The sequence below is a fragment of the Dyadobacter sp. SG02 genome (genome assembly GCF_900109045.1).
Lineage (GTDB): Bacteria > Bacteroidota > Bacteroidia > Cytophagales > Spirosomataceae > Dyadobacter.
On record NZ_FNYL01000017.1, the window covers coordinates 1 to 57,019 of the forward strand.

Below are 57,019 nucleotides of genomic sequence, written 5' to 3' on the forward strand. Positions count from 1 at the left end.
AGGCTGCTTCCAGTTTACGGCTTGAATAGATGTTGCTCACATAACCATAAACGAGCACTTTAAGAAGCATCTGCGGGTGATAACTCGAAGACCCGATCGTGTGATAGGCTGAATGAAGCGGCTCTAAACTGATGCTATTGATCACATCGTTGACCACCCGACAAGCATGGTCTTTGGAGATTAACTCATCTAAACTTGGAGGAAGCAGCATTAATTGCTGCTGATTATAAGGCTTGAAGGTAGGTTGTCGTCGGGCCATCTTTCCTGGATTGCTAATACCTAAAGATAATCAATCACAGAAAATCGGCAAAGCCCATATAACAAAAGAAGGTGCCTTTTTGAGACACCCTCATTTTTTTGTTATCTCATAGGTAAATGGATCTCGGTCATCATGCATCGCGCCGAGCCGCCCCCGTTACCTTCAATGACCGAAAGGTCGGTGTGAAGGAGCAGGGCGTAATCGTCGAGCCGGTCTTTCTGCCGGGGCGTCAGCGATTCATAGGCTTGCGTGGACATGACCAGGAACTTGTCGCCTTTTCCGTTTCGTACCATCAGCATATTGCCCGCGAAACGCCGCATTTGTTCTAATGATATTTCAATCACCTCCTTATGCGTTTCTTCGAGCACCGATCGGACCATTAAGCGCTCGTCGGGATCTTTGATGGCTTCCAGGCATACGACGGCGAAAATGTCGCCCACGCACATGAGCACGTTGGTGTGGTAAATGGGTTTGTCGTGCTCGTCGGAAGCGGAGAATGTGATGATTTCATAACCTAATGCGTCCGCGAATGCGTCGAGCACCTCCTTGTGCGTGCGCGGGGACAGGCATGCGTAGGCGATCTTGTAGCGGCGGTCGAAAACCATACTGCCGGTACCTTCGAGGAATTTGCCCTGCGCTTCGAAATGGGTCAGGTCGATCACTTCCTCTACTTTGAAATCGCCGGCCAGCGAGTCGATAATGTCGATACGGCGTTCCAGGCGGCGGTTTTCGGCCATCATCGGGTACAGTACCACTTTCCCGCTCTGGTGAAACGAGATCCAGTTGTTGGAAAAAACGGCGTCGGGGCGTTCTACCTCGTCGGTATCGTCGAAAATATGCAGTTCCAGACCGGCTTTTTGCAGCTGGTCGATCATCAGGTCGAATTCTTCGCGGGCCGTTTCCTGGGCTGTGCCTTTGGTTTGCTGCGCGAAAAACTCCTGCTGAAACTCGTTGCTTCCGGCGGTTTCCTCATTGAAACCGAACCGCACGGGCCTGATCATCATGATCCGGCATGTCGACTGCGGCTGGATTTGAGCGGATGAAGTGATGACGCGCATAGGAGTTTTGGGTAATGATTGGAAATGTATGGTCAGAAGAAAATGTCAGGTATTGCACTCTATGCAATTTACGATTCTGGCGGCTTGATTACAAGACTAAACCCGCAACAAAGGCATGCTCATGCAATGCGAGCCGCCGCGTGCGCGGGAGAGCTCGGCGGAGGGCAATGTGATGAACGTATCGGTTAGGTCTTCGGGCGTTAATTCGTTGTGTTCGAATTTTTCGAGAAGCCTTTTGGCGGTTATTACCTTAAAACCTTCTTTTTTGAATGCTTCGAGCGTCTTGTCGTTCCGGTCGTAGCCGATTACAACGCCGTCGCGCAATGCAAGCAGGTTGCAGGAATCGGTCCATTGTTCGCGCTCGCCGTAGGGAAATTCATTTCCTCCCGAATACACGAAACGCACGCGGCCTGTTACGCCGAGATCGTCGCGGCTGATTTCGGTCAGCAGGTCTTCCAGGTTCTCGATTTCCCGCGGCTGTTGTTCATTGCCTTTCACAAACTGCAAAATCCTGAACTCCTTATTTACATCCACCGGCGCGAAGAAATGCAACACGTCTTTTTTCCTCGACTCGTCACCTACGCGGGCGAGCGAGCTCAGAAGCACCCAGGTATCCTTTTTAACCTGCGTAAAAATCGTGTCGATGTGCATGTAATCCCGTTTTTTAGGGATTTTGATAATGGTAATCTTTTCAACTACATTTTTATCAAACAAAATCTTCATCACCTGCTGCGCGGCATAAATGGAGGTGCGTTCGCTGCAACCGATCAGCAAATGCCCCGGCGCAACCATCATCACATCCCCGCCTTCGAGCGTGCAGCGCTGGTAGTCACTGGCTTTTTCATCGTCGGGCAACAGGAAATGCCGCTCGTTTTCAGGTATTTCGATGATATTTTGTTTTAAATGGGCAAACATCGGATGGTAAAAAAACACGAACTGCGCCAGGATAGATTCCCTCGTTCGCGCCGCTTTGGCAGGCTTATTGAGCAGGATATGATCATTAATGACAATGCCGATGTCGCGAGTAAAAATCAGGTTCGGCAGCGGCGCGAAAAGCATTCTTTTATCCGAACAATATCCTGAAATGAAAATGCGCGCCAGTTCGTGGGCGTCGAAACGGTGTAGCTCTTCCTGGATCTGGTACGAGCAGCGTTCGATACCGCAAATGGCGGCGGTGAGCTTAATGCGCGTACTTTCGTCTTCTAATATGTCTCCTAACAGCCTTTGAATATCCACCACACGATCGGAGGCGAAGTATTTGTCGGTACCAGGAATGAAGAAGGAGCGCGTCGGGTCGTCGTTGATAGCACTCAGCTTGCCTTTGATCTTTTCGGGGTCGAGGAAGTAGAGGAGCAGTTTTACATAGTAATCGTACTCTTTTCTGCGCATGGTATCGAGGTGCACGATGTCCTCGAAAAGCCAGTCTTGCGCCTTGCTGGGTACTACTTTGCCCAGGCCGCGATCGGGGCTGTGGATCAGCAGCCTTTGGAGAGTACCGGTTTCGGAGGATACGCCGACGGGAAACCCGGATGTCGGATCATTAGTCATAAATGAAGTGTTTGGAACGCTGGGGGCACAAAGTAAATGTTTCTTCGGGAATTAAAAACCGGGCTTTCTTCAACCCGTTTATTCTCTGACCGTTTAAGGCATAAATATCTCCGCTGCGGGAACATCCTGCCACTTAAATAGGTTGTACAAAATGAGTGGCCCGCCATTTAAGACATTGACGCTCATTTTCATTTACGGCTAATGCGTATTACTTTTGCGGGAAATTACCACGAACTATCTTTTAAGTATAAATACAGTTATGCTCTCTATTAATGACTTGCGTGCCTCCATTGAAGGTAAGGAAATATTAAAAGGCATCAATCTGGAAGTCAAGCCGGGTGAAGTGCATGCAATTATGGGGCCCAACGGTTCCGGCAAAAGTACTTTGGCTTCGGTATTGGCAGGAAGGGAAGAGTACGAGGTTACTGGCGGAAATGTAGTTTTCGAAGGAAAGGAAATTCTGGAACTGGCTCCCGAAGAAAGAGCTGCGGAAGGTATTTTCCTGGCATTCCAATATCCGGTAGAAATTCCGGGCGTTACGACCATCAACTTCTTGAAAACGGCTGTTAACGAAATCCGTAAATATAAAGGTGAAGCTCCCCTGGATGCCGCACAGTTCCTGAAAATGGTGCGCGAGAAAGCCAAGTTGGTGAGTATGAACGACTCCCTGCTGAAACGTGCATTGAACGAAGGCTTCTCCGGCGGTGAGAAAAAACGTAATGAGATCTTTCAAATGGCGGTACTCGAACCGAAACTGGCAATCCTTGATGAAACGGATTCAGGTTTGGATATCGACGCATTGCGCATTGTAGCCGAGGGTGTTAACTCTTTGCGTTCACCAGAGCGTGCGACCATTGTGGTGACGCACTATCAGCGTCTTCTGGATTACATCGTGCCTGATTACGTACACGTATTGTACAAAGGTCGCATCGTGAAATCCGGACCGAAGGAGCTTGCCCTTGAACTGGAAGAAAAAGGTTACGATTGGATCAAAGCGGAAGTTGAAGCGGTAGGTTAAGTAAAAGACGCATTGTCAACCCGAAACTTAACCCCATACAGCACCATACCCCATTATCGATGAGTACCGAGACCATAGATTTAAAAACCAGACTGATCACTGATTTTCATGCCCGCGAGGCCGTGATGAACGGTGAGGCGTCTTCTGAATTCCACCAGAAAAAGCGCGCAGGGCTGGCTCGTTTTGAGCAATTAGGCTTCCCTACGATCAAGCACGAGGAGTGGAAATATAGCAATGTAAGGGACCTTATCAGTGTTTCTTACGATTTCAACGCGGAAAGCTCCATCGGCCTTGCCGAGCTGGAAGACCTGAAAGTGCCGACCCAGGAGGCTAACATCCTCTATTTTGTAAATGGCCGCTACAATGAGAAACTGTCGACGATCATTTCTCCAACCGGTCAGATCACGATCAGCTCACTGGCTGACGCTTACAAAAACGATCCTGCGAAAGTGGCATCGTATTTCAACGAGCTTACCAAAGACGCCGACGATGCATTTACAGCATTGAACACTGCATTCACACAGGATGGCGTATTTATCCATATTCCTGATAATCAGTCGGTAGAGCACCCGATCATCCTGCGTTTCGTGAGCGATGCGCGTGAGAAGAACGTGGGAAGCCAGCCGCGGAATATCATTTCAGTAGGTAAAAACTCGCATGTGAAACTGGCGGAGGCGTTCCGGACGCTGGGCGACCAGCGCTCGTTTACCAATGCGGTAACCGAGATCCAGGTAGCCGAAGAAGCCAACGTACAATATTATAAAGTACAGAACGAGAGCGAGAATGCATACCACATCGGCACCACGCAGGTGCGCATGCTCGACCGCTCGCATTTCTACGCGGGTACCGTTACGCTGAATGGCAAATTCACGCGCAACAACCTGAATATTGTCCTGGACGGCGAACATTGCGATGCGCATATGTACGGCCTGTACTTTCCGGATGGCTCGCAGCATGTTGATAACCATACCGTTGCCGACCACCAGAAGCCCAATTCGGAAAGTAACGAGCTTTATAAAGGTATTTTAAGGGATAAATCGAAAGGTGTTTTCAATGGAAAGATCTTCGTTCGCCCTGATGCGCAGAAAACCAATGCATTCCAGTCTTGTAAAAACATCGTTCTGTCTCCGGACGCGACGATGAACACCAAGCCGCAGCTGGAAATCTTTGCCGACGATGTAAAGTGTTCACACGGTACGACAACCGGCCAGATCGACGAGGAAGCGTTGTTCTATATGCGCTCGCGTGGAATTTCGCAGCCGGAAGCGATGTCGCTGCTGATGTTCGCATTCTGTGCCGACGTAGTTTCGCAAATCAAGATCGATTCGGTTCGGGAATACCTCGAAAACGTGATCACGCAGAAGCTGGCTTCAAAATAGCTTTGAACGGATTTAATTATCCGAATTAATACATTTCCTGGTACCCAACCGCCATTTTTGGGGTTGGGTATTTTTCTTAAATGACGAATCACAATGAGCCAAAATCTCAATATCGCATCCATCCGCAACGACTTCCCGATTTTGAACGAAGTCGTCAATGGCAAACAACTCGTCTATTTCGATAACGCCGCAACGACTCAAAAGCCGAGGCTGGTACTGGACGCACTGGCGGGTTACTATGAGCATTACAATGCCAATATCCACCGCGGCATTCACCACCTAGCCGAAAAAGCTACTTCCGCATTCGAGCAGTCGCGGAAGCGTTTGCAGGCGTTTTTGAATGCGGCGCATTCTGAGGAAATCATTTTTACTTACGGAACGACGGACGGTATCAACCTGGTAGCGTCTTCGTACGGCAGGAAGTTTTTGAAAGAGGGCGATGAAGTGATTATTTCAACCATGGAGCACCATTCGAACATTGTGCCCTGGCAAATGCTCTGTGAAGAAAAAGGCTGCATTCTGAAAGTGATCCCGATCAACGACGAAGGCGAGTTGCTGATGGACGAATATGAGAAGCTGCTCTCCGAGAAGACCAAATTCGTCTCTGTAGTGCACGTTTCCAATGCTTTGGGTACCATTAACCCGATCAAGGAAATCATCGCCAAAGCCCACGCAGTAGGCGCGAAAGTGCTGATCGATGGCGCCCAGGCCAGTTCACACATTGAAATTGATGTGCAGGACCTGGATTGCGACTTTTATTCGCTTTCACTCCACAAAATATATGGCCCTACCGGCATGGGTATCCTGTACGGAAAAAGGGATTTGCTGAATGCAATGCCTCCTTACCGGGGTGGCGGCGAGATGATCAAAGAGGTTACCTTCGCCAAAACGACCTATAACGAGCTGCCCTACAAGTTCGAAGCGGGTACGCCTAATATTGCAGATGTAGTTGCCGCCAAATTCGCATTGGATTATGTAGATGCATTGGGTAAACCGAATATCGCAGCCTATGAGAACGAGCTGCTGGCTTATGCGACCGAAGCAGTGAAAGAAATTGAAGGATTGCGGATAATCGGTCAGGCGAAAGAGAAAGTGAGCGTATTATCCTTCGTGATCGACGGCATTCACCACCAGGATATCGGCGTTTTGCTCGATCAGCAAGGTATTGCCGTTCGCACGGGCCACCATTGCACGCAGCCTTTGATGAACCGCTTCAACATCACCGGAACCTCACGCGCTTCGTTTGCTGTTTACAACACAACCGAGGAGATCGACAAGCTTGTTCAGGGGCTCCATAAGGTGAAGCGGATGTTGGGATAATTTTTTAAATTACTGGCATTGTTTCATTTTAACTATACACGCATGATGAACAAGACAGTAGAAGAAGCCAAACGGTACGTAAACAATGCAAAGGATCTCTTGCGGGAAAAAGCGGGGAAAGAAAACGGAGTTTATCAGGAAAGAAAGTATGTCAGACTAGCCGGACATTCAGCTTATTTAGGTGTTTTGTTAGCTTTGGATAGACTGTTGGGAGTGAGGAGCGGAAGGCGTAAAAGTGTAGAATGGTATCAGGAGCAGCTCCGTAAGACTGACAGGAAATTACTTGACTCCTTCAATTCGGCATATGATACCTTGCATCTCGCAATGGGTTACGACGGTAACATATCAGCGGGGGTTTCCGCTGACGGAATAACAACGGCTGAAAGTATTATCAACTGGGTTGAGACGCGCACGGCGGAGGCTTGATTTAATGCATTGCTATTCAATGTTTGATACTGAACTTGCAATAACATAATAATTCACGTTTTCAACTATTCACGCATTATGAAAGACAATTTAAAAGAAGCAAGAAGATATCTCAACAATGCCAAAGAAATGTTAAGCCAGAAGGCTAAGAAGGAAGGCAAGTTTTATCAGGATAAGAAATATATCAGGTTGGCCGGACATGCAGCTTATTCAGGTGTTTTGATAGCGTTGGATAATGTTCTGGGAAATAAGGACAGCGGCAGGAAAAGCGTCGATTGGTATAAATCCGAACTAGCTAAACTGGATAAAAAAGCACTGACTGCATTCAATGGTGCTTATGAAACTTTGCACCTGGCCATGAGCTACGACGGAAACATCGTTGCAAATGTTTCAAAATCTGGAATTGAACTGGCTGATTCCATTATCACCTGGGCAGAAACCCGCACGGCGGCAGCTTAAATAGATTATTACAATGACCATAAACGAAACACAGGACGAACTAATTTCGGATTTTGAATTGTTTGATGACTGGGAGAGCAAGTACGAGTTCATCATCGATCTCGGAAAGCAGTTCCCGCCATTGGAAGAACAGTACAAAACCGAGGATAATATTATCAAAGGATGCCAGTCGAGGGTGTGGCTGAATGCTTACATGGATGGCGGGCTTTTGAAATTTGAGGCGGATAGCGATGCGATTATCGTGCGCGGGCTCGTGAGTATGCTGGTGAAGGTACTGTCGGGGCATACACCCGAGGAGATCGCCAAATCCGAAGTGTATTTTATGGAAAAAGTCGGTTTGCACCAGCATTTGGCACAAACCCGTTCCAACGGACTCGCGGCGATGCTGAAACAGATGAAAGCGTATGGCTTTGCATATCAGGCCAAATCAGTGAATGCATAACAATTTATATAGACCTTGCGATGTCAGAGGAAGATTTGAAAGAAGAAGTTATCCGGGCCATTAAAACGGTTTACGACCCCGAAATTCCGGTGGACGTGTATGAGCTTGGATTGATATATGATCTGAAAGTGTTTCCGATCAATAATGTATTCGTGTCGATGACGCTGACGTCGCCTTCGTGCCCTTCGGCGGGAACGCTGCCCGGCGAAGTAGAGCAGAAGATCAGGGAAGTGGAAGGAGTGAACGACGTAAGCGTGGAGCTGACGTTCGATCCGCCGTACTCAACCGAAATGATGTCCGAGGAAGCCAAGCTCGAACTCGGGTTCATGTAAAATAGTAACAACAACTTTTAAACATTAACATATATGTATCCACCACAATTAGTGGCTCCCATGAAGGCCGAACTGACTAACGCCGGTTTTCAGGATCTGACAACCGCTGAGGAAGTCGATAACTTCATGCAAAATACCAAAGGAACTGCTTTGGTAGTGATCAATTCGGTATGTGGCTGTGCGGCGGGTGCTGCACGTCCGGGTGTGCGCGCGGCCCTCGCGGGAAGCGATGTGAAACCCGACCACCTGGCGACGGTGTTTGCAGGAGCTGACCTTGAAGCTACCGCTAAAATGCGTGAGTACACATTGCCTTATCCGCCATCTTCGCCCGCTGTTGCGCTGTTCAAAGACGGTGAGCTGATCCATTTCGTGGAGCGCCACCACATCGAAGGCCGCTCGGCCCAGATGATCGCTGAGCACCTGAAAATGGCTTTCGAAGAATTCTGCACGGAAGAGGCATAATTCGAAACTTGTTTAATGACTTGACGGCTACTTTCGATTACATTTGAAAGTAGCCGTCTGTTTTCAATACCTGCCGACATGAGAGGACATCGTTTCACGAAATACATTCCGCCTGAGCAAGGGCCCAACAGCAAGTTCGACCAGCTTTTTGATATTTTTCAACAGCTGCTCCTTATGACCTCGGGCGACGTTTCCGAGGCCATGTCGTGGCTGAGCCAACTCGACCGCCAGTATAACCTTACCAACGACTCCTACGGTATCGGCGATTTCTTCGATGACCTGAAAAAGAAGGGCTACGTGACCGAGGAAAAGCAGGAGGGCGAAAGCCGGCTCATTATGACGCCGAAAGCTGAGAAAAGCATTCGTAAAAGTGCATTGGATGAGATTTTTGGTAAACTGAAAAGGTCTAAATCCGGCGGTAACCATCACACGCCTCACCTGGGCGCGGGCGACGAGCTCACGAGCGACATCCGCGATTTTCAGTTTGGCGATACGCTCGATCAGATTTCGATGACCGAGTCCATCAAAAATGCACAGGTCAATCACGGGATCGGTGATTTTATGCTGATGGAAAACGACCTGGAAGTGGTGGAGCGCGAGCAGAAAACCACAACTGCCACCGTCGTCATGATCGATATCAGCCATTCGATGATCCTGTATGGCGAAGACCGCATTACACCTGCCAAAAAAGTGGCGCTGGCATTGGCGGAGCTGATCCGGACCAAATATCCCAAAGATTCGCTCGATATCATCGTTTTCGGCAATGACGCCTGGCAAATACAGTTGAAAGACCTGCCTTATCTCGAAGTAGGTCCCTACCACACGAACACCGTGGCCGGTTTGGAGCTCGCAATGGATATTCTGCGCCGCAAAAAGACGCGTAACAAGCAGATTTTCATGATCACAGACGGTAAACCGACGTGTCTCAAAGAAGGTATACGCTACTACAAAAACAGCTTCGGCCTCGATCGGAAGATCATCAACAAAACGCTTACATTAGCCGCGCAATGCCGCCGGCTCGACATTCCGGTAACGACCTTCATGATCGCGACCGATCCATACCTGAAACAATTCGTGCAGAATTTCACTCAGGTCAACAATGGCCGTGCCTATTACAGCAACTTGCAGGGGCTAGGGGGCTTTGTACTCGAAGACTTTCAGCGGAACCGGAGGAAGAACGTCAAGTAAAGTCAGGCGTTGTCAAGTTTGGTCGGGTATTGTCATTTGTAGTCAGGTAGTGTCAGGTGTGGTCATGTATTGTCAAACATTCATTTGAGAAATCCATATTTCTACTGACAATACCCGACCAAACTTGACTACAATGACAATACCTGACCACACCTGACCAAAAACGTTTCACCGTTTCGCACCGACTGAAATCATATTCGCGAACAGGCGGTATGCGCCGGTTACGCCTGCGGGAAGCTCCCGGAAGAACGAGAGGCCGGTGTAAATGTAATGTCCCTTGCCGTATTGCGCATAAAGTGTGCTGCCTTCTCGGGCGGGTTCATCTTTATCGTGGGCAGAAAATAGCGCGGCGTAGTTCTTCTTGTCCCAATCCTGCGCGAAATACAGCCCGCGCTCCTGGATCCAGCCTTCGAAATCCTTTTGCGTGATTTTATTAGGGTAATTCATAATCGGGTTCTCCGGTTGCAGGAACTGCATTTCCGCATCTTCCTCAGTCACACGTTCGCGACCCAGCTCGATATTGAACGGGCCTATTTGCTTCACTTTCTGGCCACCTGGAATGGTATACTGCACCACCATTGTGCCGCCGTTTTTGACATAGTCCATCAGTTTGGCCTGATAATTGTTCAGGTAAGCCTCCGTGTTGTAGGCCCTTACACCCACTACGATCGCGTCGTATACATTCAGGTCTTTCGCGAGTGCCGCCTCGTTGAGCATCGTTACCTGGCAATCCATTTGGCGTAATGCAGTAGGCACATCGTCGCCTGCGCCGGCAATGTAGCCAATGTTTTTGGCGGCCGTTTTTACATCTATTTTAGCCAGTTTCGCAGAAGATTCGGGGAAAAGTGTTTGGCTGGGAATGTGCTGGTAGGCAATTGTTTTTACCGACTTATCATAATTTTTACCATCCACAATCGCCACTGCTTTGATCACAGCTTCCTGATTACCAGTCGGCGGCGTAATCACGAATGAGAAATACTGCTGCTGGTATTTGTTGGTTAAATTGAATTCCGCAGATTCGGGAACGGCTTTCCAACCTGCTGGAACCACTGGCTTCAATGTGCCTTTTACATTGCTGCGCTGCGCCTCCACGATGATATTGACTGTTTTTGCTTCCATCGAAGGAAATATGAAAACAGGTTCGGTAATGGTCGTGGTAACCAACGGCCGAATCTCAAATGGCCGGTAAATTTCGCCTTCCGCCGGGTCAACGGATTTGTAAACCCACGGTCTTTCAAACACAAACTCCTGTCCGCCGATTTCGAACTTGTAGCTGGTTTTCGTTTCCGGCCGGTTTTCGGGATAGCCGATATCCTGCTGGCTATCAATCTGGAAAATGCCGCGCTCGATCGGTTTTTCGAGCCAATAGGGCTGTGTGGTTTTCAGATCGGCAGGTAACAATGCCTTTTTGGGAAATGCATTCATTTCATTGGTACCCAAAGCAAGGTTCAAAACGCTATCCGCCGATTTGCCGGTCCAATGCAGCGAAACGAGTTTCACAGGGTAGTCGGAACGTTTGACAATGCCGATATTAATGCGCGCCTCGTCGCCGGCGACGCCCGAAAAGTCATTAGGATTAGTTTCAAACCAAAGCCCCGCGCATTGCTGGATCAGGTCCTTCACTTCCTCTTTTTTTGCTTTAATATAAATGTTGCCCGAATCCAGCTTATTGAGCTCGGCATTGATTTTCAAAAGCTCCGGAATGGAAGCGGACGGCTTGTTCACCGAATAATTTTTAATGGCAGCCGCAATGAGCGCGTGTACTTTTTCACTTCCTTTTACACGTTTCCAACTCACATCAACACCGTCGAATAGATTCTTCCCGGCCGGCGTGCCTACCTTGTGCAGGAAGAAATCGATGCGATCGCCGCGTTGCGGAGCGCTTCCGAAGCCCTGGCTGCGGTGCTGGCTACGGCTTAATGCAGCTATTTCAGTATAAGATTTGCCTAAAACCGGGTTGTAGCCACCGATTGCAATCGAAATGAAAGGGCTTTTCTCCTCGCTGGGCGCTTTATTGGTGAAGCCGGGTGTGAACGTGTTCCAGACGAGGCGCTTGGTTTGCCAGGTTTTCACAAATCTCAACTGGTTGGGGTAGGCCTTCGGATCGGCGGCGAGGTTGAAACCTTCTTCGGCCAGGTATGCCGAGGTCTGGTGGTGACCGTGACCTGCGCGCGGGTCGGGGGGGAAGCGGGTAATAATCACGTCGGGCTGGAATTTGCGGATCATCCATACCACGTCGCCGAGCACCTTGTCGCGGTCCCAGAAGTGCAGCGTTTCATCGCGGGTTTTGGAAAAACCAAAATCATATGCCCGTGAAAAGAACTGCTGTGCGCCGTCGATGCGCCGTGCCGCCAGCAATTCCTGGGTACGGATCACACCGATATTGTAGCCCTGCTCGGCGCCGATGAGGTTCTGGCCACCATCGCCGCGCGTGAGGGAGAGGTAGCCGGTACGCACAAGCTGGTCCTTCGATAAGTAGGAGAGCATCAGCGTATTCTCGTCGTCGGGGTGGGCCGCGATGTAGAGCACGGATCCCAGTACATCGAGTTTTTTAATGTTCTGAAAGATTTCACTGGACGAGAGGGCGGGTGTCTGCGCGAAAAGCCGGGTGGCAAACAGTACGAGTACGAGCGTAAAGAAACGATGCATAACGGGTTAAGGTGGTTGATTTGGGCCGGTCAAAGGGTCCAGGTCAGTACATAGTCTTCAAATGTATCAAATTGAACCTGTATCGTTTCCGGAAGATCTCCTTTTTGCAGATTAACTTCAAAACGACCGTTTTGGTTGCCGGAAAACGGATTAATCGTGATATGTTTTTTCAGGTCGATGGAAGCGTCGCCGGCATATTTGAATACCGATTCCTTGGCTGACCAGATCAGGTGCATTTGTACATTGTTATCCAGATCGGCCCATTGCAGCTCCAAATCATTCAAAAAATAGAATGCGCCCTTTGAAATCGAAGGCTTCATCTGCTGAATATCGATCCCCACAGATGCGCTCTTGCGCAGGTATACACACACATATGCGCCCGAATGCGACATCGAAATTTCGATTTCCGACCCGATAATGTGCGGCTTACGTTCCGCATCATAGCCGATCACTGCATTGGTTCCCAGCATTTCTTTCAGCAACACCCTGCAAGCCAGCCATTCCTGCTTTCGCTTCTCCTTGGAAATCCCCTCGGATTTTTGCATTTCAGAAGTCGGCAAATCGAGCATTCCGAGCAACGCTTCCCACGGTTCCGTCATGCGCCAAAGCCCCAGTTTTGCTGCCGGTGAAATGGTTTTTATAGAAACGATGCCCATTTATTGCTAATTTTGGTACCCGATGCGGCGTCACATGATGCGCCGTTCTGCTGATTTTATGTGGCCTAAAAACAAAGTCCTGCGTTCCGCACTCAAAGCATTCTCCATTTTCTTTCTGATCATCGGGATACTCTTCGGATTATTCCTCTGGCGTATTCGCGTGCCGAAGCCGGAGCTTGAAAGTACTAAAACTGTCGAAAGTTACAAGCGCGAACAAGTGGGGGAGAACCATTACCGCGTGGGCAACAACTGGCTACGGAAGAACAAACACGGCATTTGGGAAATGTACCTGGAAGGCGCGCCTTACGAGCGCGGACTGGTTTACGGCATTCTCGCGAAGGAGTTGATGGAAAAGCAGGAGGTACATTTCGTGGGCCAGATCAGGGAAATGATACCGAGCGCGATGTTCCTGCAAGTGCTGAAGGGTTTTGTGGGCTGGTTTAACCGTGATATTTACAAATACATTCCCGAGGAAAACCAGCAGGAGATTTACGGCGTTTCTCAGTCCTTCTCGGACCAGTTCAACTACATCGGGCCCAAATATTACCGCATTCTCAACTACCACGCGGCGCACGACATCGGCCACGCGCTCACGGATTTGAATATGGTAGGTTGCACCTCGTTTGCCGTCAACCATTCGCTCACCAGGGATTCTACACTGCTCATTGCCCGCAACTTCGATTTCTACATGGGCGATGCATTTGCCGAGGACAAGCTGATCGTCTTCATGAATCCTGACAAAGGCTATAAATTCGCTTCTTACGCCTGGGCCGGGCTTACGGGTGTGGTTTCGGGGATAAATGAAAAGGGCATTACGGTCACTTTAAATGCTTCCAAATCGGATATCCCTTTCGGAGCGAAAGAGCCTATTTCTATTTTGGCAAGGGAAATTCTCCAATATGCGGGTACCATTGAAGAAGCGCGGAAAATCGCTTCCAAAAGCGAGACATTCGTTTCCGAATCGCTGCTGATAGGCTCGGCGGCGGATGATAAGGCGGTGATTATCGAGAAATCGCCCCAGAAAATGGATGTGTACGATTCGGGTAAGGATGCGCTCGTGTGTGCCAACCATTACCAGAGCAATGCATTCGTGAAGGATTCGGTGAATATCAATAATATCAAGGATACGGATTCCAAGGCGCGCTTCGACCGGATGACGCAGCTCATGGGCCGTTCGTACCCGATGGACGTGAACCAGGCCGCTGCTATTCTGCGCGATCAGAAGGGTGTCGACGATAAATTCATCGGTTATGGCAATTCGAAACTGCTTAACCAGCTCATTGCACACCACGGCATTGTTTTCAAACCTGCTAAAAAGGAATTCTGGATTTCGGCGCCGCCCTACCAGCTCGGGGAGTTTGTGGGGTACGACTTAAACCGCATTTTTGCACAAAAAGGTCATTTTCAGTCATTTGATTCGCTGGATATCGGCCGTGATCCGTTCCTCGAATCCGCTGACTATAAAAAGTTTGAGGCATTTAAATCAGTGAGGCAGAAAATTACTAAATATGTAATGCTGGACACGCCGCTTTCGCTGACGCCCGGGGCCGAGAATGAATTTATTGCCAATAATGCGCAGAGTTATCTTCCTTATTTTTTCCTCGGACAGTATCATCAAAAGAAAGGCGATTTCGGCAAAGCGATCGGCTATTACGAGCAGGCTTTGAAACACGAGGTTTCTTCCTTGAACGAGGAAAACTCGATCCGCGAACGGATAGCCGAAAGTAAGCAGGGCAAACATTAATGCATTTTACGCATATTGAGCTTATCCATACCAACTTTTGATTGCCATGAGTCCCGAAACACAGCAGCCCGCGTTGCAGCAGCTTTTGTTGCACGTTTCCAACTATTCAAACTACTATAAGCGACTCTTTCGCGAACACAACATTCATGTGGATGCGATTAAAACGGTGGCCGATTTAGCACAACTGCCGTTTACTACCAAAGACGACCTCGCGCAATACAACGACGACTTCCTATGCGTGCCCAAAAGCCGCATTACCGATTTCGTGACCACGTCGGGCACGCTCAGTGATCCGGTGGCATTCTACCTCACCGATTCGGATGTCGAAAGGCTTGCAACGAACGAATCGGAATCGTTCCGGTGCGCCGGTGGCTCGGAGAACGACATTTACCAGCTCATGACCACCATCGACCGCCGCTTTATGGCAGGGCTCGCGTACTGGATGGGTGCGCGCAAAATGGGAGCGGGGATGATCCGCGTGGGCCCGGGAGCGCCGTTCCTGCAATGGGAGTCGATCCAGCGGTTTTCGCCGACGGTAATTATCGCTATTCCTTCATTTATTCCCCGGCTGATCGATTACGCCGTCGCCAACGAGATCGATTTCACCGCTTCGAGCATTCAATCCATCATCTGCATCGGCGAGCCGATCCGTAACCCGGATTTTTCACTAAACGAGCTGGGCAAGCGTATTACCTCGCAGTGGGACGTGAAGCTGTATTCTACCTACGCGTCTACCGAAATGGGTGCGGCGTTCACCGAATGCGGCGAAGGTAAAGGCGGCCACTTGAACCCCGATTTGCTGATCCTCGAAGTAGTAGATGACGAAGGTAATGCGGTGAAAGACGGCGAACTCGGCGAAGTGGTGGTGACGACGCTTGGCGTGGAAGGTATGCCGTTGCTGCGCTACAAAACCGGCGACCTTTGTAATGTGTATTACGAGCCTTGTTCGTGCGGGCGCACGAGCCCGCGCCTGGGGCCGGTCGTGGGACGGAAGCAGCAGATGATCAAATTCAAGGGTACCACCATATTTCCGCCGGCATTATTCGACGTGCTGGACGCCGTGAAGGAAATCGATTTGTACCAGGTGGTCGTATCTAAGAACGAGTTCGGGAACGACGAGATTACCGTGGTGCTTCCGATGCAATTGCAGACTTCCGCATTCAGGGAAACCATGCATTCATTGTTTAAATCCAGGCTTCGCGTATCACCCGCATTAACTTTCGTAACCACTGAAGAACTAACTTTCCGGATCTACAAACAGGAGAAACGCAAACCTGAGAAATTGATCTATATTTGAACCCTCTGTTACCATAAAAATAAAATTACTATCATGAAAAAGTTTATTTATGCGTCTGCAATGGCCATTTCGTTCCTGGCGGCAGATGCAGCAATTGCCCAGCGTGTCGACCTGCGTTCCGGTGACGTGGGCGTGTTGTCTGGCCAGAAAACGGTCAATGTAGAGTACGATTATTCGGAGTTTGGCGTGGGGAAATTTGCTACGGAGCAAGAGTACCTGGATAAGAAATCGGCCGAGTACAATGCGAAGGAAGCCGGCAAAGGCGATACCTGGAAAAAGGCATGGGTAGAAGACCGCAAGGCCCGCTACGAGCCCAAGTTCGAAGAGCTGTTCAACAAAGGACTGGAAGACAAAGGCATTACCGCCGTAAAGGCCCGCCCCGACGCGCAATATACCCTGATCGTGAAAACGAAATTCGTCGAGCCCGGCTTTAACGTGGGCGTGATGCGCAAGAATGCTTATGTCGATTACGAAATCGATCTCGTGGAATCGGCTAACAAATCCAATAAAGTTGCTGAAATTGGAATGAGAAATGTTCCGGGAGGTCAATTCGCAGGATTCGACTTCGATACGGGCACCCGCATTGCGGAGTCCTATGCGAAAGCGGGCAAATCCCTGGCGGCGTTTCTGGACAAAAAACTGAAATAAACTAAACGTTCCAAATACTCCCAGTTATGAAAAAGTTACTACTGATCGCATTTGTGTTGTTCAACGTGGCGACCGTCGCTAATGCCGACAACACCATGGCCGACCTCTTCGCGGGCAAAACCAAGCTGGTTTTCCTGGGCCTTGATTTTACACAAGCCAAATACATTGGTAAAATTGGTTTTACCGATCCAATGGCTATTCAAAACCAGCATATCGTAAGCTGGAACAACCTGATCGAGCTCGAACCCAAAAAATTCTCCCTGCAAAAAGCATTTAGCCTCAAAGACGACCAGTACAAGTCGAAAGTAGAGGATATGGTGACTTTGAATAAATCGGTAAATGTGGAGAAAAACATTACCGACGACGAGTACAGCATTACCGAAGACCAGGTGAAGAAATCGGTTGCCAAATATTCGCTGAGCGAAAAGGACGGAATCGGTGTGGTGTACGTGGTGGAAAGTCTCAATAAAAACGCGGAGAAATTGGTTGCCTGGGTTACATTCATCGACCTTGCCACTAAAAAGGTGATTCATACCGAAAAAGTGGAAGGCAAAGCGGGCGGTTTCGGTTTCCGGAATTACTGGGCCGGCGGCGTTTACAAGATCAACCAGGAGATCGATAAAAATCTTTATAAAAAGTGGAGCAAATCGTTCAAAGCTTAAAAAGTAAATAGATTTTCTTATTTTTAAAGCTCAGATTAGTTACCGATACCATCTCATTCTTTCGTAAGCTGTGATCTGTTTGCCTGCGTCTGGTGAACGTTCACAGCTTACTGTTTAAAATCACTAACCTGTTATTGTGCGCATAGCCAACTCGTTTTTCCTGCTGCTGATCTGCCTGCTTTTTACAAGTTGTGGTAAAATGCTCTACCGTTCTGCGGCAAAGGCATTCACGAAGGGGGCGAAGGAAGCTCCCTATGACGCGATTATCGTCCCCGGCTTCCCCTACAACGGCGAGAAATGGGACATGGTGCACCAGCTGCGCATTCATTGGGCCCACTACCTGTATTCAAAGGGTTATACCAAAAACGTCATCTTTTCGGGCGGCGCGGTGGCAACTCCCTATATTGAAAGCCGGGTAATGGCCAACTACGCGGAGGCGCTAGGCATTCCGCGCGAGCATTTGTTTACCGAGGAAAAGGCCCAGCACAGCACGGAAAACGTATATTATTCCTACCGCCTTGCAAAAGACCTCGGCTTTTCGAAAATTGCGCTTTCCACAGATCCCATCCAGACAAGCTACATGAAGAAGTTCATCAAGAAGTTTGAGCTTCCGATAGGTTTGTTGCCGACGGTGATCGATACGGTGAAAACGATAAATGTGTATGAGCCGAAGGTTGACCAGAGCAATGCAATGGTGAAGGAAGGCTTCGTAAAGCTGTCGGACAAGGAAGGTTTCTTCAAACGCTTCCGGGGCACAATGGGCAAATACATTGTCTGGCATGAAGAAGATCTGAAAAAAGCGAAATACAGAAGGAGATACAAGGATCGGATGATACCCTCTTCCGAACAATCAGGGAACAATAAAAGCGTACAATGAAAAAAGAATTGTCGGCTATTGAAGCCAAGTATGAAGCACAGAAGATAGCGTTTGGCCCGATGTATTTCCAGTCGGTGGTGGCGCTCAGGGACCTGGGCATTTTGCAGTACATCAGCGAAAACCGCAAGGGAGTAAGCGTCGCCAACATCATCGAAAATGTGAATGTCTCGGAATACGGCGTGACCCTCTTGCTGGAAGCGGCGGAAATCCTGGGCGTGGTGGAAATAGAAAATGATGTTGTCAAGATCAGCAAGATCGGTTTCTTCCTGTTGAAGGACGAAATGACGCGCGTGAACATGAATTTCATGAAGGACGTGTGCTACCTTGGCGCAAACCATATGACGGAAAGCATCGTCAACGGCAAGCCCGAAGGCCTGAAAGAGCTGGGCAACTGGCCGACGATCTACGAAGGGCTCTCGATTTTGCCCGAGCCCGCAAAAACTTCCTGGTTCGAGTTCGACCATTATTATTCCGACAATGCATTCCCGGACGCGCTGAAAATCGTGTTTGCCAAAAAGCCGAAAACGCTTTTCGATATCGGCGGCAATACCGGCAAATGGTCGTTCGCATGCTGTGACCACGATGCGGATGTGAGGATTAAAATACTCGATCTGCCGGTGCAGCTGAATGTCGCACGTGCGAATGCAACCGAACGCGGCCAGCTCGACCGCATCGATTTCCACGCGATCGATCTGCTTGATACAACACAGAAAATCCCCCAGGGCGCCGATGCGATCTGGATGAGCCAGTTTCTCGACTGCTTTTCAAAAGAACAGATTGTAGCTATCCTCGAAAATGCCTTCCAGGCGGCTTCGGAAAACACCACTTTGTACATTCTGGAACCATTTTTTGATAACCAGAATTATCCTGCTGCGCATTATAGTCTGGTGGCGACATCATTGTATTTTACAATCATGGCCAACGGCAACAGTAAAATGTACAGGATCGGCGTGATGAAAGAACTGGTATGCCAGGCTGGGTTTGAAGTAGTTAAAACTTATCCATTGATTGGCGACAGTTATCATACGATTCTGGAATGCAGGAAAAAGGCATAATGCCTGATCCTTTTATATCCGGAATACGTAAATATTGATTGTTATGAAGCGAATGGCGGCGGTTTGCCTTGGTCTTCTGCTCGCGGTAGCCTTTGCGGCCCAGGCACAGATCGACAAGGGAATTTATTACAAAGCATTGTCGGGCGGCGAGGAGGAATCGATCGATAAGGTACTCGCGAAGCTCGAAACGGAGAAGTCGTCATCGAAAGTGAATGCCTACAAAGGCGCATTGACGATGAAAAAGGCGGGTTTTGTGAAAGGGGTAGGAGGCAAAGTGAAGACTTTCAAAAAAGGCGCACATTTGCTCGAAGACGAGATTAAAAGTAACCCGGGCAATACCGAGTTCCGCTTCCTGCGCCTCACGGTACAGGAGCACGCGCCGGGAATTTTGAAATACAATAAGGAAATAGATGCCGATAAACAGGCGGTCGTTTCGGGCTATGATAAGCTGGACGCCGACCTCAAAAACGTCATCGCCGATTACGCGAAGGATTCGAAGGTATTGAAAGAATCGGATCTCAAATAGGAATGCATTAACAGGATTTTTGCTGCTCAATGAAAAACATACTAGTTGTAAACTACTCTCAGTCAGGTCAGTTGAATGAAATTATTGATCAGTTCCTGACACCGTTTCAGCCTGAAACAGTAGAGCGATTAGAGATTTTTCCGGCCAACCCTTTTGTGTTTCCCTGGACATCGGATGAGTTTTTCGATAAAATGCCCGAATGCGTGCAGGAAGACGTGATCGAATTGCAGCCGCTGCATTTCGGTGCGGAACGTTACGATTTGATTGTGTTGGGTTATCAGCCCTGGTTTTTGTCGCCGTCTCTTCCGATAACATCACTCCTGCACAACCCTGGCTTTAAAGCCAGGGCAATGGGCGGGACGCCTGTCGTCACCGTGATCGGCGGCCGGAATATGTGGCTCAACTCGCAGGAAAGCATCAAAAAGCTGATCGCCGATGCGGGCGGGAAGCTGGTGGGAAATATTCCGCTGATGGACCGCGTTTCCAATCTCGTCAGCGCCGTAACCATCCTGCATTGGATGCTTACGGGCCGTAAAGACCGCAAATGGGGCATTTTCCCGAAGCCAGGCGTGAGCGACGAAGACATTCAAAGTGCCTCGCGTTTCGGGACGATCGTCAAAAAGGCATACGATAGCAAGGAGTATGCCGGTTTACAGAAGGAAATCATGGCCACGGGCCTTATCAACATACCCACGGATATCCTTTTTATCGAAGGCAGGGCGAAGAAACTGTTCAGGATCTGGGCGAATCTGATCAAAACAAAAGGTACCACACCTGAAAAGCGGAAGCGCTTGGTCGGGTTTTTTAAATACTACCTGCTGGTGGCCCTTTTTATGGTGGCGCCGGTGCTGGTAACCGTGTACCGGTTGCTGGTCGCACCGCTTACCGCCAATGCGATTAAGAAGAAAAAAGAATACTTTTGTGGTGTAGAAACCAAATTATAATGTCAGAAGCATATATTACCAGGATTGCCAAGTTTTTACCGAATGAGTCCGTTTCCAACGAGGAAATGGAAGAATACTTAGGATACATCAACGGAAAACCTTCCAAATCAAAAGCTATTGTTTTGCGCAATAACGGTATCAAAAACCGCTACTACGCATTGCGCAAAGATGGAACGCCTACGCACACCAATGCGGAAATGGCAGCGCTGGCCATCAAGGACCTTTTCAAAAATAACCCGGCGGAAATCGGCGAAATGGATTTGCTGAGCTGCGCTACGTCGAGCCCCGACCAGCTGATGCCTTCGCACGGCTCGATGGTGCACGGCCATTTACCCGAAGCCGCGTCGATCGAAGTGGTATCGCCTTCAGGCGTGTGCTGCGCGGGGATGCACGCATTCAAATATGCCTACATGTCCGTGAAGTTGGGAGAGAAGGAAAAGGCGGTTGCCTGTGCTTCGGAGCGACTCTCAACCGTATTGCGCTCGGACCAGTTCGAGGATGAAATCCAGCAACTTACACGCCTGGAAAAGAACCCGTTTCTCGCATTTGAAAAGGATTTCTTGCGCTGGATGCTTTCAGACGGCGCAGGTGCATTCCTGGTGGAATCGGCTCCCAACAAAGAAGGTATTTCATTAAAAATAGACTGGATCGAAGGCTGCTCGTACGCCAACGAGGTGGAAGCGTGCATGTACATGGGCGCCGACAAGCTGGAAGACGGTACATTGGTGAGTTATAAGGATTTCACCGCCGAAGAGATCCAGGAGCGTTCGGTATTGAGCATCAAACAGGATGTGAAGCTATTAGGTGAAAAAATTGTTAAATTAGGTTTCGCCAAACTCAAAGATATTCTGGTCAAAAAAGGGGTAACCATCGACGATGTGAGCTATTTCCTGCCGCATTTGTCGAGCTATTTCTTCGAAGCCAAAATCGACGAATTTTTCAAGGAAAACGGTATGCCTATTCCAAAGGAGAAATGGTATACCAACCTCGTAACGAAAGGCAACGTAGGCGCCGCTTCCATTTACATGATGCTCGAAGAGGTGTTCAACAGCGGGGCTTTGAAAAAGGGCGAAAAAATATTGCTGGCAGTACCGGAGAGCTCACGCTTCTCGTACATGTTCTGCCTGCTCACCGTGTGCTGAAAACATACATAAGCTGCCCATATTCATGAAAAAGGAAGACCTTCCGCAAGATCCCGGCGCGCTCGATAAATTTACCCGGGAAGTTTGCTACGTCAAGAACGACGACGGCAAGTACGAAACCGCATTGAGCAAAGGCTGGGATGTGAAAAAACAGGCGCTCGACAGTGCCTGGGAGGAGGTCAACGAGCGGGTAGAAGAGGCGCGCAAGGCAGTGGCGAATGGGGAAAAAAGCCCGGTATACTATTTTATGGAACTTCGCCTGATGGATTTGCCGGTCTTGTCGGGTTACACGGGAATCTTCCCGTTTTTTATCAAACGACATTTCAAACCATCCGTTTTTAAAGATCTCAGCGAACGAAAACTGGAAAAATACGCCAGGGCTTTCGACATTACTGTGAGCGAATTGAAAAATTTTAAAGGTTGATCCAGTGAATATTGATAGTCAAACGGATGAGTTCCATCACGTACAAACAGCCCATTGCGAGAACGGCGTTACCACGGCATTGCTGCGGTACCACGGCCTCGATTTCATGACCGAGCCATTGGCATTCGGCATGGGTTCCGGCCTGTTTTATATACAAATACCTTTTCTGACGGTCAACAATGGCCCGGCGATCTCGTTCCGGACCATGCCCGGTGCGATCTTCAAACGCACCTGCAAATCGCTGGGCGTGGAGGTAACCCGCAAGAAATTCTCGAACCCGGCTTCGGCGGAGGCATTTCTGGATCAAAAAGTGAAGGAAGGCGTGCCGGTAGGCTGCCAGGTGGGGGTTTTTCACCTCACTTATTTTCCCAAAGAATACCGCTTCCATTTCAATGCGCATAACCTGATCGTTTTCGGAGAGGAAAACGGGCGCTACCAGATCAGCGATCCGGTCATGGAAGATGTTACCTCGCTTTCAAAAGAAGACCTTTCCCGCGTGCGTTTTGCGCAAGGCCCGCTGGCCCCGAAAGGGCATATTTATTTCCCCGAAAAGATAAAACCGGTTACCGACGATATGATCCGCAAAGGCATTGTGTCCGGCATCCGCCGCAACGTCCGCGATATGCTGAGCATTCCGGGCAATTTTGCGGGCGTGAACGGTATCCGCCATACTTCCAACCATGTTCGCAAATGGCGCGATAAGCTGGGTTTGCGTAAAGCGAGTTTGTATTTAGGTCAAATCGTGCGGATGCAGGAGGAAATCGGTACTGGTGGGGGCGGTTTCCGCTTCCTCTACGGCGCATTCCTCGAAGAAGCCGCCGCCTATTTGCAGGACGACCGGGTGGCCAACATTTCCGAGGATTTCACCAAAGCCGGCGACATGTGGCGTTCGAGCGCCATCAAAATGGCGGGCGTGTACAAAGGCCGCCTGACCGAACAGAAAGACTTCGAAGAAATCGCCGACATGATGCTGGATATACGCATGGTAGAGAAAGAGGCATTTCAGAAGCTTTCCAGCCTGAAACTGGGTAAATAAGTGCGGACGGATATGGCGGGTCAGGTGTGCATTGCGATCAGGGACGTGTATAAGCGTTACAAATCCGCCCAGGAAGATAGCCTTTCCGACGTTTCGCTGGACATTATGCAGTCGGACGTATTCGGATTGCTTGGTCCGAACGGGGCAGGTAAAACCACGCTGATCTCCATTCTCTGTGGCATTATTCCTGTTTCTTCCGGCGATGTTCAGTTTTTTCACAATAACAAGCCCTATTCCGATCACGAAAGGAAAAGCCGCATTGGTTTTGTCCCGCAGGAATATGCTTTTTACCAGGAACTCACGCCGCGCCAGAACCTCGATTATTTCGGGGCGATGTATAATCTCTCCAAAATCAAGCTGGAAGAGCGCCGGGAGCATTTGCTGGAAGTATTAGGACTTGAAAAAGCGGCCGACAAGAAGGTAGGGACGTTTTCGGGTGGTATGAAGCGCCGCGTGAACCTCGCGATAGGGATTATCCACGAGCCGGAAATCCTCTTTCTCGACGAGCCGACGGTAGGGGTGGACGTGCAGAGCCGCAATGCGATTATTCGCTACTTGCAGCAGATCAACGAGGCAGGGACTACCATTATTTATACTTCGCACCATATGTCGGAAGCGGAGGAATTTTGTAAAAATATCGCGCTGATCGACCATGGTAGGGTTATTGCAGCAGGCGGGTTGCAGCATTTGAAAGCCGTACACGAAGTAGACAATCTGCAAACATTGTTCATCAACCTGACCGGCGAAGAGTACCGCGATTAACCTATGTTCAAATTATATTCATCATTACGCAAAGAACTGCTCCTGCTTATCAATGATAAAGTAGGGCTGGCTTTGATGTTTCTGATGCCGCTGCTGCTGGTTTTTATCATTACGATCATCCAGGACAGCGCTTATAAAATGGTGAATGAGAACCAGATCCCGCTTTTGGTCGTGAACCATGATACCGGCGATGAAGGCGGCAAGCTGGTGGATTTGCTTACAAAATCAGGACTTTTTAAAATCGATTCGCAGAATGCCATTCAGCAGGAATCGTTGAAGTCGGAGCTGCTATCCAGAGGGAAAATGATCGCATTGTACATTCCAGGCACGTTTTCTGCGGGGCTTGAAAGTAATGCGGAGGATGTGAGCACGATACTGATGGACGACCTCGGCTTGGAGCACGATACGACCGCCCGCGAGAAGACTTCCATGCCGAAGCTTTCCTTTTACAATGACCCGGTTTTACAGGAAAATTACAGCTATTCGGTCATGAGCGTGATCCAGTCGTACATGAGCGTGATAGAAAACTCGCTGATGATCGATCGCATGTATGCTAATATGGACATTGCCGAGCGCTCCGCAAAGCTGAAAGACAAGATGATTTCGAATCGCGTGGGCATCGACCAGATCGTGGCGCGGAACAATAACTCGACGGCCATTCCCAATTCCACCCAGCATAATGTGCCCGCCTGGACCATTTTCGCCATGTTTTTCATGGTCGTTTCGCTGGGTAGCAACATCGTGAAAGAGCGCGTAAACGGTAGCTTCCTCCGGTTGAAAACCATGCCTACCACATTTATGGTAGTAATGTTCAGTAAAATGGCCATCTATGTGATTGTAGCGGCATTGCAGGTCGCGCTTACATTCTCGATGGGCGTCTGGATTCTGCCCAAGCTCGGTCTCCCTAAACTCAGCGTTCCCGATAACCTCATCGCCACCATCGCCGTGATTTTCATCAGCAGTATGGCTGCCGTGAGTTATGCTTTAATGATCGGCGCATTTGCCAAAACTGAACAGCAGGCCAACGGCTTCGGGGCCATATCCATTATCATTTTCGGGGCGATCGGCGGGATTCTGGTACCGACATTCGTAATGCCCGGTTTCATGCAGTTTTTCAGCAACTTTTCACCTCTACACTGGTGTCTCGAAGGTTTTTATGTATTGTTCCTCAAAGGCGGGAGCTGGCAGGATTTGCGTACGGTGTTCGCATTTCTGGGCATTTTTATAGTGTTTTGCCAATTGGGCACATATTTTAAGCTGCGGTTGGAAAGAATTATTTAAGTTTGAAATTCCCCGGCCGGTAAATCAGCTGTAACCGGCGATTACATTAAGTGATTAACAAATCAATATGGACATAGAAAGCTTGAAGCCCATCCTGAAAGGGCAAATTGTGCAATACCTGAACTTGCTGGACATTAACCCCGCCGACATCAAGGACGACGAGCCGCTTTTCGGCGGCGACCTGGGCCTCGACTCCATCGATTCGCTCGAACTCGTGGTGCTGCTCGAAAGGGAATATGGTATTAAAATCAATAACCCGGCCGAGGGGCGAAAGATCCTCGTCGATGTAAACCACATGGCCGAGTACATTCTCGCCAATACAAAAGCCGCTTAATTTTCGATGGGAAGGGTTTTGGTGACCGGTATGGGTATGATTTCCGCCATTGGCAATAATGTGCGGGAAAATCATGAGAGCTTGCGCATGGGGCGTTCGGGCATTGGTAAAGTAGCTTTTTTCGAATCGCACTACGCTTCGCAACTGCCGTTTGGCGAAGTGAAGCTGAGCAACGATGAGCTGAAAGCATTACAGAAACTGGAAACCGCCAGTGGCTACACGCGTACCTGCCTGCTCGCGGACAAGGCTTTCGCCGAAGCCATTGCCGATGCAGCACTGACCCCAGGCCAGCTATCCTCGCTCGATACGGCGTTGATTTCCGCCAGCACGGTTGGAGGCATGTGCCTCACCGACCAGCTTTATGAAGACGCCAACCACAAATCGGAAGGCTCGGAATACCTCGAATCCTATGGCTGCTCGGCACATACATTGAAGCTGACGAAACGGTACCGCATTAAAGGATTTACCGATACCATCAATACCGCCTGTTCGTCGTCTGCCAATGCCATTATGCTCGGCGCGCGGCTGATCCGCTCGGGAAGGGTTAAAAGGGCTATTGTAGGCGGTGTGGATAGCCTGGCGAAATACACGGTGAATGGTTTTAATGCATTGAAAATATTGTCGGAGTCGCCCTGCAAGCCATTCGATATTAACCGCGACGGCCTGAACCTCGGTGAGGGGGCGGCTTACCTTGTGCTGGAAGCGGAAGAGCTGACGGCCGGAAAGAGCGTGTATGCGGAAATAGCCGGTTTTGGCAATGCAAACGACGCGCACCATCCCTCGGCCATGTCCGACGAAGCTACGGGCGCGATCCGCTGCATGCGCGAAGCGATCCGTTCGGCAGGGATTGAAACTTCACAAATTGGGTACGTCAATGCGCACGGTACCGGCACGCAGAACAACGACCAGGTCGAGTTTTTCGGAATGGGGGAATTGTTCGACAGGATGCCGCCTTACAGTTCCACCAAATCATTTACCGGGCATACTTTGGGTGCGGCAGGTGCTGTGGAGGCTATTTTCAGCATTCTGGGTATAGTTCATTCGGAGCTTTTTCCGGGCCTGAATGTGGCCGAGCCGATAAGCGGTCCGGAAAACGCGCCTGTTTCGGAATGGAAAGGCAACTATAACCTGCATTACGTGCTTTCCAATTCCTTCGGTTTCGGAGGGAACTGTACTTCGCTGGTTTTCGCCGGTGTAAATTAATCTTGCATCAGCTTGGTAAGTATCTCCTGTGCGGCCACTGAAATGACCGTTCCCGGGCCGAAAATGCCTTTTACACCCGCATCATACAGGAACTGGTAATCCTGCGCCGGGATCACACCTCCTGCAATCACCATAATATCGCCTCTGCCCAACTTTCCCAACTCGCCGATCAGTTCCGGAATGAGCGTTTTATGCCCCGCCGCAAGGCTCGACGCGCCGATTACGTGCACATCGTTTTCAATGGCCTGCATGGCTACTTCCTGCGGCGTCTGGAACAATGGCGCAATGTCGACGTCGAACCCGAGATCGGCGAAGCTCGTCGCGATCACTTTTGCGCCCCGGTCGTGGCCGTCCTGGCCCATTTTAGCGACCATCATCCGCGGCCTGCGGCCTTCCAGCCGGGCAAACTCGTCGGACATTTCGCGTGCACGCCGGAAGTTTTCGTCGTCCGAGACTTCCGTCCGGTAAACACCTGAGACGGATCGGATAGTAGACTGGTACCGGCCAAATTCCTCTTCCATAGCATAAGAGATTTCCCCTAATGTAGCTCTTTTACGGGCTGCGTCAACAGCCAATGCGAGCAGATTTGAATGCATATCCTTTCCGCCCGATTCCGTGCAGGCTCGGGTAATGCTTTGCAATGCTTCGCGTACCGCAGGTTCACTCCGGTTTCCGCGAATAGCGTCAAGCCGCGCGATTTGGGTGTCTCTTACAGCCGCATTGTCTATTTCAAGTATTTCAAATGACTGTTTCTCCGTCGTTTGATACCGGTTTACACCCACTACTACCTCCTTACCCGCATCGATCCGAGCCTGTTTACGGGCGGCGGCTTCCTCGATACGCATCTTGGGCAAACCGGTTTCAATCGCTTTCGTCATGCCGCCCAATGCTTCCACTTCTTCGATAAGTTGCCATGCCTTTTCGGCGAGTTGCGCGGTCAGATATTCTACATAATAGGAGCCGCCCCACGGGTCGACAGCCTTGCAGAGATCTGTTTCGTTTTGGATAAAAAGCTGCGTGTCCCGGGCAATGCGGGCCGAAAAATCGGTGGGTAAGGCAATGGCCTCGTCGAAAGAATTGGTATGGAGCGACTGCGTGTGGCCCATTACCGCCGCCATAGCTTCGATGGTTGTTCGTGTAATGTTGTTGAAAGGCTCCTGCTCGGTGAGGCTGTAACCGCTTGTCTGGCAATGCGTGCGGAGCATGAGCGACTTTTCGTTCTGCGGGTCGAAACGCTTCACGATTTTGGCCCAAAGCATGCGCCCGGCGCGCATTTTGGCGATTTCCATGAAGTGATTCATGCCTATCCCCCAGAAAAATGATAACCGCGGTGCGAAATCGTCGATCGGAATACCGGCTGCGATTCCCGTGCGGATGTATTCGAGCCCGTCCGCGAGCGTGTATGCGAGCTCGATGTGCGCGGGCGCGCCCGCTTCGTGCATGTGATAACCGCTGATACTGATCGAGTTGAAGCGCGGCATATGTTGCGAGGCATAGGCAAAAATATCTCCTACAATGCGCATCGACGGCCCCGGCGGATAAATGTAGGTGTTGCGCACCATAAACTCTTTCAGGATGTCGTTCTGGATCGTTCCGGTAAGTTGCTCCGGCTGCACGCCCTGCTCTTCGGCAGCGACGATAAAAAAGGCCATTACCGGTATCACCGCACCATTCATCGTCATCGATACCGACATTTGGTCGAGCGGTATCTGGTCGAAAAGCGTTTTCATATCTTCCACCGAGTCGATCGCCACACCGGCTTTGCCCACATCGCCGGTCACGCGCGGGTGGTCGGAGTCGTAGCCGCGGTGGGTAGCCAGGTCGAATGCCACGGAAAGGCCCTTTTGTCCGGCGGCGAGGTTACGGCGATAGAATGCGTTGGACTCGGCGGCTGTCGAGAAACCGGCATATTGTCGGATCGTCCAGGGGCGTTCGAGGTACATGCTCGCGTAGGGCCCACGCAAAAATGGGGGAGTGCCCGCGCCGAACGCGAGGTGTCGGGCATCGGCGAGGTCGCTTTCGGTGAATAGGATTTTGAGGGAAATGCCTTCGGCGGTCTGAAATGTCGCCGGTTGACCGGTCTTTTGTTTCTTACCTCCGATTTTATCCATATTATTTTTGAAAACTTCATTGTCCGTCGTTTTCAAAAACGTTTCCCAGGCTGCGTTCGCCAGTTTCAAAGTCATATCTTCCAGCGCAAATGCCCCTGCGGCGGGATCGGCTACTTTGGCAAAGAGGCTTTCGTGTTCGAGGATGTAAGAAACATATGTGGCGAGCCGTTGCGCCATCGCATTATCTGCATTATCGAATGGCAGCACGGTAAGCGCATCGCATCCTCCGATGACAGCGCTCATGGCCTGAGCGGTAGCTCTGATCAGGTCGGTGTAATCCGCCGCATTTTCCTTGTATTCGATGAATGTCCGTGCGTGGATGAAGGTTATTGCGTCTTGGTCCGTCAATCCCAATGCCTGCGACAGTTTTCGCAATAAGTACCGTAGCGCCCGCATTTTGGCTATTTCAGTCAGGTACTGCGGACCGACAGGAACCGAAAATGTGGTTTGTTCAAATGTGTGTGCAGCCGATACGCCATTGGAATACCCATTTGAAAAAGAGACCAATGCTGCTACCAGTTGTGTCACGGGATCGGCACCTTGCAACTCGATCCGGAATGGCCTGGATTCCATGGCAGGCGCTTCGTTCGCATTATGCCAGCCGGCGGTTTGCTTTTGGGCTTTCTGGATGTCTGCAACTGCCTCCCAATCTATTTCATCAGCCGTGACGTAAGGTTTGAAATGCAGGCCCGGTGCAATTTCCCATGAATCGAACAGCCCCGTGCGGCCCTTCACCTCCTTCGCCGCCAGCTTTTCCCAGATGTTTTTATCCGACGGAAGAAATTCAGAAAAGAGGTTTAAAGGCATGGGCTGATGGATTGATGAACAGTTCGCGGATTTGTGCTATTAGCAAAACTACAAATTTTGGGACGTAAATAGGGGAGCGGAAACATCAAAACCGCTTCTGTAACCTTCTGGACACGATTACGCTCGCAATTTTATTTTTGGGTTTGCAGATACACTTTGCGACGATTAAATTGAATATCCGTTTCATCTGGAGAGATCAGGTATTTTTATATCTTTGCCGTCCTTTTGAAATATGATACTCAGAGTTTGGTAAATTATACATTGGAAAGAATCAGCACAAATAGAGAGGTAGACCAGGTTTGGGATGCTTGCCTGCGGATTATTCAGCAGCACATTCCCGAGCAGAGTTTTAAGACGTGGTTTGAACCCATTCGTCCCCTAAAACTCTATGGTAAAGTACTTACCGTGCAGGTTCCCAGCCAGTTTTTCTACGAATGGCTGGAAGATAACTATGTCAATCTGCTGAGAAAGGCGCTGGATTACGCGATTGGCCGCGACGGATTATTGGAATATTCCATTATTGTCGACACCGGTAACGAGAAGCACCAGCCGCTGACGATGAACGTCTCAACTCAGAAATCTCCAAATTATTCCAGACCGGATAATTTCTCGACCGACCCACGCATGGGGGCGAGCGTGAAGGAGAAAGACCAGGATTCGCTGACGCTCGATACCTATCTGAACCCCAATTATTCGTTCGATAATTTCATCGAAGGAGACTGTAACAGGCTCGCCCGTTCGGCCGGTTTCGCGGTAGCGCAGCGCCCGGGGCTCACGTCGTTCAACCCGCTTATGATGTACGGGGGCGTAGGGCTCGGCAAGACGCACCTCGTGCAGGCCATCGGAAATTACATTACCAACCATTACGAGAACAAGCTGGTACTATACGTTTCGTCTGAGAAATTTACAAACCAGTTCATCAACTCGATCCGGAACAATACGCTGCAAGAGTTTACCGATTTTTATATGAAGGTCGATGTGCTCGCGATCGACGACGTGCAGTTCTTGTCGGGTAAGGAAAAAACGCAGGATACATTCTTCCATATTTTCAACCACCTGCATCAGCTCGGCAAGCAGATCATCATGACGAGTGACCGCCCGCCGCGTGAGCTGCAAGGCTTGCAGGACCGTTTGCTATCCCGCTTCAAATGGGGCCTCACGGCCGATTTGCAGGCACCGGATTTCGAAACGCGTATCGCGATCATCCAGAAAAAAATTCAGTCGGAAGGCATTTCGATCGATTACGATGTGATCGAATACATTGCACATAGTGTGAACTCCAACGTGAGGGAGCTGGAAGGCGTGATCGTGTCATTGATGGCGCAGGCTTCGCTTACCCGCCGGAATATCGATGTGGAACTGGCTAAAAACACGCTCCGCAACATCGTGATGAATGAGGACAAGGAGGTAACCATTGATACCATTCAGGAGATCATCGCCGATTATTTCCAGGTTTCTATCGCCGATCTGAAAAGCAAAAGCCGCAAAAAGGAAGTGGTTTACCCGCGTCAGCTAGCGATGTACCTCGCCAAGGAATACACCGATCTGCCGCTCAAATCCATCGGCTACCATTTCGGCGGCCGCGACCATAGTACGGTAATCCACTCGATTCAAAGCATTAACCTGCTTATGGACGAAACCCCGGACGTGGAAGAAACTTTGCAGAAGCTTCGCAGTTACTTTAAATAGGTTTTGACGTATCAATGTTCAGAACAATGCTCTGAACACCGTGTTACCGAAACCTGTCCTTCTCTCCCGGGCGCAAATCGATGCGCCAACCTGGGACAACCACATCCACCACAGCCGGCAATGTGTCATTTACGCATTAAGCTGGTACCTCGACATCGTCTGCGAAGATTGGCAGGCGCTCTTCTGGCCTTCCGCTACGGATTTCTCAATGGTTATGCCGCTGCCTGTCAGGCAGAAATTCGGCCGGCGTGTGTTGTACCAACCGCTGTTTTGCCAGTATTTAGGCGTTTTTTCAAAACACGAATTGACGGCGGAGCAATGCGAGGCATTTCTTCAAGTTTTAGCAACCCTTTTTCCCTACATTTCCAATTATTCATTCAATCCGGAGAACTTGGCGGTAATGGGCACGATTTGCCCGAAAGGCTTTGAAATGAAGGTATTTCAAACGCACTGGCTGCATTTAGAACGACCTTACGCCGAACTTTACGCAGGTTATACCAAAGACAGGAGGGCCAATATGAAAAGAAGTGCCCGCACAGATTGGCAAATCGTTGAATCAGATGATTTTGAACCATTAATAGGACTCTTTGAAGGAAATCACGCGCAGGGCATTGGAAAGATTAGTACGAATGCGTACCAGATATTGAGAAGACTCGGAGAAGCGTGTATCGGAAATGATTGCGGCTACCTCGTGTATGCGTATGGAGGCACGCGCGTATGTGCGGGCATATTGCTCACGCGTTACCGCGGGCGAACGATTTACCTGTTTAATGCTGCGAACAATGCAGGCCGGAAAGGAAATGCAAGAGCTGCAATGCTGGACGCTTATTTTTGCGAAAATGCGGGTACAAAGTCAGTTTTCGATTTTGAAAGCCCGGAGAAAGAATCTATCGTCGCTTATTATGCAGGATTTGGAGCGGTTGTAATGCCTTTTTACTGCGTCAGTCGCAATGCATTACCTTTTCCATTCAGGCAAATACAAAAGTTTCGCAAATGGCTGCTGATCAGAACCAGGCGATGTCTTTTTTCAGGCCTTTGTAGGATTTCAAATCCATTTCCAGCGAACCTATTTTAAGATCTACTTCCGCTTTCAACGGAATTTTGTTGGAATCGTCGGAAATCCAAAGCGCCATTGGTTCTTCGCCTTTGAAGAATTTGTTGGTAGGGATTTGCGGGGACAGCCGCAATACTTTGCTTTTGCCAAACTTGGTTTTGATCACGTCCCTGCCCACATAACGCACACGCAACTTGTAAACCTCGCCGTCGAAAAAGGTAGGAACTTCGATGATCTCGCCTTCGCGGACCTTATCAAAATTGATGGTACGCAGGAAAAAATAGCCGCTGATAATATCGTGGATGTTGTTGGGGACATTGTAAGTTTTGCTTTCGTCCTTCACATTGGAAACGGCCTGGTCTTTATTGTGGTTGAAATAAACCGTTTCTTCCTTGCGGTACTTATTTTCCTGGATCTGCCGCTCGAACATATGCGGGAGAATAGCCGTGGTGTCAATGTATGACCGCCAGGTGTCGCGCACGCGGGATATGAGGTCGAACGCGCCGACCGTGCGGCCGATTACATTTACCCGGTAGCACGGGCGGCTGTTGATCATCGAGACGGCTCTGCTAACCTCCACCTTCGCCTCGGCGGCATTGATGAACCCGTAATGCACGCGGTACTCGACACGCTCGCCGGTGCCGAAACTTTTGTTATGCACTACGCGGTCCATTTCCGTGCTCTCTTCAAACTGGCGGAAAGAGAATAGCAATGCAAATGTCGAAATGGCTAATAGTAATGTGTACGATTTTTTCATGCTAAATAAACATTACAGGGAAGGGTATTGGCCCTTTAAATGGTTCAGGTATCGTTTCAAATCCCCTCCAAACTTAGTTTCAAATTCCTGCCTGAAAGTGTCCTGTTTCGACTTGTAGGTCAGGTAGCTGATAAAGTAAGCATTATTGGGAAGTTTTCCGTCGGGCCAGCGGTTTTTGTTTGTTAACGTACGCTTGCCTGATAGAAGTGTATCCGTATCGCTGACGATATCCATGATCAATCTGGCCTTCAATGTATCCCGTTGCTGATTTGGAGCCGGGTTTGGCCCGAATGTCTTATAAAGACTATCCAACCGCTCTGCACCCCTAAGCATGTGCTGCGAATAGGCGTCATTATATCTTTTGGAATACTCGTACTGGCGCATTTGCTCTGAATCGGCGCCGTATTTGTATCTCAAAAAGCGGATAGCCCCTTGATCCCCTACAAAACTGGCCAGGTTTTCATTGAGTTCCAGGTTGTTTTTTACAAAAAGCGTACCATGTGTAAGCTCGTGCAATATCAGGTTGGCGAGGCTGCCGTCGCGTCGGCGGAGCATGCTCGACAGGATCGGGTCTTTCAAATATCCGAGCGTCGACCAGGCGGATACTTCTCCGATATCGGTGTCTAGTCCCTTATCTATCAGTGCTTTTTCTTCGGCAACAGCGCGGGTTGAATCGAAATAGCCTTTGTAGGGGAATGTGCCGACGATGGGGAAATGCCATTGGTGCGGCGCTACTTTATAGCGTTCGGAGGCGGTAATGAGCCAAATAAGCGGTCGACCGTGCTGATTGTAGAACGTCGTATAATTATCCGACGGCGTCAGCCCCAGCGAATCGACACCGAATTTCTTGATCTCCTGAATGAGGCGAATCCTCACTTTGAGGGAATCGGGAAACGTTTTGTCGGCCAGCACATCTTTGACCTCTTCCACCTGCATAAGTATGCCAATTTGTCCTTTGGCCTGCAAGAATGCGTAAGTGAGCACATCCCTTTGCCAGATCCCGAGCAGTACTACGACGGCCAGCAGGGTAAGCAATATCTTTTTGATCACAATTTCAATGTTAAATGAGCGCAGCGTCCCGGAACGGCTGCGGATGTACGCTGTTATTGTCTGCAAAATTAGGCAATTGGCGGATATTTAAATCCTGAAAACCAAAGCTTCACGGCCGTTTAATAATCAGGTCTGTCCGCTTGCCTATCGCTATTTTTGAAGTTCTTTTGCAAACGCCCGAAAATGCGAAAATTTCGGGGAAAATTAAGTTTTTACTCAAAATCCGGGTTGTTGTTCTAGTGGGAATTAGCTATTTTTACAAAACAATAAAGACCCATTTACGAGCGGTTTTTGTCCTGCAAAAGCCGCTTTTTTATGTACCAACCAAATTACTGTTACCATTTTTATGGCACAAGCAACAACAGATAAAGACAACAAACTAAAAGCGTTACAGACCACGCTCGAAAAGCTCGACAAGACTTACGGAAAAGGTACTGTAATGCGTCTGAGCGACACCAAAGTATTAGATATTCCGGTGATTTCGACCGGTTCATTGGGTCTTGACCTTGCGCTTGGCGTAGGCGGTGTTCCCCGCGGCCGTATCGTGGAGATCTACGGACCTGAATCGTCGGGTAAAACCACGTTGTCGATGCATTGCATCGCCGAGGCGCAGAAAAAAGGCGGCCTTGCGGCATTCATCGATGCGGAACATGCATTTGACAGACTTTACGCGGAGAAGCTCGGTATCGACACGAGCAACCTCCTTATTTCACAGCCCGACAGCGGTGAGCAGGCACTCGAAATTGCCGAGCACCTGATCAGCTCCGGCGCGGTGGATATTATCGTGATCGACTCAGTAGCTGCATTGGTACCACGCGCCGAACTCGAAGGCGAAATGGGCGACAGCAAAATGGGTTTGCAGGCACGTCTGATGTCACAAGCGCTGCGTAAACTGACGGGTGTAATCAACAAAACAGGATGCTGCTGTATCTTCATCAACCAGCTTCGTGAGAAGATCGGTGTGATGTTCGGTAACCCTGAGACAACTACCGGCGGTAATGCATTGAAATATTACGCATCCGTGCGTCTGGATATCCGCCGCGTAGGCCAGATCAAGGAAAGCGCCGACGCGATCCTGGGTAACCGTACGCGTGTTAAAGTCGTTAAAAACAAAGTAGCGCCCCCATTCAAAGTGGTGGAATTCGATATCATGTACGGCGAAGGTATTTCCAAAGTAGGGGAGATTATCGACCTAGCGGTGGAACTTGAAATCGTGAAAAAATCGGGTTCATGGTTTAGCTACGATGGAAATCGTCTGGGCCAGGGCCGCGACGCCGTGAAAGCATTGATCAAAGACAATCCTGAGCTGATGGAAGAGCTGGAAGGCAAAATCCGCGGCCAGGTGACTACCGATCCCGATCTATTAATCGACACCAGCGAGCCTAATGTTGCCGACGACGGTGCTCCGGAATAAGCATTAGAAAGCATATGAAAAATGCCCTGTTTATAGCAGGGCATTTTTGTTTGTAGTCTATTCAAATATCAGAAAGGCTTGCGATCATCATCGTCGTCGTCCTCGAAGTCGTAATCATCTTCGCCCGGGCCAGAGAACATGCTACTCACCAGATCCTGGAACTTCATGCCCTGATCGAGGGCCTGCTTGCCAACGAGCGAGAATTCGGCCATGCCGTGCAATGCGAATTCCATCATGAAAAGCTTCTCTTCGGCATCGCCGTAGGCTGAGAGCATGTCCACAAAATCGTCCAGGCCATCGATGGTTTTCAGGCGGGCGATGTATTCGCGGTCGGTCATGTCCGCGGGCATTTCCATTTCATTGCCGGCACCGAACCATTCCACCACTTTCGCGTAAGGATTGATCTTGCTTTTCTTGCTCTTTTCCGGGTCGGGGAAGAAATTCAGGAATTGGGTGCGGATGGCTTTGCCGATCAGGTTCTGCGCCACGATTACCGGGCCTTCCACTTCGCCTTCGTAAACCAGCTCCACTTTTCCGCAAATCGCGGAAACAACGCCGTAAAGATCAGAAATGCGCACGTAGGTCGAAGTTTCGCCATTAATCAGCGCACGTCTTTCGGCGGTACTTAAAAGGCTTTCGTAGGCAGAAATCGTCAAGCGCGCCGAAACACCGCTTTTGGAATCCACATACTCGCTTTCCCGTGCTTCGAATGCAATCTGTTCGATCAAGGTCTTTATCAACTCATTGACGCGCACAATGCCTTTCTGCTCCGGCTTCACCACCGCTTCCTGCTCGGTAATGCGCTTGCCGGTTTCGATCGTTTTCGGGTAATGCGTCACGATCTGACTTTCTATCCGGTCTTTGAGCGGCGTTACAATACTTCCGCGATTGGTATAATCCTCCGGGTTGGCCGTGAACACGAATTGAATGTCGAGCGGCAGCCGCAATTTGAAACCGCGGATCTGAATATCGCCTTCCTGCAAAATATTAAACAGGGCGACCTGGATACGCGCCTGCAAATCGGGCAATTCATTGATCACGAAAATGCCGCGATGGGAGCGTGGAATGAGTCCAAAATGGATCACACGCTCGTCGGAATAGGGCAATTTCAAGGTCGCAGCCTTAATAGGATCGACGTCTCCGATCAAATCCGCTACCGAAACATCCGGCGTTGCCAGCTTTTCGGTATAGCGTTCGTCGCGGTGCAGCCAGGCGATTTCTGCATTATCGCCGTGGTCGGCCAGCACATCCTTGGCATAGCGCGAAAGCGGCGCCAGGGGATCGTCGTGCAATTCCGAATTTTTAATGTAGGGAATGTATTCGTCGAGGAGGTTGACCATCATGCGTGCGATACGCGTCTTGGCCTGCCCGCGCAACCCGAGGAAGTTGATGTTATGCATCGAAAGAATGGCCCTTTCCACGTCGGGGATGACCGTTTCCTCATAACCCCAGATGCCCGGGAAGACATTCTCCTTGTTCCTGATCTTTTCAATCAGGTTATCTCTCAGCTCCTGCTTGATAGAACGCGACTGATAACCTGCTTTTTTTAGTTCTCCGAGTGTCCGGATTCCCAGTAGTTCTGTGCTTGTAAGCTTCGAGTATGTCATGTATAAAATAGTGGATTAACGCGCGTACGCCACCGACCGCATTTCACGGATCACCGTGATTTTGATCTGGCCGGGATACTGCATTTCTTTTTCAATTTTCTGCGAGATATCGAACGATAGCAAGCCCGCTTTTTCGTCGGACACATTGTCGGCGTCGATGATCACGCGCAGCTCGCGGCCCGCCTGGATCGCGTAGCATTTCTCTACGCCGTCGAACGACAGGGCGAGGTTTTCAAGGTCGCGGAGGCGCTGGATGTACGACTCCATCATTTCGCGGCGTGCGCCGGGGCGTGAGCCTGAAATGGCGTCACAAACCTGGATTATCGGCGACAGGATAGAAGTCATTTCGATCTCGTCGTGGTGTGCTCCGATCGCGTTGCAAACCTCCGGATTCTCTTTGTATTTCTTGGCCAGCTCCATACCCAGGATCGCGTGCGGAAGATCCGATTCCTCAGGCCATACTTTCCCGATATCGTGAAGCAGACCGGCGCGTTTCGCCAGTTTGGTATTCAAACCAAGCTCTGCGGCCATAGTAGCGCACAATTTGGCCACTTCGCGGGAGTGTTGGAGCAGGTTTTGTCCGTATGAAGAACGGAAACGCATCCGGCCGATCATTTTCACCAGCTCGGGGTGCAAGCCGTGGATACCCATGTCGATTACGGTACGCTCACCGATTTCGACGATCTCGTCCTCGATATTTTTGCGGGTTTTGGCAACCACCTCCTCGATGCGGGCAGGGTGGATACGTCCGTCCTGAACCAAACGGTGCAATGAAAGCCGTGCTATTTCCCTTCTCACAGGGTCGAAACCGGAGATAACGATCGCTTCCGGGGTGTCATCCACGATAATTTCAACGCCGGTAGCGGCTTCCAGGGCGCGGATGTTCCGTCCTTCGCGACCGATGATTTTACCTTTGATATCGTCGTTTTCAATGTTGAATACCGACACGCAGTTTTCGATCGCGTGCTCGGCGGCAGTGCGCTGGATGGTTTCGATAACGATCTTTTTCGCTTCTTTGGTAGCGGTAAGACGCGCTTCTTCCATTGCGCTTTTGATGTATGATCCCGCCCGGGTTTCCGCTTCCGCTTTCAATGCGTCCACCAACTGTTCACGCGCCTGGTCGGCGGTGAGGTTCGCTATTTTTTCAAGCTGGGTAACCTGTTGTTGCAGGGATTTTTCAGCCTCTTCGCGACGTTTGGTCGCGGTTTCGAGCTGCTGGGTGAGGTTGTTCTTGAGGGTATCGAGCTCGCTTTCCTTACGCTTGGTCTGTTCCATGCTCTGGTTCAGGCTTTGCTCGCGTTGTTTCAGTTTTTGCTCGTTGCCTTGCAGGATACTGCGCTTTTTATTGGCGTCTTCTTCGAATTCCGTTTTCAACCGGAGGTACTTTTCTTTCGCTTCGAGAATGCGGTCTTTTTTGATGTTTTCGGCCGCTACTTCTGCATTCCGGAGAATTTCAGCTGCACGATCCTGGGCCTCTTTTTCCTTTGCGTCGAATGATCGCTGAAAGATGTACTTACCTGCAAAAATACCCACCCCAATGGCGATGATATCGGACAGGATGACGATGAAATACAATGAATTAGACATTTCAATAATGGTTATATATAGTTGGTTTTACCGACTACACCCGCGTTGAAATGCCGAAAAAGGAAGAAATTGAAAGTATATTTTTGCAGATACTGTAAAATCAAAGGGTCAGGTATGGGTGTCAGCTCTCGATAGCACTGGCGAGCGTTTCGTCCAGTTTTTCCACTCTGCTTTTAAAAGCCGCTACCAGGTCGTCCATTTCTTCCTGGTTCCGTTGTAATGCCACCAGGCATTCAATAGAGGTCAATGCAATAGCCTCTATGTCACCGTATACTTTCCCTTTTAATTTATGCTGTTGCACACGCTGCATGAACACCTCATACCCATCCCTGTAAAATTTCTCCTGATCCGCCGGAACGCTCAGTTTGAAACCTCTGTCCAGCAGTTTTATAAAGACAGAAACGTCTGGATTAGGTATGCTATTTTTTTTCATAAGGTATCTTCAAGCAATTCGATGCACTTATCGATCTCCTGGATATATCTTTCAACTGATTCTTTCAGCTCGGCAATTGCGCCTGTTGGTGTCAGTTTACTAGTGACAAGTTTAGCGAAACTTTTAGACTTATTAAAGTCTTTTTCTAAAGAGGTGTATTTTTTCCTTATTTCTTTCGATTCTTCCGTGAGCTTCGCATTGGCGGCCCGGAGCTCCGCGTTTTCACGCTGGAGCTCTGAGATCGACCAGTTTAATTTCTCTTTATGATTGATCAGGATTTCGAGTTTTTTCTCGACATCGGACAGTTTGTGTTCGATTATTCGTTCAATGCTCCTCTCCATTTTTTTAAACTCAAAGATCCGACAATTGGAAAAACCGGGACTTATTTTCTGATCACCGCTTCAAATTCCCTTTCGTAGGTTGCGATCAGGCGCTGCATTGATTTGTCGATTACCTTGTCGGTAAGCGTTTGCTGCTCGTCCTGCAAAATGAAGCTGATCGCGTACGACTTTTTACCTTCCAGATTCGCCCCCTCGTACACGTCGAACACATTCACGGCACGCAGCAGGCCCCGCTCGGTTTTGTAGGCGGCCTGGCGGAGCTCTTCAAAAGTCACCTTCTTGTTCACCACTACCGAAAGGTCGCGGCGCACCTCGGGGAACTTCGGCACTTCCGTATACTGAACGGCTGCGCTGTACTGACGGAAGAGGTATTCCCAATCGAAATCAGCGTAGAAAACCGGCGCTTTAACGTCCAGTTTTTTTGCAACGGCCGCTTGAAGCAAACCAAAGGATACCACTGGCTTTTTATTGGCCAATAATGTCAATCCGCTTTTGAATATGGCGCTGTCAGCCTCCTGTTTCTGAACGTCCCTGATTTTCATCGAAGTCAGAACCTGGTTTACCCATGCGGCCAGGTCGTGGAAAACCACCTCGCGCGATTTTTCAAACCAGCTTTCCTGACGGATATTGCCGGTCACAAATACGGAAAGGCGTTCTTTTTCGATGTATTTGCCGTCGATCTCATGGTAAGTTTTTCCAAATTCAAATACTTTCAAATCCTTCTGGCGGCGGTTGCTGTTGTAAGCGATCACTTCCAGGCCGGAGAAAAGCAGCGTCTGGCGCATCACCGAGAGGTCTTCGCTCAGGTAATTCAGGATTTTCACCGGGTTACCTGCCAGTGCTTCGCCTAATATCGCCTGGTATTCAGGCTTGGTCAACGAATTGTTGATCATTTCATTGAAACCATTGCCCACGAGCAGTTCCGCTACGCGCAGTTTCAGCTTTTCAGGGTCGTTGACCGGGAAATCGGAAAGGTAATCGGAGCTCAACGCATCCGAAAGTTCCACCTGACCGAATCCGTAAATGCGGAGGATTTCTTCGATCACGTCGGCCTCACGTTGTACGTCCACGCGGTAAGGCGGCACGATCGCTATGAAACCAGCCTCGGTTTCGTCGGTAATGCGGATATCGAGGCTTTCAAGAATGTCTTTAATCAGCTCTTTGCCCAAAGATTTGCCGATCAGCCGGTCGATGTTTTTGTATTTGATATTGACTTTGAAATCCTCAATAGGCTCAGGGTAAATGTCGATAATGTCGGACGAAACGCGGCCGCCGGCAATTTCCTGGATCAGCAATGCGGCCCTTTTCAATGCGAAAAGCGGCATATTAGGATCGGTACCACGCTCGAAACGGAACGACGAATCGGTTTTCAGCGAGAAACGTTGCGCCGTCCTGCGCACCCACACGGGCGAGAAGTAGGCCGATTCGAGGAAAATAGAAGTCGTGGTATCGGTCACGCCGGAGGTCAGTCCACCGAAAACGCCGGCAATGCACATTGGCTCGGGGTTTCCGTCTACGCCTTCGTTGCAAATCATGAGGTCGTTAGCCGAGATTTTGCGCTCGATACCGTCCAGCGTCACGAATGGGGTATTTTCAGCAACCGTGGTAACAATCACTTTTTTACCCAAAACCTTTTCCGCATCGAATGCATGCATCGGCTGGCCGAGCTCGTGGCAAACGTAGTTGGTAATGTCGACGATATTGTTGATCGCACGGATGCCGATAGTTTGCAAGCGCTGTTTCAGCCACTCGGGCGATTCGGCTACGGTAATGCCGGAGATTGTAAGACCTGTATAGCGAGGGCAAGCCTCCGTATTGCGTACCTCTACCGGAATCGGCAGATTTTGATTATTTACTTTAAATGCTTCAACGGGAGGCAATGTGATTGGCCGCTTCAAAACCGCTTTCAGATCACGCGCCACGCCATAATGCGAAGCTGCGTCCGCGCGGTTAGGCGTGAGGCCGATTTCGATCAGGTAGTCGGAGGAAATGCCGAAATATTCCGCCGCGGGTGTGCCGTTAGGCAATTGGGTATCGAGTACGAGAATGCCGTCGTGCGAAGTGCCCACGCCCAGTTCATCCTCAGCGCAGATCATGCCTTCGGAAAGAGCGCCGCGGATCTTTGATTTTTTCAAAACGAGCGGCTGGTCGCTGCCGGTCGGGTATAATGTAGCGCCTACCGTCGCAACGATCACTTTCTGGCCCGCCGCCACATTCGGTGCACCGCAAACGATCGAAAGCGGTGCTTCGCCGCCCACGTCGACAGTCGTCAGGCTAAGACGGTCGGCTTCGGGATGTTTTTCACGCGTCAGTACCTCACCGATCACCACGCCCTGCAAGCCGCCCTTTATCGATTCGATCTCTTCAATACCTTCGACTTCCAGCCCGGTGCCCGTCAGCAAACGGTCGATTTCTTCGGGTGTTTCAGTAATTTCAATTAAATCTTTAAGCCACTTATAAGAGATCTTCATGCGAATGCTTTAATAACAATAAAAATTCAGGCGCGGGAAATACTGCCTGGTTTGCAAAATTAATGATTTAGTTTGAACGGCATTCGGGCATTGCGCGCGGAGGCCGTTTTTTATATGGGCAATGCTATTCGTGCGTCGCTTCCTCTGTCACTTCGCCGGCGTGAATGGCCACAGTCAACGTATTTTCGGCCGGCGGCACCGGGCAGGCGTAGCTTTCCTGGTAAGCACAATAGGGGTTATACGCTTTGTTGAAGTCGAGTACGATGGTGTTGTTCTTGATCTGATCCACGGGATAATCGAGGTAGCGGCCGCCGCCGTAGGTCTCCTTGCCGCTGGTACCATCTCGGAAAAGAACGGAAATCGTGCCTTCATTCTTTAAAAGGAGCAATTTTTGTGTCTGACCTTCGACGCTGAAATTGGCATAACCGTATTTTTCATATTTCTCGGTGGTGCCGTCAGTATATTTCACGATTACCTCCTTATCGTCTTGCATGTAAGGCGAAATATTGGCTTTCACGCGGAATGAAAGGCTTGGTTCGAAATAATGCAGGCCGTGAAATGACTCCTTATCTTTAATAGGAGAGTCGTCGCCGGACTTGAACTGCTCGTCTTTGGCCGCGCGTTCTTCGAGGATCTTGGTTTTGTACGCGACAGGATTGGCCGCGATGGCATCATCGGAGCTGCTTGTGCCGCCCATGTTTTCAATAATGAAGTAAGCAAGGATCGCAATGAACATGGCGATCGTGCTGTATCGGATCACTTTATTTTTGAACATAACAAGGATTATTGGGTAATCGGACTGCAAACTTACACCCGATCGCGCGCTTTGAAAAAGTATGGGAGGTTTATTTACTTTTTTGGAATAATTTTGAAACTTCGCAACCATCGGGTTTGCGATGTTGATTGAAATATATCTAAATTGACCTGGGAAAAAACTTTAAACACAATACCTGCCCCATTGTATGTCATACACAAAACGAGTACTCATTGCCGAAGACAGTTCAGTTATTCAAAACCTGGCGAGGAAGATTCTTGAATTTCAGCATTATGAAATCACTTCCGTGAAAAACGGCGAACAAGTGCTTCAACTGCTTGAAAAAGAGGATTTTGATATCATTCTTTTGGATATCAATATGCCTGTGATGGATGGAATGGAATGTGCAAGAAGCATCCGTAAGTTGTCCGACGAGAAAAAAGCCAAGACACCGATCGTGGCCATTACGGGCAATGCCAAAAATTATTCAGACGAAGATTTCAAAGAAGCAGGATTTGACGATGCGCTGATGAAGCCGTTGAATTTCGACCGCCTGGTTGAAGTGGTGGCGCATCTGACCGAATAAACACCTGATGAGGATTACATTTTTAGGAACCGGCACATCGCAGGGAATACCCGTTATTGCCTGCGATTGTGTCGTTTGCCGTTCTAATGACCAGCATGACAAGCGTTTACGCACTTCCGTGTGGATTCAGGTCCACGGGAAATCGTTCGTCATCGACACCGGCCCCGATTTCCGCCAGCAAATGCTCCGGGCCAATGTGCATAGCCTCGACGCAGCCGTTTTTACCCACCAGCACAAAGACCACACCGCCGGACTGGACGATATAAGGGCATTTAACCACCGCCAGCAAATGGATATGCCGCTCTACGGCAGGCTGGAAGTTCTCAACCAGATCAAAACGGAATTTGCCTACGCATTTTCCGAGAAACGATATCCCGGGGTCCCGCATTTCGAGTTGCATCCCATTGAAAACGAGCCGTTTGAAGTAGCGGGTATAAAAGTGATCCCCATTGAGGTTATGCACCATAAACTCCCCGTTTACGGTTACCGCATCGGCGATTTTACCTACATTACCGACGCCAACTATATTTCCGAAGAAGAGCAGGAGAAGATTAAAGGCTCGCAAGTGCTCGTGCTCGATACCCTCCAAAAAGAGCCGCATCTCTCACATTTCACCCTCGCGCAGGCGCTCGACCTGATCGACAAACTGAATGTTCCGCAGGCCTACCTGACGCATATCAGCCATAAACTCGGCCTGCACGCCGTTGTCGAAAGTGAACTTCCCCCGCACGTACACCTTGCGTACGACGGTTTGGTGCTCGATCTGTAATTTAAAATCGGGTAACGTCCCGGAAAGCCGGGAATATCAGCTATACCGGTCGTTCCGCCAAGGGTATGCTGTATTGGAATATCCCCTCAATTCCCAGAATCCCAGCTGGTTTTTAGGTAAAAACTGAATGCGGCTGATCCATTTGCTGCCTTTCCAGGCATAAAGTTGCGGCGTGATCATCCGTACCGGTCCGCCGTGGTCGCGTTCGAGCGGTTTGCCGTCGGCGGTATGGACGAGCAGCACGTCTTCTTTCAATGCTTCTTCCAGTGAAAGATTGGTGGTGTATTTGTCGTAACCGTGACAAAGCACGTGTGTAGCGGTCGGTTTCGGCATGACCAAGGCGGCAATATCGGCCAGGCGCACGCCCACCCACGGCACATCCATGCGCGACCAGGTGGTAACGCAATGAAAATCGCTTGTATCGTTGGTTTGAGGTAATGCCATGAAATCCTCCCAGGATAACGTAACGGGTGATTCCACCTCGCCATCAATCACTAGCTTCCATTTGCTGAGTTGAATGTCTGGCTTGAAACCCAGGTCGAGTACCGGCCATTTCACCGTTTTGGTCTGGCCGACGGGCAACTGGGGCATTCCGTGGCGGTTTGGAGCGCCGCTTCCCATAGGTCTGGTATCGGAAACGGAAGGCGTTTCGGCCATTTGCTGCTCGAAGCGGGCTTTCAGTTTCATCCGCGCTTCCACAATTTTATCGAGTTTGCTGTTTTCTTCCATGTCAATCGATGTTTAGGTGCTGATCCATTGCATCATTAAAGCAGTCAAATACCCCCCATAAGTTCCGATTGCGTAACCTAAAATTGCCAGCAACACGCCCACAGGTGCCAACGACGGATGAAATGCGGCCGCCACCACCGACGCGGAAGCCGAGCCGCCGACATTCGCTTGGCTGCCCACCGCCAGGAAGAAAAAAGGTATTTTAAGCCATTTGCACGCGATAATGAGGATAATTCCATGGATGGAAATCCAAATTAAACCAATAGCAAACAAACCGGGATTGTCGGCAACCGCCCCCAGATCCATTTGCATGCCAATGGTCGCAACCAGCACGTACAAGAACACCGATCCTAATCTTGATGCACCATAGTATTCCAGCTTGCGCACAGGCGTCAGCGAGAGCAATATGCCAATCAATGTCGCAATGCTGATGACCCAGAAGAAGTTGGAAGTAAGGCTGTATTTTTCAAGTGCCGGGTAGTTTTGGGCAAGAAATGGCGTGATGATTTCTGCCAAACCGTGCGCAATGCCCGTAGCCCCGAAACCCGCGGCGGCAAGGAAAATGTAATCACGCAGCATAGGATTTTGTTCATTGGCCTTTTGGTCTGAATCCAGATGCTCTTTTACTTCCTGTACTGTGCGGCTGTCCGCGCCCAGGAATGTGTCTACGCGCGAGGCGATGCCGGCGCCATAGATCAAGGCGGCCATCCAAAGTTCAGCGATAAGCACGTCGACGGCCACCATTTGTGAAAACAATGCGTCGCTCGGGTGGAATACCTCGCGTAAAGCGGTCTGGTTTGCCCCGCCGCCGATCCAGCTGCCCGCAATGGTGGCCAACCCGCGCCAGACGGCATCGGCACCTTCGCCCGCCACCGTGGCCGGACTAACCGTCCCGACGATCCATAATGCAACCGGCCCGCCGATCATAATGCCCGCCGTGCCGATCAGCATGGCGGCCAATGCTTTCGGGCCGAGCTTCGTAAGCGATTTCCAGTCCATTCCGACCGTGAAGAGCACAAGGCACGCCGGAAGGAAATATTTGGAAACGACTGGATAGAGCTGCGACGTCGCGCCATTGATAATGCCGAAGGAATTGAGTAAACCCGGTATAAAGTAGCAAAGCAACAGGGGCGGGATGATCGAATAAAAGCGTTTCCAGCCAGATTGGGAAGCTGTGTAAAATATGCCGGCCAGGATAAGCATTAAGAGTCCGAGCACAACGGCGTCGTTGGTAATCATGCGTGAATTGGAGGTAAAGGGAAAAGTGAATGGCTAAAATAGCTGAAAAGTGCCGGAAATGCATTCTTTCAAAGCTTTTGCAAAAAGGTACTTGTGTCTGATACGGCCCGTTTGTAACTTACCAATAATATATCATTTACTTATATTATGGCGGCTCAGACAGGTTATTCCAATACAAGTCTTGTCAAAAAGCTCGGTATCAAGCCGGGCTTTAAAGTCAGGTTCGTTGATCCTCCGGAGCATTATTTCGATTTGCTGGAAGGGCTTCCCGCGGATATCGAAGTTTTTGAAGAACCCACCCCCGGCGTTGATTTCGTTCATTATTTTACCAAAGAGGCCGCTGACCTGCAAAGCGATTTGGCTGACTTAAAAAGGGAAATTGTATCGAATGGTACCATCTGGGTTTCCTGGCCGAAAAAGGCATCCAAAGTACCTACTGACGTTACGGAAGATGTGATCCGCGACCTTGCATTGTCGATTGGATTAGTGGATGTGAAAGTATGCGCCGTGGATGCGGTTTGGTCGGGTTTGAAGTTGATGATCAGGGTTAAAGACAGGTAAAGATGTTTGGAATACTAAAAAGGTACATACTGCTGATATTAGTGGGAAATCTGGCCTCCGGTGTCGTTGCACAGGGAAATGAACCGGCGCATCCAGATACAAACTCCAAAGCTGGTATTGCCATTATTCTTGATACGACCGACTCGAACAAATGGCGTCACTACTACAAACTTGCCAACGGTCGTGTGCTCGGAGAAGATAGCATTTACGCGTTCGACGCGACCTATGACTGCGAAAGCGACGGCAAGATTCGTTTCCGAGACACCATTAGGGATAAAGTCGGATTTTTTGATAACAACGGCAGGGTAGTGGTGCCAGCCATTTATAATGACGCAAGCCGGTTTCAAAATGGCATGGCCATGGTGATTAAAGATGCCAAACGGGTAGGATGGGACGGCGAAGATTGTGAAAAAGGAGACTGCGAGCATTGGTCGTGGAAAGGCGGCAGCATGATGTTGATCAATGCGCGGAACGAAGTGTTGGTTGACCAGTTTGAAATGGACAGTTATTCGGTAGTCAACTGGTACTCTTTGCAACTTAAAGATACACCCGGTGATACCAGTTTATATAGCTCGGTCAAAGGCAAGAATGGGAAATGGTACGTGTTTCTGAACTATGAGAAGGAATTCGATAAATGGTTTCGGGAAAAGTATCTGACGGCGTCTACTGACCTTCAAAAACTGCGGGAGTTTGCACACGATTCGTTGGTCAGTTCGCTGCCTGAGTCGACGGAATGGATACGTATGTCGGGCGATGAGTTTATCCAAAAGTGTGGTAGTCGGCTGACTGCCAGATTGCAGCCGATCCGCGATCATGAAATAAAGGCCTTTACGAGCCTGACCATCTACGGCCTGAATCCGTACATCCATACAGGACCATCGTTTGAACCATTTTTTGATGGATGCATTCCTGGCGACGCCGGGCGTTACCCTTCATTCAATGTTACATCCAATTTTATGGACAAAAGCGGCAGGCTCGAATACCAGGAAGAATATTCATTCCTGCGGACCAATAAGGGCTACAAACTAATAGGCGTTTCCTGGCGAAATCCCTAGTGAAATGCATTCTATCGGTTGTTAACAAAAAATAAATACTCAGAATAACGATCCTTGTCGGGCCGGATGTTGTTGTCGGAAACGGAGCCAATCCGTTTTTTAAACCACCAAACATCCATAACCTTCACCATGAGTACACTGGACGAAACCACCGCCCTTAAAACCAGTAAGGAATTATTTGTCAAAATGGTAGTTTCCAATTGGGAGCTGCAAAACCAGCGCTTGAACGGCTGGCTGGCCAAGTTGCCGGAAGAACGTTTAGGCGAGCCCGTTGCCGAGGGCAAAAACCGGGCGGTCTATCTGCTGGGGCATTTGATCGCAGTCAATGACGGGATGATCTCGCTGCTGGGACTGGGCGAGCGCCTTTACCCGGAACTCGACGAGCTTTTCGTGAAAAACCCGGACCGCACATTTGACGACATTCCGCCGGTAGCCGAGCTGAAAGCAAAATGGGCAAACCTGAATGCGGTGCTAACCCGCTACTTCGCCGAACTCGATGCCGATGAATGGTTCACGAAACACAATGCGATCTCCGACGAGGATTTTGCACGCGAACCGCACCGTAATAAGCTTAATATATTGATTAACAGGACTAACCATGAGGCCTATCACCTGGGGCAGCTTATTTTTTTAAAAGCCTGACATAGCTTTGCAATAGTTGTAAAAGTCAGGGATTTTGTAATATTTTACAGATTATTCACCACTCTCAATCAATCTTCATCACCATCACCATGGCTGTATACAACCTATCATTAAATGGCAAAAAGGTGAAAGTCGATGTGGAGCCCGACATGCCTTTGCTTTGGGTAATACGCGACTTCGCCGATTTGAAAGGGACCAAATTCGGGTGCGGGATGGCGCTTTGCGGCGCTTGCACGATCCACCTGAACGGTCAGCCGGCACGGGCATGCCAGACACCGGTTTCGAGTGTCGGGAAAAATGATAAAATAACGACGATCGAAGGCATCGGCGAAGGCAAAATGAGCATTATCCAGAAGGCCTGGATAGAGGAGCAGGTACCCCAATGCGGTTACTGCCAGTCGGGACAGATCATGTCGGCGGCGGCATTGCTGAAATCGAACCCTACACCGACCGACGCGGACATCGATGCGGCCATGAGCGGAAATTTGTGCCGTTGTGGCACCTATGACCGGATCAGAAAAGCGATCCACCGCGCATCGGATGCAATGAAAGTGGCCGAAAAAGGGATCGGTCAGCGCTAGTGCCCATTCATCAACCTTAGCCACAGAAAACATTGGAAAAGATACAAACATCACGGCGCGACTTCCTGAAAGCTGCCGGATTTACGTCGCTCGGGCTCGCTGTGGGCATTTCGGGCTTTACGAAGGATGCTTCCCTGAAAAAGATCGCCCCGGCGGTATTGAAGCTGGAAATCAATCCATTCATTATCATCGATACCACCGGCAATATCACACTCGTGAACCCGCGCCCGGACATGGGGCAGGGCTCTACGCAAGCGGTGCCGTCGCTGCTGGCCGAAGAGCTGGAAGTGAGCCTTGAAAAAGTGCTCATCGTACAAAGCGACGGTATGGGCAAATACGGTAGCCAGACGTCGGGCGGTAGTAGTTCGGTACGCGAACTATGGATGCCGATCCGTAAAGCCGGTGCCGCAGCACGTGAAATGCTCACTACTACCGCGGCCAAGAGATGGAACCTGCCCGCATCCGAATGCATGGCCGAAGACGGTAAAATATGGCATAAGGCCAGCGGAAAAAGCCTCTCTTACGGCGAATTGGCAGACGACGCCTCGAAACTCGAAATTCCGAAAGAGCCTAAACTGAAAGAGCCGAAGGATTTCAAAATCATTGGAAAGTATAACAAACGCCTCGATGTCCCGGAACGCGTTACCGGAAAAGCTGTTTACGGGCTCGACGTAGACGTGCCGGGCATGGTATATGCGGCCATTGTGCATTCGCCGATGATCCATGGCAAAGTGGCGTCGATCGACGATGCGGAGACCAAGAAGGTAAAAGGTGTTTTGCAGGTCATGAAAACCGAGCGAACCATGCCGCACCGTACGTCGGAGGCTGTCGCGGTGGTGGCTACCAACTGGTGGGCGGCATTGAAGGGCAAACGGGCGTTGAAAGTGAATTGGGATAATGGGGATTATGCCAAAAAGGTGGATACCGCAGGCTATTTCGCCGCCACTTACGAAGCTGCGAAAAAAGAAGGCGTGAATTTTGAAGAAAAAGGCGACTTCACGGTAAAATATGCGAACGCGAAGGATAAGCTGGAATCGCATTATGAGACACCCTTCCTCGCGCACGCGCCTATCGAGCCCGAGAATGCGGTCGTGCATGTGAAGGATGATGGTAATGTGGAAATCTGGGCGCCGATCCAGGGGCCTGACTGGGCGTTGCGGGATGTTTGCGGCTACCTGAAAGTGAAACCGGAGCAGGTTAAAATTAACGTCACATTGCTCGGAGGCGCATTCGGGCGCAAGGCTTACCATGACTTCCTGCTCGAAGCGTGCCACATTTCGAAAGAATTGAAAAAGCCCGTGAAAGTGATCTGGACGCGCGAAGATGACATCACCCAGGGCCCTTACCGCCCCGGAATGCTGAGCCATATGCAGGGATTTGTGGAGGATGGCAAGATTACCGGTTTCCATCACCACGCCATCGGCGAATCTATTGTAGGACAGGTTTTCAAAGGTTTGAAAGACGACGAGGCCGATCCGTGGCTGAGCGAAGAAATCAGTACCGGCAATAACAAATACCAGTTTGGAACGGCTTCCAAAGTGAGCTGGACGAATGTGAAAACCGATATTCCGGTGGTTTGGTGGCGTTCGGTTTACGCGTCCAACTTCGGCTGGGGCCAGGAATGCTTTATTGACGAACTGGCGCATCTGGCCAAAAAAGATCCGCTGAAAGCACGTCTGGAAATCCTGCCGGACGAGCGTTTCAAAAAAGTGTTGGAAACACTGGCCGAGAAAGTGAATTGGGACGAAAAGCTTCCAGCCGGCAGTGGTAAGGGCATTGCGGTGTTCAAATCTTTTGGTAGTATTTCGGCTTGTTGCATTACTGTTTCCAAAAAAGATAGTGGTGTTAAAATCGATAAAGTCGTATCGGTAATCGACTGCGGCTACTATGTAAACCCGGACAACGTGAAAGCGCAAACCGAAGGAAACATCGTAATGGGTATCACCGCGGCGATCAAGGACGGCATTACATTTACGAATGGCATTTGTGATCAGACTAACTATCATCAGTTCAATGTAATGCGCATGAACGAGGCGCCGCCAATGGAAATTCATATTGTCGACAGCGGTGCCGTTCCGGGTGGGGTAGGAGAGCCTGGTCTTCCGCCGATTGCGCCTGCATTGGGCAATGCGATATTCGCGGCGACGGGCAAACGCCTCAGAAAGTTGCCTTTTGACATTAACAATATCGCATAACATGGCCTACGACGAGCGGGTAGCCAATCGGATTCGCGAGGCCTTGGAAAGTAAGGATCTGGCTGGTAAGGCCCTGGAAGAGAAAGCCCTCTTCCAGGGCCTGGCTTTTATGGTCGACGACAAGTTGTGCGTTTGCGTCCGCAACGACGTGCTACTATGCCGGATCGGTCCGGACGAGTACGAAGCCGCACTGGACATGAATGGTGTCGAGCCGATGATCATGAACGGACGGGTGGCGTTGGGCTACGTGTACGTAAGCCCGGAGGGCTATGCTTCGCGGGAGGCTTTCGATTCGTGGATTGGCAAATGTCTGGCATTCAACAAATTTGCCAGGTCGTCCAAAAAGAAGAAGTGATGGCGGAATTGTTGGTTCATAAAAAATATCAGTTAGAGAAGTTTCCGGGAAAGGGCGGCTGGACTTATGTGATCATTTCCGAAATCCGGCAGGACATTAAGCGGAAGTTCGGCATGGTGAAGGTCAAAGGCCGCATCGACGAGTACGAACTGATGGGCTACAACCTGATGCCCATGGGTACCGGGCAGCTTTTTCTCCCGGTGAAAGCGGAAATCAGGAAAAAGATCCAAAAGAAGGAAGGCGATTGGGTGACGGTCGAGCTTTACGCCGACGATTCCGCATTAGCGATCCCCGAAGAGCTCATCGATTGCCTCAAAGACGAGCCCAAAGCTTACGAAAACTTCATGAAACTCGCAGAAAGTGCGCAGAAGGAATACCGCGACTGGGTCTATTCTGCCAAAAAGGACGAAACCAAAGTCGCCCGCATAGCCAAAATGATCGATATGCTGCTGCAAGGCAAGCGGTTGACGGGCGATCAGAGGGTTTAGGTTAAAATTTTGATAGAGATTTTAGCGAACTTTTTGATCCTGAATTTCAGATGCTTTTGCTCATCTTGCAAAACCAGAAAGTGAAAAATGACGTCTGAGTCGAAGTATATCACAAATCTCAAAGATTGATTTCATCAGTTAGTTCATTGAAATCGAGGCTTTGAGGAACGTGTTTGAGTGGAAATTTCTTTTCTATTTCAAGGAATTCAAGCACCTTGTTACTTACCTTTTGGTGCACCTTTGAAGTGATGGTGATTGTCAGTTTTTCATTCTTCGGAAAACGCTGTCTGATATCATCAACCAGTTTCCCGCTGACTTCGTCGGTTTTCATATGATAAGTGGCTATAATCATGGTGCGTGTATGATTTTCTGTTTTTAAAGATAAGGATTTCTGGTCAAATGTGGTAGTGTGGAAAAATGAGGAGCGGAGCCATTTCGACTCCGCTCCTCGTTTTTAGTGTCGAAGACAACGATCACTCCGCCCCATCCATCTTGGCCCGCTGAACGGCGTAGCCGCCGATCTTGTGGCCGGATGCCAATCCTACTTCGCAGTCGAAGCGGTAGTGGATCATGCCGTAAATGCGTGAAACGGATGCCTCGGATGCCATATCGTCGACTTCCTTCTTGTTGCTCGGGAAAATGTGTGCCAGTACTTCGGCGGCAGCGCCGGAGAATGTGGAGTGACCGGACGTGTAGGAGGGGAAGTTTGGCAGCCCGACCGACGTTTTGATCTTGCTGCTCATTTGGTTCGGACGTGGGTAGTAGAACCAGTATTTCACGTCCCAGCAGCAAATGCCGGCATCCTGCATAGTGGTGCCGAGTAACGCCAGCGTGCGGGCCGTACGCACCTCGCTGTATTTGTTTTCGTGGCACAGTTCTGCGCCTTTTCTATGCCAGTGGCCGGGAGGGGTGTAGCTGCCAACGCCGTCGGACCAGAAGCTGGCAATACGTGCCTGCTCGCGTGTCTGGTTTTTGGCGATGTTAAGCAATTCGTTTATGTCCTTTTGATAAGCGGGGCTGCCGATGGCCGGCGGTGCCTCGGGGCGAAGTGCCACTACCGTCGCGGAGTCGAAATTCCAGGGTTTCACGAAGCCGTAAGTAGGAAGCATCGGTGGGCGAGGAGGGAATTCCTGGCTTACCCAGGGCTCGGTAACGCCAATTTTACGCGCATTGGCAATCATCGACGCAGTTTGAGCCTGGTTGTTGGCCGCTCCCATTTTATCGGTCCTGGCACGTGCCATGATTTTGGCACCAACCGCTTTGCCCAAATCCGAACCAGCGAGTATGTCGCTTTCGACGTTCATTCCTGCCGATATCCTGCTTTGTTTATGCTCGGCCAGCTTGGCATCGAGGAAAGGAACCTCGCCGGGGAACATGGCTTTCAGGATCACGACGGATACCTCTGCTATCACCGCGTCTTCCGATGGATAGGAAGGGAGATCGCTGACGGGTAGCAAAGTCTTGATCGCCGTGTCGTTTTTCGAAGGGGCTTTCCGGTTGTATTTGAACTTGTAATTCCATGCGGCTACCAGCGCGTCGTATTGCGCTACGCTTAGGTATGCGAGGGCGCGCGCCGCGTAAGGCGGGTTCGCGAACGGGAATTTAGGGTCTTTCAATGGGTTAGCGGCGTCGGGCACGGGGTATTTACCTTCTGCATTGGATGCCGGCGGGCTGTTGTAACGGGCGCATAGTTCACGGGCTATTTCATTCCAACGGTACACGGCCCCGGCACCCCAGTAGTTGATTTGCTCACGTTGCTGCGGCGTAACGGCGTCGGTCGCCTGTTTCAACTTTTCGAGCTCCGACTTGTATTCCGCGGAGGTTGCCTCTTTGGGTTCAGCCACGGCGATTTCGCTGGATGAAGCGAGCACGTACGGCTTCCAGGTACCGGCTTTTTCATCCAGGCTGGAAGGAGTGTTGATACCGGCCGTTGGTTCGTCGACGGTCTTGGAGCACGACCATACCATCATCACTGCCAATGCCGGCAGAGCAAAGCGGGTGATGGAGTGCTGTAAGGAGATATAGTTGATTTTCATCGTTTTCTGTCTGGAAAATTAGTTTTTAGCTTCTTTGGCGTAGCGAAACTGGTAGAGCACGCCTACGGTGAAAGCGGTGCTTTGGCCCATATTCTGCCCGTCGATCACATAGGATGCGCGCGCATTTACACCAATGTTTTTGGGCTGAAATTTGGCGTACACCCCTACCAGGGTTGCTTTCATGTTGTTGGTTGGGAACGGCATGTCGTTGCGACGGATGTTATCACCGCCGTCACAGGCGCCATATTCGATAAAACCTTCCGCCTGGATGGCTTTTTTGAGGTAACCCAGTCTTGCCGAAGCGTCGTAAGCATTTGGAACGGATACCTTGTTGGAATTATACAATTTGCCGTCGGCCTGATAGGAATCACGGTCGATCGTGATTTTACTCCTGAAAATGTAGGAGCCGGAAGCGGTCAGGTAAATGCCGCTTTTGTGCCGATAGCTGGCCAGCAACCGGGCTGTCGCTGTTTTGCATTGGATACCGATAGACATCGGCAGGAAGTCGGGAATGTAGTTGGATGCAGGGAGCGACGCGCCACCGATGGCGTGCAGCGAGAATCCGGATTTGTTCAGAAAGCGGTATTTCAACCAAAGTGAAGCGTCTTGCACGCCTTTCTGCCATCTGAGGTTACCGGCACTCGCCTGTGTCCACACGTAGGGCACAGCCACAATGGCATTTAAATTTTTGGTGATACCCACTGCGAGCATCGGCATGACGCTCTGTGTCGTATGTGTGCCGATATTGAAGTTTTCGCGTTTCAGCGAGTTTTCCCAATACTGGTCCCACGAACTGTGCGTGTAGGATACCGCCAGACAGGCCGTTTTTTTGCCCATATAAATGGCATCGTTAGGCATTTGGGCGTAGGCGGAGGAGAGCGGGCCGACGACGGTCAGCAATATGCCAAGCAGACGCAGCCCTTTTTTGTGTAAAGAACTTATCATAGATCGAATGTTAATATGGTGGTGCACCGATCCAATGCGGTGCTAAAAATGTTGCATAACATTTATGGCTCAGGCAAGCTGGCCGCAAGGTGTTATGAGCCGGAGTACAAGCTTAACAGTGTTCGGGTGGCGGAGATGCCAGTGAGGTTTGGTATGACAGGTAATGCACTGCCACATATTGACTGTTGGCCCACGACCGGATTTGCTGCGCAACGGATTCGGAACGGGCCGGAAATTGCTGTGTATTAGGGATGTAAATTTTCAGAAGGTTGCCCAGCAGCTCTATTGCTTTTCCATACGGACTCTCGGGAGCGTCGGTTTGCGGATCGTTCAGTACCTGAATGGCATTGGCGAGCTCAAAAAAATGATCACGTGCCGCTTCATTGGATTGCAGCGTCACATAGAGTGTATCGTTCTCGTGGAGAATGTGGGTCGGGTTGTAAAACTGTCCGTCCTGACGAACCAGCCCTTCGATGTTTTCGGTGATTTCGAGATTGCCGGAATAAGGGAGCGACGGAAGGTACATTTTCATGACCGACACCTGGCCCGGCTCGCCGAAAGTTGCGACCTGATAGTCTTTTTCAAAGAAGATAACAGCAAGACTTAGCCCAAACATATTGTAGAGCAGCAATGCCAGTAACCCTATCGACGCCAGTCTTCTCAATTCTTAAAGAGGATTTATAACCAAATGTAATCATTTTAGGTACACATAAGCAAATCCCTTTTGGGTCATTAATAACCTCATTTACTGCAAAATGTAGTAACCAGTGGTTATTTGTTATAGGATGAATAGGTTATTTATTTGGATTTCAGATATATGAATCGCGGTCCTCAGATCAACACCCATCAAAATTTATTATCTTGATGTTTTAACCATTTCATCTGAAAGCCATGCGAACCTATTCGTCTTTGTCTGAGCTTTTTAAGGGCACAATGCCTTTCCTATTGGTGATACTATGCGCATTTGCGCAGGAAAGCACATTCAGCCAGAAGGATTTCGAGAAACTGAAACCTATTGTCGGAACCTGGCTAAATAAACGTTCAAGGGGCGACATCTATGAAACCTGGACGCGTAAGAGTGAAAAGGAGTTTGCCGGTATGAGCTACACGCTGGCCAATGCCGGTGCTACGGCTGGCGATACTACGCCACTTGAAAAGGTCCGCCTGTACATTCAGGGAAATGAGATCGTGTATGCGCCCGTGGCCGCCGGACAGAACGATGACAAAGAAGTTTTGTTTAAATTGAAAACCATCGAAGGCAACCGCTTTGTGTTCGAGAACCTGCAACATGATTTTCCGAAGCGGATTGTCTATGATTTCAGGTCAAACGATTCGCTTTACGCGCATATCGAGGGTGAAATGCAATCGAAGATGCGCAGAATCGATTATCCTTACCGCAGAATACATTAAAATTATCCATAACACCATGAAAAGATCAGAAATCGTACCAATGCCCCCATTTTTTGACAGATACATTAACCTTATCGATGACATCGACCTTTTCGACGGTTTCACAAAGTACACGCCTGATCATGTATTTGCCGAGACCGAAAAGCTGGTCGCATTGGGTGACCGCGCATATGCGGAAGGCAAATGGACTGTCAAGGATATTTTGCAGCACGTGATCGACAA

Annotated in this window: 58 protein-coding genes (1 of these 58 cut by a window edge); 38 read left to right on the forward strand and 20 right to left on the reverse strand. The window is 49.8% G+C overall.

The window, feature by feature from the left end; translation table 11 throughout:
* The 3 genes from BMW93_RS30020 to BMW93_RS30030 form a co-directional block, all read right to left on the reverse strand.
* Nucleotides 1-259 (reverse strand): transposase (locus BMW93_RS30020; protein WP_143061745.1); only part of this gene is annotated, 259 nt, incomplete at its 3' end.
* A 101-nt stretch (nucleotides 260-360) separates the two neighbouring features.
* Nucleotides 361-1,317 carry a citrulline utilization hydrolase CtlX gene (ctlX, locus tag BMW93_RS30025; RefSeq protein ID WP_090385323.1) on the reverse strand — a complete coding sequence of 319 codons (957 nt, stop codon included), beginning with the start codon at nucleotides 1,315-1,317 and terminating at the stop codon, nucleotides 361-363.
* Between the two features lie 96 nt (nucleotides 1,318-1,413).
* Nucleotides 1,414-2,865: an arginine deiminase family protein gene (locus tag BMW93_RS30030; RefSeq protein WP_090385326.1), complete on the reverse strand. Its 1,452-nt coding sequence runs from the start codon at nucleotides 2,863-2,865 to the stop codon at nucleotides 1,414-1,416.
* 259 nt (nucleotides 2,866-3,124) lie between these two features.
* Between BMW93_RS30030 and sufC the strand changes: the two genes are divergently transcribed.
* The 9 genes from sufC to BMW93_RS30075 all read left to right on the forward strand — a co-directional run bounded on the left by sufC (nucleotide 3,125) and on the right by BMW93_RS30075 (nucleotide 9,891).
* The gene (gene sufC / locus BMW93_RS30035) at nucleotides 3,125-3,883 is read left to right on the forward strand and encodes a Fe-S cluster assembly ATPase SufC (RefSeq protein WP_090385328.1); all 759 of its coding nucleotides are present in this window, start codon (nucleotides 3,125-3,127) and stop codon (nucleotides 3,881-3,883) included.
* A 59-nt stretch (nucleotides 3,884-3,942) separates the two neighbouring features.
* The gene (gene sufD, locus BMW93_RS30040) at nucleotides 3,943-5,262 is read left to right on the forward strand and encodes a Fe-S cluster assembly protein SufD (protein ID WP_090385330.1); all 1,320 of its coding nucleotides are present in this window, start codon (nucleotides 3,943-3,945) and stop codon (nucleotides 5,260-5,262) included.
* A 93-nt stretch (nucleotides 5,263-5,355) separates the two neighbouring features.
* Entirely contained in the window at nucleotides 5,356-6,582 is a 1,227-nt protein-coding gene (locus tag BMW93_RS30045; protein ID WP_090385333.1) for a cysteine desulfurase, read from the forward strand.
* A 42-nt stretch (nucleotides 6,583-6,624) separates the two neighbouring features.
* On the forward strand, nucleotides 6,625-7,008 hold the full coding sequence (locus BMW93_RS30050) for a DUF5618 family protein (RefSeq protein WP_310590248.1): 384 nt from the start codon (nucleotides 6,625-6,627) through the stop codon (nucleotides 7,006-7,008).
* Between the two features lie 78 nt (nucleotides 7,009-7,086).
* Nucleotides 7,087-7,467, forward strand: a complete 381-nt coding sequence (locus tag BMW93_RS30055) for a DUF5618 family protein (protein ID WP_015815210.1) — start codon at nucleotides 7,087-7,089, stop codon at nucleotides 7,465-7,467.
* Between the two features lie 13 nt (nucleotides 7,468-7,480).
* Complete coding sequence (locus BMW93_RS30060; RefSeq protein ID WP_090385335.1) at nucleotides 7,481-7,909, forward strand: SufE family protein; 429 nt, start codon at nucleotides 7,481-7,483, stop codon at nucleotides 7,907-7,909.
* A 20-nt stretch (nucleotides 7,910-7,929) separates the two neighbouring features.
* Nucleotides 7,930-8,241 carry an SUF system Fe-S cluster assembly protein gene (locus BMW93_RS30065; RefSeq protein WP_019944321.1) on the forward strand — a complete coding sequence of 104 codons (312 nt, stop codon included), beginning with the start codon at nucleotides 7,930-7,932 and terminating at the stop codon, nucleotides 8,239-8,241.
* A gap of 33 nt (nucleotides 8,242-8,274) precedes the next feature.
* Nucleotides 8,275-8,703: a BrxA/BrxB family bacilliredoxin gene (locus tag BMW93_RS30070; protein WP_090385338.1), complete on the forward strand. Its 429-nt coding sequence runs from the start codon at nucleotides 8,275-8,277 to the stop codon at nucleotides 8,701-8,703.
* A gap of 78 nt (nucleotides 8,704-8,781) precedes the next feature.
* Entirely contained in the window at nucleotides 8,782-9,891 is a 1,110-nt protein-coding gene (locus BMW93_RS30075; protein ID WP_090148899.1) for a VWA domain-containing protein, read from the forward strand.
* 168 nt (nucleotides 9,892-10,059) lie between these two features.
* Here BMW93_RS30075 and BMW93_RS30080 read toward each other — a convergent pair whose 3' ends face one another.
* Entirely contained in the window at nucleotides 10,060-12,540 is a 2,481-nt protein-coding gene (locus BMW93_RS30080) for a PIG-L family deacetylase (protein ID WP_090385340.1), read from the reverse strand.
* 29 nt (nucleotides 12,541-12,569) lie between these two features.
* Complete coding sequence (locus tag BMW93_RS30085) at nucleotides 12,570-13,196, reverse strand: 4'-phosphopantetheinyl transferase superfamily protein (protein WP_090385342.1); 627 nt, start codon at nucleotides 13,194-13,196, stop codon at nucleotides 12,570-12,572.
* Between the two features lie 34 nt (nucleotides 13,197-13,230).
* Between BMW93_RS30085 and BMW93_RS30090 the strand changes: the two genes are divergently transcribed.
* The 15 genes from BMW93_RS30090 (at nucleotide 13,231) to BMW93_RS30160 (ending at nucleotide 27,131) form a co-directional block, all read left to right on the forward strand.
* Nucleotides 13,231-14,940 (forward strand): C45 family autoproteolytic acyltransferase/hydolase, encoded by a 1,710-nt coding sequence (locus BMW93_RS30090; RefSeq protein ID WP_229241013.1) that lies wholly within the window; start codon nucleotides 13,231-13,233, stop codon nucleotides 14,938-14,940.
* Between the two features lie 46 nt (nucleotides 14,941-14,986).
* Nucleotides 14,987-16,237 carry a phenylacetate--CoA ligase family protein gene (locus BMW93_RS30095; RefSeq protein ID WP_090385347.1) on the forward strand — a complete coding sequence of 417 codons (1,251 nt, stop codon included), beginning with the start codon at nucleotides 14,987-14,989 and terminating at the stop codon, nucleotides 16,235-16,237.
* Between the two features lie 33 nt (nucleotides 16,238-16,270).
* Nucleotides 16,271-16,885 carry a hypothetical protein gene (locus BMW93_RS30100; protein WP_090385349.1) on the forward strand — a complete coding sequence of 205 codons (615 nt, stop codon included), beginning with the start codon at nucleotides 16,271-16,273 and terminating at the stop codon, nucleotides 16,883-16,885.
* A gap of 26 nt (nucleotides 16,886-16,911) precedes the next feature.
* Nucleotides 16,912-17,547 carry a hypothetical protein gene (locus BMW93_RS30105; protein ID WP_090385352.1) on the forward strand — a complete coding sequence of 212 codons (636 nt, stop codon included), beginning with the start codon at nucleotides 16,912-16,914 and terminating at the stop codon, nucleotides 17,545-17,547.
* A 136-nt stretch (nucleotides 17,548-17,683) separates the two neighbouring features.
* On the forward strand, nucleotides 17,684-18,424 hold the full coding sequence (locus tag BMW93_RS30110; RefSeq protein ID WP_090385354.1) for a YdcF family protein: 741 nt from the start codon (nucleotides 17,684-17,686) through the stop codon (nucleotides 18,422-18,424).
* Nucleotides 18,421-19,479 carry a methyltransferase gene (locus BMW93_RS30115; protein WP_090385358.1) on the forward strand — a complete coding sequence of 353 codons (1,059 nt, stop codon included), beginning with the start codon at nucleotides 18,421-18,423 and terminating at the stop codon, nucleotides 19,477-19,479. The genes BMW93_RS30110 and BMW93_RS30115 overlap by 4 nt, the downstream gene beginning before the upstream one ends.
* Nucleotides 19,480-19,522: 43 nt before the next feature.
* A complete protein-coding gene (locus BMW93_RS30120; RefSeq protein WP_090385361.1) occupies nucleotides 19,523-20,005 on the forward strand; it encodes a hypothetical protein in 483 nt (160 codons plus the stop codon).
* Between the two features lie 29 nt (nucleotides 20,006-20,034).
* Nucleotides 20,035-20,949, forward strand: coding sequence for a hypothetical protein (locus tag BMW93_RS30125; RefSeq protein ID WP_090385364.1), 915 nt, complete (start codon nucleotides 20,035-20,037; stop codon nucleotides 20,947-20,949).
* Nucleotides 20,949-22,091 carry a beta-ketoacyl-ACP synthase III gene (locus tag BMW93_RS30130; RefSeq protein WP_090385367.1) on the forward strand — a complete coding sequence of 381 codons (1,143 nt, stop codon included), beginning with the start codon at nucleotides 20,949-20,951 and terminating at the stop codon, nucleotides 22,089-22,091. The genes BMW93_RS30125 and BMW93_RS30130 overlap by 1 nt, the downstream gene beginning before the upstream one ends.
* A 25-nt stretch (nucleotides 22,092-22,116) precedes the next feature.
* On the forward strand, nucleotides 22,117-22,515 hold the full coding sequence (locus BMW93_RS30135; RefSeq protein WP_090385370.1) for a hypothetical protein: 399 nt from the start codon (nucleotides 22,117-22,119) through the stop codon (nucleotides 22,513-22,515).
* Between the two features lie 4 nt (nucleotides 22,516-22,519).
* The gene (locus BMW93_RS30140; protein WP_090385373.1) at nucleotides 22,520-23,551 is read left to right on the forward strand and encodes a BtrH N-terminal domain-containing protein; all 1,032 of its coding nucleotides are present in this window, start codon (nucleotides 22,520-22,522) and stop codon (nucleotides 23,549-23,551) included.
* Nucleotides 23,552-23,563: 12 nt separating this feature from the next.
* Entirely contained in the window at nucleotides 23,564-24,313 is a 750-nt protein-coding gene (locus BMW93_RS30145) for an ABC transporter ATP-binding protein (protein ID WP_090385375.1), read from the forward strand.
* Between the two features lie 3 nt (nucleotides 24,314-24,316).
* On the forward strand, nucleotides 24,317-25,594 hold the full coding sequence (locus BMW93_RS30150; RefSeq protein ID WP_090385377.1) for an ABC transporter permease: 1,278 nt from the start codon (nucleotides 24,317-24,319) through the stop codon (nucleotides 25,592-25,594).
* A 67-nt stretch (nucleotides 25,595-25,661) separates the two neighbouring features.
* Nucleotides 25,662-25,928 carry a phosphopantetheine-binding protein gene (locus BMW93_RS30155; protein WP_015815230.1) on the forward strand — a complete coding sequence of 89 codons (267 nt, stop codon included), beginning with the start codon at nucleotides 25,662-25,664 and terminating at the stop codon, nucleotides 25,926-25,928.
* Between the two features lie 6 nt (nucleotides 25,929-25,934).
* Nucleotides 25,935-27,131, forward strand: coding sequence for a beta-ketoacyl-[acyl-carrier-protein] synthase family protein (locus BMW93_RS30160; RefSeq protein ID WP_090385380.1), 1,197 nt, complete (start codon nucleotides 25,935-25,937; stop codon nucleotides 27,129-27,131).
* Here the strand turns inward: BMW93_RS30160 and scpA are convergent.
* Nucleotides 27,128-30,049, reverse strand: a complete 2,922-nt coding sequence (gene scpA, locus BMW93_RS30165) for a methylmalonyl-CoA mutase (protein WP_177194243.1) — start codon at nucleotides 30,047-30,049, stop codon at nucleotides 27,128-27,130. The two genes, BMW93_RS30160 and scpA, sit on opposite strands and share 4 nt — an antisense overlap.
* 261 nt (nucleotides 30,050-30,310) lie before the next feature.
* Between scpA and dnaA the strand changes: the two genes are divergently transcribed.
* Both dnaA and BMW93_RS30180 read left to right on the forward strand, forming a co-directional pair.
* Complete coding sequence (gene dnaA / locus BMW93_RS30175) at nucleotides 30,311-31,738, forward strand: chromosomal replication initiator protein DnaA (RefSeq protein ID WP_229241015.1); 1,428 nt, start codon at nucleotides 30,311-30,313, stop codon at nucleotides 31,736-31,738.
* Between the two features lie 40 nt (nucleotides 31,739-31,778).
* Nucleotides 31,779-32,813 carry a hypothetical protein gene (locus BMW93_RS30180; RefSeq protein WP_090385388.1) on the forward strand — a complete coding sequence of 345 codons (1,035 nt, stop codon included), beginning with the start codon at nucleotides 31,779-31,781 and terminating at the stop codon, nucleotides 32,811-32,813.
* Here BMW93_RS30180 and BMW93_RS30185 read toward each other — a convergent pair.
* Nucleotides 32,743-33,549 (reverse strand): DUF3108 domain-containing protein, encoded by an 807-nt coding sequence (locus tag BMW93_RS30185; protein ID WP_090385390.1) that lies wholly within the window; start codon nucleotides 33,547-33,549, stop codon nucleotides 32,743-32,745. The genes BMW93_RS30180 and BMW93_RS30185 overlap by 71 nt on opposite strands.
* Nucleotides 33,550-33,561: 12 nt before the next feature.
* Entirely contained in the window at nucleotides 33,562-34,599 is a 1,038-nt protein-coding gene (locus BMW93_RS30190; RefSeq protein WP_090385744.1) for an aminopeptidase, read from the reverse strand.
* A 346-nt stretch (nucleotides 34,600-34,945) separates the two neighbouring features.
* Here BMW93_RS30190 and recA point away from each other — a divergent pair, with 346 nt between their 5' ends.
* Complete coding sequence (gene recA / locus BMW93_RS30195) at nucleotides 34,946-36,013, forward strand: recombinase RecA (protein WP_090385392.1); 1,068 nt, start codon at nucleotides 34,946-34,948, stop codon at nucleotides 36,011-36,013.
* A gap of 68 nt (nucleotides 36,014-36,081) precedes the next feature.
* On the opposite strand, the gene BMW93_RS30200 is transcribed toward recA, so the two are convergent.
* From BMW93_RS30200 to BMW93_RS30225, 6 genes are all read right to left on the reverse strand, one after another.
* Entirely contained in the window at nucleotides 36,082-37,620 is a 1,539-nt protein-coding gene (locus BMW93_RS30200) for a sigma 54-interacting transcriptional regulator (RefSeq protein ID WP_090385395.1), read from the reverse strand.
* Nucleotides 37,621-37,635: 15 nt separating this feature from the next.
* A complete protein-coding gene (rny, locus tag BMW93_RS30205; protein ID WP_090385399.1) occupies nucleotides 37,636-39,207 on the reverse strand; it encodes a ribonuclease Y in 1,572 nt (523 codons plus the stop codon).
* A gap of 121 nt (nucleotides 39,208-39,328) precedes the next feature.
* Complete coding sequence (gene zapA / locus BMW93_RS30210) at nucleotides 39,329-39,640, reverse strand: cell division protein ZapA (RefSeq protein ID WP_090148933.1); 312 nt, start codon at nucleotides 39,638-39,640, stop codon at nucleotides 39,329-39,331.
* Entirely contained in the window at nucleotides 39,637-39,981 is a 345-nt protein-coding gene (locus BMW93_RS30215) for a hypothetical protein (protein WP_090385402.1), read from the reverse strand. Before BMW93_RS30215 ends, zapA begins: the two co-directional genes overlap by 4 nt.
* A gap of 41 nt (nucleotides 39,982-40,022) precedes the next feature.
* A complete protein-coding gene (pheT, locus tag BMW93_RS30220; protein WP_090385404.1) occupies nucleotides 40,023-42,452 on the reverse strand; it encodes a phenylalanine--tRNA ligase subunit beta in 2,430 nt (809 codons plus the stop codon).
* Nucleotides 42,453-42,576: 124 nt separating this feature from the next.
* Nucleotides 42,577-43,227, reverse strand: coding sequence for a DUF1684 domain-containing protein (locus BMW93_RS30225; RefSeq protein WP_229241017.1), 651 nt, complete (start codon nucleotides 43,225-43,227; stop codon nucleotides 42,577-42,579).
* A 187-nt stretch (nucleotides 43,228-43,414) separates the two neighbouring features.
* Between BMW93_RS30225 and BMW93_RS30230 the strand changes: the two genes are divergently transcribed.
* Both BMW93_RS30230 and BMW93_RS30235 read left to right on the forward strand, forming a co-directional pair.
* The gene (locus tag BMW93_RS30230) at nucleotides 43,415-43,792 is read left to right on the forward strand and encodes a response regulator (RefSeq protein ID WP_090148939.1); all 378 of its coding nucleotides are present in this window, start codon (nucleotides 43,415-43,417) and stop codon (nucleotides 43,790-43,792) included.
* A 7-nt stretch (nucleotides 43,793-43,799) separates the two neighbouring features.
* On the forward strand, nucleotides 43,800-44,561 hold the full coding sequence (locus tag BMW93_RS30235; RefSeq protein WP_090385409.1) for an MBL fold metallo-hydrolase: 762 nt from the start codon (nucleotides 43,800-43,802) through the stop codon (nucleotides 44,559-44,561).
* A 36-nt stretch (nucleotides 44,562-44,597) separates the two neighbouring features.
* On the opposite strand, the gene BMW93_RS30240 is transcribed toward BMW93_RS30235, so the two are convergent.
* Together BMW93_RS30240 and BMW93_RS30245 are read right to left on the reverse strand one after the other, a co-directional pair.
* Nucleotides 44,598-45,290 (reverse strand): sulfite oxidase-like oxidoreductase, encoded by a 693-nt coding sequence (locus BMW93_RS30240; RefSeq protein WP_090385412.1) that lies wholly within the window; start codon nucleotides 45,288-45,290, stop codon nucleotides 44,598-44,600.
* 12 nt (nucleotides 45,291-45,302) lie between these two features.
* Nucleotides 45,303-46,529, reverse strand: coding sequence for a DUF819 domain-containing protein (locus tag BMW93_RS30245; RefSeq protein ID WP_090385414.1), 1,227 nt, complete (start codon nucleotides 46,527-46,529; stop codon nucleotides 45,303-45,305).
* Between the two features lie 147 nt (nucleotides 46,530-46,676).
* Between BMW93_RS30245 and BMW93_RS30250 the strand changes: the two genes are divergently transcribed.
* From BMW93_RS30250 to BMW93_RS30280, 7 genes are all read left to right on the forward strand, one after another.
* On the forward strand, nucleotides 46,677-47,090 hold the full coding sequence (locus BMW93_RS30250) for a DUF3052 family protein (protein WP_090385416.1): 414 nt from the start codon (nucleotides 46,677-46,679) through the stop codon (nucleotides 47,088-47,090).
* Nucleotides 47,091-47,092: 2 nt separating this feature from the next.
* Complete coding sequence (locus tag BMW93_RS30255; protein ID WP_090385418.1) at nucleotides 47,093-48,145, forward strand: WG repeat-containing protein; 1,053 nt, start codon at nucleotides 47,093-47,095, stop codon at nucleotides 48,143-48,145.
* A gap of 129 nt (nucleotides 48,146-48,274) precedes the next feature.
* Nucleotides 48,275-48,787 carry a DinB family protein gene (locus BMW93_RS30260; protein ID WP_090385421.1) on the forward strand — a complete coding sequence of 171 codons (513 nt, stop codon included), beginning with the start codon at nucleotides 48,275-48,277 and terminating at the stop codon, nucleotides 48,785-48,787.
* A gap of 89 nt (nucleotides 48,788-48,876) precedes the next feature.
* A complete protein-coding gene (locus tag BMW93_RS30265) occupies nucleotides 48,877-49,368 on the forward strand; it encodes a (2Fe-2S)-binding protein (RefSeq protein WP_090385423.1) in 492 nt (163 codons plus the stop codon).
* 32 nt (nucleotides 49,369-49,400) lie between these two features.
* Nucleotides 49,401-51,563 carry a molybdopterin cofactor-binding domain-containing protein gene (locus BMW93_RS30270; protein ID WP_090385426.1) on the forward strand — a complete coding sequence of 721 codons (2,163 nt, stop codon included), beginning with the start codon at nucleotides 49,401-49,403 and terminating at the stop codon, nucleotides 51,561-51,563.
* Between the two features lies 1 nt (nucleotide 51,564).
* A complete protein-coding gene (locus tag BMW93_RS30275) occupies nucleotides 51,565-51,918 on the forward strand; it encodes a TfoX/Sxy family protein (RefSeq protein ID WP_090385428.1) in 354 nt (117 codons plus the stop codon).
* Nucleotides 51,918-52,406, forward strand: a complete 489-nt coding sequence (locus tag BMW93_RS30280; RefSeq protein WP_090385430.1) for a YdeI/OmpD-associated family protein — start codon at nucleotides 51,918-51,920, stop codon at nucleotides 52,404-52,406. The genes BMW93_RS30275 and BMW93_RS30280 overlap by 1 nt, the downstream gene beginning before the upstream one ends.
* 118 nt (nucleotides 52,407-52,524) lie before the next feature.
* On the opposite strand, the gene BMW93_RS30285 is transcribed toward BMW93_RS30280, so the two are convergent.
* The 4 genes from BMW93_RS30285 to BMW93_RS30300 form a co-directional block, all read right to left on the reverse strand.
* Nucleotides 52,525-52,737, reverse strand: a complete 213-nt coding sequence (locus BMW93_RS30285; protein WP_143061746.1) for a hypothetical protein — start codon at nucleotides 52,735-52,737, stop codon at nucleotides 52,525-52,527.
* Between the two features lie 142 nt (nucleotides 52,738-52,879).
* Nucleotides 52,880-54,442 carry a phosphatase PAP2 family protein gene (locus BMW93_RS30290; protein WP_090385434.1) on the reverse strand — a complete coding sequence of 521 codons (1,563 nt, stop codon included), beginning with the start codon at nucleotides 54,440-54,442 and terminating at the stop codon, nucleotides 52,880-52,882.
* Between the two features lie 18 nt (nucleotides 54,443-54,460).
* Nucleotides 54,461-55,387 (reverse strand): hypothetical protein, encoded by a 927-nt coding sequence (locus BMW93_RS30295; protein ID WP_090385436.1) that lies wholly within the window; start codon nucleotides 55,385-55,387, stop codon nucleotides 54,461-54,463.
* Nucleotides 55,388-55,499: 112 nt separating this feature from the next.
* On the reverse strand, nucleotides 55,500-56,051 hold the full coding sequence (locus BMW93_RS30300) for a hypothetical protein (protein WP_229241018.1): 552 nt from the start codon (nucleotides 56,049-56,051) through the stop codon (nucleotides 55,500-55,502).
* Between the two features lie 245 nt (nucleotides 56,052-56,296).
* Between BMW93_RS30300 and BMW93_RS30305 the strand changes: the two genes are divergently transcribed.
* Together BMW93_RS30305 and BMW93_RS30310 are read left to right on the forward strand one after the other, a co-directional pair.
* Nucleotides 56,297-56,797, forward strand: coding sequence for a DUF6265 family protein (locus BMW93_RS30305; RefSeq protein WP_229241019.1), 501 nt, complete (start codon nucleotides 56,297-56,299; stop codon nucleotides 56,795-56,797).
* A 16-nt stretch (nucleotides 56,798-56,813) separates the two neighbouring features.
* On the forward strand, nucleotides 56,814-57,019 hold the 5' end (the start) of the coding sequence (locus BMW93_RS30310) for a DinB family protein (RefSeq protein WP_090385441.1). 313 nt of this gene lie beyond the right edge of the window; only the first 206 of its 519 coding nucleotides appear in the window; its start codon is at nucleotides 56,814-56,816; its stop codon lies off the right edge, out of view.

What these genes read in the sequence shown, in the direction of transcription:
- BMW93_RS30290 (WP_090385434.1), bottom strand. Translation starts at nt 54,442, where the DNA reads ATGAAAATCAACTATATCTCCTTACAGCACTCCATCACCCGCTTTGCT.
- BMW93_RS30130 (WP_090385367.1), top strand. Translation starts at nt 20,949, where the DNA reads ATGTCAGAAGCATATATTACCAGGATTGCCAAGTTTTTACCGAATGAG.
- BMW93_RS30160 (WP_090385380.1), top strand. Translation starts at nt 25,935, where the DNA reads ATGGGAAGGGTTTTGGTGACCGGTATGGGTATGATTTCCGCCATTGGC.
- zapA (WP_090148933.1), bottom strand. Translation starts at nt 39,640, where the DNA reads ATGAAAAAAAATAGCATACCTAATCCAGACGTTTCTGTCTTTATAAAA.
- BMW93_RS30185 (WP_090385390.1), bottom strand. Translation starts at nt 33,549, where the DNA reads ATGAAAAAATCGTACACATTACTATTAGCCATTTCGACATTTGCATTG.
- rny (WP_090385399.1), bottom strand. Translation starts at nt 39,207, where the DNA reads ATGTCTAATTCATTGTATTTCATCGTCATCCTGTCCGATATCATCGCC.
- BMW93_RS30050 (WP_310590248.1), top strand. Translation starts at nt 6,625, where the DNA reads ATGATGAACAAGACAGTAGAAGAAGCCAAACGGTACGTAAACAATGCA.
- BMW93_RS30250 (WP_090385416.1), top strand. Translation starts at nt 46,677, where the DNA reads ATGGCGGCTCAGACAGGTTATTCCAATACAAGTCTTGTCAAAAAGCTC.
- BMW93_RS30235 (WP_090385409.1), top strand. Translation starts at nt 43,800, where the DNA reads ATGAGGATTACATTTTTAGGAACCGGCACATCGCAGGGAATACCCGTT.
- BMW93_RS30090 (WP_229241013.1), top strand. Translation starts at nt 13,231, where the DNA reads ATGATGCGCCGTTCTGCTGATTTTATGTGGCCTAAAAACAAAGTCCTG.
- BMW93_RS30265 (WP_090385423.1), top strand. Translation starts at nt 48,877, where the DNA reads ATGGCTGTATACAACCTATCATTAAATGGCAAAAAGGTGAAAGTCGAT.
- BMW93_RS30070 (WP_090385338.1), top strand. Translation starts at nt 8,275, where the DNA reads ATGTATCCACCACAATTAGTGGCTCCCATGAAGGCCGAACTGACTAAC.
- pheT (WP_090385404.1), bottom strand. Translation starts at nt 42,452, where the DNA reads ATGAAGATCTCTTATAAGTGGCTTAAAGATTTAATTGAAATTACTGAA.
- BMW93_RS30075 (WP_090148899.1), top strand. Translation starts at nt 8,782, where the DNA reads ATGAGAGGACATCGTTTCACGAAATACATTCCGCCTGAGCAAGGGCCC.
- BMW93_RS30060 (WP_090385335.1), top strand. Translation starts at nt 7,481, where the DNA reads ATGACCATAAACGAAACACAGGACGAACTAATTTCGGATTTTGAATTG.
- BMW93_RS30055 (WP_015815210.1), top strand. Translation starts at nt 7,087, where the DNA reads ATGAAAGACAATTTAAAAGAAGCAAGAAGATATCTCAACAATGCCAAA.
- BMW93_RS30225 (WP_229241017.1), bottom strand. Translation starts at nt 43,227, where the DNA reads ATGTTCAAAAATAAAGTGATCCGATACAGCACGATCGCCATGTTCATT.
- BMW93_RS30200 (WP_090385395.1), bottom strand. Translation starts at nt 37,620, where the DNA reads ATGACATACTCGAAGCTTACAAGCACAGAACTACTGGGAATCCGGACA.
- BMW93_RS30080 (WP_090385340.1), bottom strand. Translation starts at nt 12,540, where the DNA reads ATGCATCGTTTCTTTACGCTCGTACTCGTACTGTTTGCCACCCGGCTT.
- BMW93_RS30105 (WP_090385352.1), top strand. Translation starts at nt 16,912, where the DNA reads ATGAAAAAGTTACTACTGATCGCATTTGTGTTGTTCAACGTGGCGACC.
- BMW93_RS30255 (WP_090385418.1), top strand. Translation starts at nt 47,093, where the DNA reads ATGTTTGGAATACTAAAAAGGTACATACTGCTGATATTAGTGGGAAAT.
- BMW93_RS30215 (WP_090385402.1), bottom strand. Translation starts at nt 39,981, where the DNA reads ATGGAGAGGAGCATTGAACGAATAATCGAACACAAACTGTCCGATGTC.
- BMW93_RS30065 (WP_019944321.1), top strand. Translation starts at nt 7,930, where the DNA reads ATGTCAGAGGAAGATTTGAAAGAAGAAGTTATCCGGGCCATTAAAACG.
- BMW93_RS30100 (WP_090385349.1), top strand. Translation starts at nt 16,271, where the DNA reads ATGAAAAAGTTTATTTATGCGTCTGCAATGGCCATTTCGTTCCTGGCG.
- BMW93_RS30115 (WP_090385358.1), top strand. Translation starts at nt 18,421, where the DNA reads ATGAAAAAAGAATTGTCGGCTATTGAAGCCAAGTATGAAGCACAGAAG.
- BMW93_RS30120 (WP_090385361.1), top strand. Translation starts at nt 19,523, where the DNA reads ATGAAGCGAATGGCGGCGGTTTGCCTTGGTCTTCTGCTCGCGGTAGCC.
- BMW93_RS30095 (WP_090385347.1), top strand. Translation starts at nt 14,987, where the DNA reads ATGAGTCCCGAAACACAGCAGCCCGCGTTGCAGCAGCTTTTGTTGCAC.
- sufC (WP_090385328.1), top strand. Translation starts at nt 3,125, where the DNA reads ATGCTCTCTATTAATGACTTGCGTGCCTCCATTGAAGGTAAGGAAATA.
- sufD (WP_090385330.1), top strand. Translation starts at nt 3,943, where the DNA reads ATGAGTACCGAGACCATAGATTTAAAAACCAGACTGATCACTGATTTT.
- recA (WP_090385392.1), top strand. Translation starts at nt 34,946, where the DNA reads ATGGCACAAGCAACAACAGATAAAGACAACAAACTAAAAGCGTTACAG.
- scpA (WP_177194243.1), bottom strand. Translation starts at nt 30,049, where the DNA reads ATGCCTTTAAACCTCTTTTCTGAATTTCTTCCGTCGGATAAAAACATC.
- BMW93_RS30275 (WP_090385428.1), top strand. Translation starts at nt 51,565, where the DNA reads ATGGCCTACGACGAGCGGGTAGCCAATCGGATTCGCGAGGCCTTGGAA.
- BMW93_RS30150 (WP_090385377.1), top strand. Translation starts at nt 24,317, where the DNA reads ATGTTCAAATTATATTCATCATTACGCAAAGAACTGCTCCTGCTTATC.
- BMW93_RS30245 (WP_090385414.1), bottom strand. Translation starts at nt 46,529, where the DNA reads ATGATTACCAACGACGCCGTTGTGCTCGGACTCTTAATGCTTATCCTG.
- BMW93_RS30135 (WP_090385370.1), top strand. Translation starts at nt 22,117, where the DNA reads ATGAAAAAGGAAGACCTTCCGCAAGATCCCGGCGCGCTCGATAAATTT.
- BMW93_RS30155 (WP_015815230.1), top strand. Translation starts at nt 25,662, where the DNA reads ATGGACATAGAAAGCTTGAAGCCCATCCTGAAAGGGCAAATTGTGCAA.
- ctlX (WP_090385323.1), bottom strand. Translation starts at nt 1,317, where the DNA reads ATGCGCGTCATCACTTCATCCGCTCAAATCCAGCCGCAGTCGACATGC.
- BMW93_RS30045 (WP_090385333.1), top strand. Translation starts at nt 5,356, where the DNA reads ATGAGCCAAAATCTCAATATCGCATCCATCCGCAACGACTTCCCGATT.
- BMW93_RS30240 (WP_090385412.1), bottom strand. Translation starts at nt 45,290, where the DNA reads ATGGAAGAAAACAGCAAACTCGATAAAATTGTGGAAGCGCGGATGAAA.
- BMW93_RS30125 (WP_090385364.1), top strand. Translation starts at nt 20,035, where the DNA reads ATGAAAAACATACTAGTTGTAAACTACTCTCAGTCAGGTCAGTTGAAT.
- BMW93_RS30285 (WP_143061746.1), bottom strand. Translation starts at nt 52,737, where the DNA reads ATGAAAACCGACGAAGTCAGCGGGAAACTGGTTGATGATATCAGACAG.
- BMW93_RS30230 (WP_090148939.1), top strand. Translation starts at nt 43,415, where the DNA reads ATGTCATACACAAAACGAGTACTCATTGCCGAAGACAGTTCAGTTATT.
- BMW93_RS30260 (WP_090385421.1), top strand. Translation starts at nt 48,275, where the DNA reads ATGAGTACACTGGACGAAACCACCGCCCTTAAAACCAGTAAGGAATTA.
- BMW93_RS30145 (WP_090385375.1), top strand. Translation starts at nt 23,564, where the DNA reads ATGGCGGGTCAGGTGTGCATTGCGATCAGGGACGTGTATAAGCGTTAC.
- BMW93_RS30280 (WP_090385430.1), top strand. Translation starts at nt 51,918, where the DNA reads ATGGCGGAATTGTTGGTTCATAAAAAATATCAGTTAGAGAAGTTTCCG.
- BMW93_RS30295 (WP_090385436.1), bottom strand. Translation starts at nt 55,387, where the DNA reads ATGATAAGTTCTTTACACAAAAAAGGGCTGCGTCTGCTTGGCATATTG.
- BMW93_RS30030 (WP_090385326.1), bottom strand. Translation starts at nt 2,865, where the DNA reads ATGACTAATGATCCGACATCCGGGTTTCCCGTCGGCGTATCCTCCGAA.
- BMW93_RS30085 (WP_090385342.1), bottom strand. Translation starts at nt 13,196, where the DNA reads ATGGGCATCGTTTCTATAAAAACCATTTCACCGGCAGCAAAACTGGGG.